General features: G+C 67.5%; 39 protein-coding genes, 2 pseudogenes and 1 riboswitch. Of the genes and pseudogenes, 18 read left to right on the top strand and 23 right to left on the bottom strand.

Translation table 11 applies throughout. The annotated features are described in order from the left end of the window. On the top strand, positions 1-360 hold a 360-nt coding region (locus MFF24_RS24775), incomplete at its 5' end, for a hypothetical protein (RefSeq protein ID WP_238228683.1). A 154-nt stretch (positions 361-514) separates the two neighbouring features. On the opposite strand, the gene lanM is transcribed toward MFF24_RS24775, so the two are convergent. Continuing rightward, complete coding sequence (gene lanM / locus MFF24_RS24770; RefSeq protein ID WP_373322746.1) at positions 515-907, bottom strand: lanmodulin LanM; 393 nt, start codon at positions 905-907, stop codon at positions 515-517. Positions 908-1,193: 286 nt separating this feature from the next. Here lanM and MFF24_RS24765 point away from each other — a divergent pair, with 286 nt between their 5' ends. Beyond that, positions 1,194-1,439: a hypothetical protein gene (locus MFF24_RS24765; RefSeq protein WP_238228682.1), complete on the top strand. Its 246-nt coding sequence runs from the start codon at positions 1,194-1,196 to the stop codon at positions 1,437-1,439. Between the two features lie 83 nt (positions 1,440-1,522). On the opposite strand, the gene MFF24_RS24760 is transcribed toward MFF24_RS24765, so the two are convergent. Further along, a complete protein-coding gene (locus tag MFF24_RS24760) occupies positions 1,523-2,119 on the bottom strand; it encodes a hypothetical protein (protein ID WP_238228681.1) in 597 nt (198 codons plus the stop codon). Between the two features lie 431 nt (positions 2,120-2,550). Here MFF24_RS24760 and MFF24_RS24755 point away from each other — a divergent pair, with 431 nt between their 5' ends. Next, the gene (locus tag MFF24_RS24755; protein WP_238228680.1) at positions 2,551-3,924 is read left to right on the top strand and encodes a TadE/TadG family type IV pilus assembly protein; all 1,374 of its coding nucleotides are present in this window, start codon (positions 2,551-2,553) and stop codon (positions 3,922-3,924) included. A gap of 211 nt (positions 3,925-4,135) precedes the next feature. On the opposite strand, the gene MFF24_RS24750 is transcribed toward MFF24_RS24755, so the two are convergent. After that, a complete protein-coding gene (locus MFF24_RS24750; protein WP_238228679.1) occupies positions 4,136-6,523 on the bottom strand; it encodes a bifunctional diguanylate cyclase/phosphodiesterase in 2,388 nt (795 codons plus the stop codon). A gap of 317 nt (positions 6,524-6,840) precedes the next feature. Here MFF24_RS24750 and MFF24_RS24745 point away from each other — a divergent pair, with 317 nt between their 5' ends. The 3 genes and pseudogenes from MFF24_RS24745 to MFF24_RS24735 all read left to right on the top strand — a co-directional run. After that, positions 6,841-10,194, top strand: a complete 3,354-nt coding sequence (locus tag MFF24_RS24745; protein ID WP_238228678.1) for an EAL domain-containing protein — start codon at positions 6,841-6,843, stop codon at positions 10,192-10,194. Positions 10,195-10,800: 606 nt separating this feature from the next. Then, on the top strand, positions 10,801-11,889 hold the full coding sequence (locus MFF24_RS24740; protein WP_238228677.1) for a helix-turn-helix transcriptional regulator: 1,089 nt from the start codon (positions 10,801-10,803) through the stop codon (positions 11,887-11,889). A 17-nt stretch (positions 11,890-11,906) separates the two neighbouring features. Beyond that, positions 11,907-12,056, top strand: a pseudogene (locus MFF24_RS24735) (IS5-like element ISMra2 family transposase); the annotation flags it as partial. Positions 12,057-12,424: 368 nt separating this feature from the next. Here MFF24_RS24735 and MFF24_RS29005 read toward each other — a convergent pair. The 12 genes from MFF24_RS29005 to MFF24_RS24685 form a co-directional block, all read right to left on the bottom strand. After that, complete coding sequence (locus MFF24_RS29005) at positions 12,425-12,676, bottom strand: PepSY-associated transmembrane domain-containing protein (RefSeq protein WP_308445618.1); 252 nt, start codon at positions 12,674-12,676, stop codon at positions 12,425-12,427. 21 nt (positions 12,677-12,697) lie between these two features. Then, positions 12,698-13,204, bottom strand: a complete 507-nt coding sequence (locus MFF24_RS29000) for a hypothetical protein (protein ID WP_308445617.1) — start codon at positions 13,202-13,204, stop codon at positions 12,698-12,700. Positions 13,205-13,231: 27 nt separating this feature from the next. Beyond that, the gene (locus MFF24_RS28995; RefSeq protein WP_308445616.1) at positions 13,232-13,885 is read right to left on the bottom strand and encodes a hypothetical protein; all 654 of its coding nucleotides are present in this window, start codon (positions 13,883-13,885) and stop codon (positions 13,232-13,234) included. 8 nt (positions 13,886-13,893) lie between these two features. After that, positions 13,894-14,040, bottom strand: a complete 147-nt coding sequence (locus MFF24_RS24725; RefSeq protein WP_238228676.1) for a hypothetical protein — start codon at positions 14,038-14,040, stop codon at positions 13,894-13,896. A gap of 32 nt (positions 14,041-14,072) precedes the next feature. Next, on the bottom strand, positions 14,073-15,563 hold the full coding sequence (locus MFF24_RS24720) for a DUF3526 domain-containing protein (RefSeq protein ID WP_238228675.1): 1,491 nt from the start codon (positions 15,561-15,563) through the stop codon (positions 14,073-14,075). Further along, the gene (locus MFF24_RS24715) at positions 15,560-16,954 is read right to left on the bottom strand and encodes a DUF3526 domain-containing protein (protein ID WP_238228674.1); all 1,395 of its coding nucleotides are present in this window, start codon (positions 16,952-16,954) and stop codon (positions 15,560-15,562) included. Before MFF24_RS24715 ends, MFF24_RS24720 begins: the two co-directional genes overlap by 4 nt. Further along, positions 16,951-17,709 carry an ABC transporter ATP-binding protein gene (locus MFF24_RS24710; RefSeq protein ID WP_238228673.1) on the bottom strand — a complete coding sequence of 253 codons (759 nt, stop codon included), beginning with the start codon at positions 17,707-17,709 and terminating at the stop codon, positions 16,951-16,953. Before MFF24_RS24710 ends, MFF24_RS24715 begins: the two co-directional genes overlap by 4 nt. A gap of 12 nt (positions 17,710-17,721) precedes the next feature. Then, positions 17,722-19,938: a TonB-dependent receptor gene (locus MFF24_RS24705; RefSeq protein ID WP_238228672.1), complete on the bottom strand. Its 2,217-nt coding sequence runs from the start codon at positions 19,936-19,938 to the stop codon at positions 17,722-17,724. A gap of 124 nt (positions 19,939-20,062) precedes the next feature. Next, positions 20,063-20,259, bottom strand: a riboswitch (cobalamin riboswitch). 520 nt (positions 20,260-20,779) lie between these two features. Further along, positions 20,780-22,888 (bottom strand): TonB-dependent receptor family protein, encoded by a 2,109-nt coding sequence (locus tag MFF24_RS24700; protein WP_238228671.1) that lies wholly within the window; start codon positions 22,886-22,888, stop codon positions 20,780-20,782. Between the two features lie 43 nt (positions 22,889-22,931). Beyond that, entirely contained in the window at positions 22,932-23,282 is a 351-nt protein-coding gene (locus MFF24_RS24695) for a hypothetical protein (RefSeq protein WP_238228670.1), read from the bottom strand. A gap of 38 nt (positions 23,283-23,320) precedes the next feature. Continuing rightward, a complete protein-coding gene (locus MFF24_RS24690) occupies positions 23,321-25,657 on the bottom strand; it encodes a TonB-dependent receptor family protein (RefSeq protein WP_238228669.1) in 2,337 nt (778 codons plus the stop codon). Between the two features lie 105 nt (positions 25,658-25,762). Then, positions 25,763-27,139: a PepSY-associated TM helix domain-containing protein gene (locus tag MFF24_RS24685; RefSeq protein WP_238228668.1), complete on the bottom strand. Its 1,377-nt coding sequence runs from the start codon at positions 27,137-27,139 to the stop codon at positions 25,763-25,765. A gap of 1,097 nt (positions 27,140-28,236) precedes the next feature. On the opposite strand from MFF24_RS24685, the gene MFF24_RS24680 reads away from it, so the two are divergent. Continuing rightward, positions 28,237-28,551 carry a hypothetical protein gene (locus tag MFF24_RS24680; RefSeq protein WP_238228667.1) on the top strand — a complete coding sequence of 105 codons (315 nt, stop codon included), beginning with the start codon at positions 28,237-28,239 and terminating at the stop codon, positions 28,549-28,551. Between the two features lie 37 nt (positions 28,552-28,588). On the opposite strand, the gene MFF24_RS24675 is transcribed toward MFF24_RS24680, so the two are convergent. From MFF24_RS24675 to MFF24_RS24665, 3 genes are all read right to left on the bottom strand, one after another. Then, the gene (locus tag MFF24_RS24675; RefSeq protein WP_238228666.1) at positions 28,589-28,798 is read right to left on the bottom strand and encodes a hypothetical protein; all 210 of its coding nucleotides are present in this window, start codon (positions 28,796-28,798) and stop codon (positions 28,589-28,591) included. Positions 28,799-29,048: 250 nt separating this feature from the next. Next, a complete protein-coding gene (locus MFF24_RS24670; protein ID WP_238228665.1) occupies positions 29,049-29,426 on the bottom strand; it encodes a response regulator in 378 nt (125 codons plus the stop codon). After that, positions 29,426-32,725 carry a GAF domain-containing protein gene (locus MFF24_RS24665; protein WP_238228664.1) on the bottom strand — a complete coding sequence of 1,100 codons (3,300 nt, stop codon included), beginning with the start codon at positions 32,723-32,725 and terminating at the stop codon, positions 29,426-29,428. The genes MFF24_RS24670 and MFF24_RS24665 overlap by 1 nt, the downstream gene beginning before the upstream one ends. A 249-nt stretch (positions 32,726-32,974) precedes the next feature. On the opposite strand from MFF24_RS24665, the gene MFF24_RS24660 reads away from it, so the two are divergent. Further along, the gene (locus tag MFF24_RS24660; protein ID WP_238228663.1) at positions 32,975-33,385 is read left to right on the top strand and encodes a response regulator; all 411 of its coding nucleotides are present in this window, start codon (positions 32,975-32,977) and stop codon (positions 33,383-33,385) included. Further along, positions 33,385-33,627, top strand: coding sequence for a hypothetical protein (locus MFF24_RS24655; RefSeq protein WP_238228662.1), 243 nt, complete (start codon positions 33,385-33,387; stop codon positions 33,625-33,627). The genes MFF24_RS24660 and MFF24_RS24655 overlap by 1 nt, the downstream gene beginning before the upstream one ends. Positions 33,628-33,803: 176 nt before the next feature. On the opposite strand, the gene MFF24_RS24650 is transcribed toward MFF24_RS24655, so the two are convergent. Then, positions 33,804-34,550 carry a glutaredoxin family protein gene (locus MFF24_RS24650; protein ID WP_238228661.1) on the bottom strand — a complete coding sequence of 249 codons (747 nt, stop codon included), beginning with the start codon at positions 34,548-34,550 and terminating at the stop codon, positions 33,804-33,806. Between the two features lie 123 nt (positions 34,551-34,673). Beyond that, positions 34,674-34,841, bottom strand: coding sequence for a hypothetical protein (locus MFF24_RS24645; protein ID WP_238228660.1), 168 nt, complete (start codon positions 34,839-34,841; stop codon positions 34,674-34,676). An 874-nt stretch (positions 34,842-35,715) separates the two neighbouring features. On the opposite strand from MFF24_RS24645, the gene MFF24_RS24640 reads away from it, so the two are divergent. The 6 genes from MFF24_RS24640 to MFF24_RS24615 all read left to right on the top strand — a co-directional run bounded on the left by MFF24_RS24640 (position 35,716) and on the right by MFF24_RS24615 (position 40,359). Next, positions 35,716-36,138 carry a hypothetical protein gene (locus tag MFF24_RS24640; protein WP_238228659.1) on the top strand — a complete coding sequence of 141 codons (423 nt, stop codon included), beginning with the start codon at positions 35,716-35,718 and terminating at the stop codon, positions 36,136-36,138. A 119-nt stretch (positions 36,139-36,257) separates the two neighbouring features. After that, entirely contained in the window at positions 36,258-36,731 is a 474-nt protein-coding gene (locus tag MFF24_RS24635; protein WP_238228658.1) for a PRC-barrel domain-containing protein, read from the top strand. A gap of 192 nt (positions 36,732-36,923) precedes the next feature. Continuing rightward, positions 36,924-37,142, top strand: a complete 219-nt coding sequence (locus MFF24_RS24630; RefSeq protein WP_238228657.1) for a ribosome modulation factor — start codon at positions 36,924-36,926, stop codon at positions 37,140-37,142. A gap of 83 nt (positions 37,143-37,225) precedes the next feature. Next, positions 37,226-37,618, top strand: coding sequence for a hypothetical protein (locus MFF24_RS24625; protein WP_238228656.1), 393 nt, complete (start codon positions 37,226-37,228; stop codon positions 37,616-37,618). Next, positions 37,602-39,674 carry an ATP-binding protein gene (locus MFF24_RS24620; protein WP_238228655.1) on the top strand — a complete coding sequence of 691 codons (2,073 nt, stop codon included), beginning with the start codon at positions 37,602-37,604 and terminating at the stop codon, positions 39,672-39,674. The genes MFF24_RS24625 and MFF24_RS24620 overlap by 17 nt, the downstream gene beginning before the upstream one ends. 19 nt (positions 39,675-39,693) lie before the next feature. Beyond that, on the top strand, positions 39,694-40,359 hold the full coding sequence (locus MFF24_RS24615) for a response regulator (RefSeq protein WP_238228654.1): 666 nt from the start codon (positions 39,694-39,696) through the stop codon (positions 40,357-40,359). Positions 40,360-40,807: 448 nt separating this feature from the next. Here MFF24_RS24615 and MFF24_RS24610 read toward each other — a convergent pair whose 3' ends face one another. Continuing rightward, positions 40,808-42,112, bottom strand: coding sequence for a DUF2254 domain-containing protein (locus tag MFF24_RS24610; RefSeq protein ID WP_238228653.1), 1,305 nt, complete (start codon positions 42,110-42,112; stop codon positions 40,808-40,810). A gap of 162 nt (positions 42,113-42,274) precedes the next feature. After that, positions 42,275-43,447, bottom strand: a complete 1,173-nt coding sequence (gene nhaA / locus MFF24_RS24605) for a Na+/H+ antiporter NhaA (RefSeq protein ID WP_238228652.1) — start codon at positions 43,445-43,447, stop codon at positions 42,275-42,277. A gap of 274 nt (positions 43,448-43,721) precedes the next feature. On the opposite strand from nhaA, the pseudogene MFF24_RS24600 reads away from it, so the two are divergent. Then, positions 43,722-44,090: pseudogene (locus MFF24_RS24600) on the top strand (ion transporter); the annotation flags it as partial. Positions 44,091-44,214: 124 nt separating this feature from the next. On the opposite strand, the gene MFF24_RS24595 reads toward MFF24_RS24600, so the two are convergent. Beyond that, entirely contained in the window at positions 44,215-46,527 is a 2,313-nt protein-coding gene (locus tag MFF24_RS24595) for a putative bifunctional diguanylate cyclase/phosphodiesterase (RefSeq protein ID WP_238228651.1), read from the bottom strand. 519 nt (positions 46,528-47,046) lie between these two features. On the opposite strand from MFF24_RS24595, the gene MFF24_RS24590 reads away from it, so the two are divergent. Together MFF24_RS24590 and MFF24_RS24585 are read left to right on the top strand one after the other, a co-directional pair. Next, positions 47,047-47,862 carry a GAF domain-containing protein gene (locus MFF24_RS24590; protein ID WP_238228650.1) on the top strand — a complete coding sequence of 272 codons (816 nt, stop codon included), beginning with the start codon at positions 47,047-47,049 and terminating at the stop codon, positions 47,860-47,862. A 144-nt stretch (positions 47,863-48,006) separates the two neighbouring features. Then, a partial coding sequence (locus MFF24_RS24585) for a PAS domain-containing protein (RefSeq protein WP_238228649.1) occupies positions 48,007-48,388 on the top strand: 382 nt, incomplete at its 3' end.

Raw genomic sequence — 48,388 nt, 5'->3', positions numbered from 1 at the left:
GGTGCCGCAGCCGAGCCCGGCCTGATCGGCCGGGGCCACCCTCTCATCCAGCCGCCGCCCTCGTCCGACCTGCACCCGATCCAACTCGACCGCGAGTTTTTCAACAAAATCGGCGCACAGCTGAACAAGGGGAATGCGAAATCCTGCCCTTTCCAGACTGCTACAACAGCGAGGCCTGCCGGTCCGCCTTTGCGGACGAATCGCTCGCCGCCACGGCCGCCGGCGAGATCCACAGGACCTCCTCGCGCCGCTGCCGGGCGTGATCGGACAGCCTCGGCGCTGGTGGGCGGCTACGCGGCGCTGTCGAGCTACACCAACCTCGGTGGCCAGCTCACGGTGTTCTCGCTGCCGAACAACTAAGACGAGCCATCCTCTCCGGATGAACGATGCCGGCGCGGGACACCGCGCCGGCATTTTCCGTTGCCCTGTGAAGGCGTTGGAAGAACCCCAATCCTGCTCTGCCCTACCCTACCGCGGCGCACTCAGTGACCTGACGCGCCATGGTACACAGACCTCAGCGGATCAGATTATAGAGCTGCTTGCCGGCGGGCGACTTCAGCTCCTTGGCATCCACAGTGCCGTCGTTGTCCGGATCAGCCTGCTGGAACGCCTGCGCCGTCAGGGCCAGGTACTCTTTCTCGTCCAGCGTGCCATCGCTGTCCGGATCGGCGGCCTTCAGCGCCTTCTTGCTCACACGGCCCTTCAACTCCCTGACGTCGAGTGTGCCATCGCTGTCCTTCTCCAGCTTGGCGAAGGCGGCAGATGCAGCCGTCTGGGCCTCCTTGAGATCGATCGTACCGTCGTTATCGGGATCGAAGGCCCGGAGGCCGGGAGCCGCAAGCGCCGGGGCCGCAGCGCCGCTGAGCATGAGGGCGAACAGGGCAATGGGGAACACGCGCTTAGCCATCGAAACCTCCCCCTGTGCGGCCCTAGCGATGGTGCACTGCTGCAAAACGGGGTTCTGATGCCTAGATTGCGTGGGATCATTTGGCAACTTTGACCAGGACGGTTTCCGGTCCGCCGCGGCCATCCTGCTCAGCCGGTCGAGGACGTTCCGGTATATTTGGAGCGAAAACAATCCCCATTCTATCTGCAGAAAATTTCTATAAATAAGACCATATTAAGCAGCGCATAAATTCTCGGAACATGATGCGTCCGCTGAGGTTTACCGCACATCGTTGCAGGAGTTATTCATGTCAAAGCTTCTCACTGCGGTGCTTGTCTCGTCTTTCATGATCGGAACCGGCAGCGCTGCTCTTGCCCAGCAGTCGACGACCTCAAGTCCCTCAAGCGTGCCCAACGAGGCTCAGAAGGGCGATAAAATGAAGGCCGGTGAAATGGGCGGTGGCTCAGGCAACACCGGTGTGCCTGGAACGTCACCTGCCGCCGAGGGCAACAAGAACCAGGACTCGCGGACAACAAAGACGCGCGACCGCTGATCCCGGAAGCGTTCCTAGGAACGAAAGGCATTCGCTTCGCCTTTCGTTCCTGCGCAGTTCTTCAGCACGTCGCGGGGTGCGTCCTACTTCTTGTGCGTCGGCCGGGCACGCATGGCCAGCTCACGCCTGACCAGGTCACGCACATGAGGCTGGAGCGCGGCTGAGCGGAGCTTGTGTTCCAGCGTCTGGTCGGACACGTCTGCAAAAGGCCGCGTCCGCGCCCAGCGCCGGTGGACTGTGGCAGGCTTCGCATTGGCCGGTATCCATGATGCTGGCACGTCCGGACCGGGAACGGTCTGATCGTCACAGACCGGTTGGTTAGCTGGGTCTGCGGTGCCAGACGTCGCGTCGCAGGTTTTTTCTCCGGGCGGACGTGAAGGCTGTGCTCGCGCCAGCAAGATAGCCGTCCGCACCGCCTTTTCCTTGGCCCCTGCCGGTGTGGTCCTGTCGCGCAGGACAGCCGTGGCAAAGCGGTTCTCCCGGATCGCCATGGACAGGTTGAGAACGTAGGTGTCCGTCAACACGGCTTCCTCCGTCATCCGTCCCTTGAGGACCGCCTCAACAAGGCCGTCCACCTGCTCATTAGTAACAACCTTGGCCTTGAGGAGGCCTGCGACGGTAAGAGGATTAGCCATGATCCCAGGATACCCGACAAGGGTATCGATGTCGTCCAGGCGCAAGTGTCCTGCGGCTGACGCCGTCCGGCGCGAGAAAAGCCGACGCAGTCATTTTTAAAGTTGTATTGCGCCGTTGCGGTAACCAGACTGGCTCATCGCTGTCGACCCATCATGGTTACCGGTGCTTATCCCGGTGCCGCTGTGACGTACGCAGCATCCACACTGAGCGTGTTCAGCGCAGTTTACGCAGGATCATGCGCTTCCTCGGATTTTCTCGTGCTGTAGTCAGATCGTACATCGAACAGGGCTAGTTGCGGGGCTGCAAACATAGGTTGGTTCATAACGCTTGAAGCTCGGCAGCCGGGGCACAAGACAATTGAAGGCACTCTGTTAAGCTGCTGACGCTAGAACGGAGCTGAAGGTAAGGCGCTTGGTAGGTCATCTTGGTTCACGGTTTCGGACGCCTGTGGAGCAGACTAGCGCCATCAAACCGCATGGTCAGCGCCTTTAATCGGGATAGCGGCGGCACCGTCACCGTCATCGTCGCACTCGCCGCAACGACCCTGATCGGACTTGTGGGTGGGGCGATGGACTACGCCCGGCTGGTCTCGGCCCAGGGCCATATCCAGCAGGCGGCCGACGCCGGCGTGATGGCCGGTGGCAATGCCCTCAAACTTGTTGTGTCCAATACCGCATCGATTGTCGGCCTGACCACCCAGACCATCCAGGCCGAGATCAAGGACGGCGCCAAAAACCCCGTCACGATCCAGGTTGACGTTGCTAGCGACAAAACCAGCGTGACAGCGACGGTCGAGCAGACTATCCAGCTCACCTTCGGGCCGTTCGTCGGCATGTCGTCACAGAAGCTTTCGGCCAAGGCCAAGGCCAGCGTCGTCGGCAAGATGCGCCTGTGCATGCTCGCGCTCGATCCGGCCGCGGCCGGTGCGTTCAACCTCGAAAAGAACGCGCAGGTCACGGCCTACGACTGTGCGCTGTACTCCAATTCCAAAAGTGCGTCCGGCATGGTCGGCAGGGACAATGCGATGGCTCGCGCGCAGACGATCTGCTCGGCGGGTGGGGCCAGCACCACGCGCGCGAACTTCACGCCCAACCCACAATCAGGCTGCCCAGTCGTTCCCGATCCCCTTGCCGACCGCCCATTACCTGAAATCGGGAGCTGTATGACGTTGCCCTCCGGGGCGTCCAAGAAGACCAAGGCCGGCAAGAACCTGATAGATCAGAGCGTCACCCTCTCCCCAGGGACGTATTGCGGGGGAGTGGAAATCAGGAAGAAGGCTGTCGTCACGCTCAATCCGGGCGTCTACATTATGAAGGATGGCCCACTCCTAGTTACGAATGACGCATCACTGTCTGGTGCGGACGTAGCGTTTTATTTTACAGGCGACAAAGGTAGCCTGCTCTTCGACAAGAAGACGACGATCAGTCTTTCTGCTCCCGTCAATGGCACCATGGCCGGTTTGTTGATGTCGGAGGAGAAGACCGTTTCAGCGCCGGTTGATCCCGTATCTCAACTTGAAGATGAGGACGAGGAGGGCACCTCAACGGTCAGTCTCAAGCCAGGCAAGACGCCTCCGCCGCTCGCTGCCAGCAAGGCGATGCGGACATACCGCATCATCAGCGACAACGCCCGCACCATGCTCGGCACCATCTACCTGCCGAGCGGCCGGCTGGTGATTGATGCAAGTCGCCCGGTGGCGGATATGTCGGCCTACACTGTCGTGGTGGCCCAACAGATCAACCTCTACGAGGGGCCGAACCTCGTTCTCAACGCCAACTACAACAACACGAGCGTGCCGGTGCCGAAGGGGCTGGGGCCTGTCTCAGGACGGCTGTTGCTCAGTCAGTAAGCGTGCTGCCCGCAAGCGGGCAATCTCGTCGTCGACCTGCTTGAGGGCCTGTAACGCTTCGGCAGTGTCCTGCCCACGTTCCGCACATTCGAGCAGGTCTTGCAGCAGTGCCTCGTGGCGCGCCTGGGCTTCTGAAATGTGCGCTTGGTCGGGATCGCGGGCCGTGCTCCGGTGCTCCAAATGTGCTCGCGGAAGCGGTGACTGGAGTAGCTCAGGCGCGTTTTCGGTCGACGGAAACGAGTGGAATCGTGCCGTGCGTATGCTGGGTGAACTGGGCGATGGGTGACGGACGGCCCATCAGGTAGCCCTGCGCGGCGTGGCACTGCTCCGCGACAAGGAAGCCAAGCTCGGCCTCGGTCTCCACCCCCTCCGCCAGGACCGGCAACCCGAGGCCGCGCCCCAGGCCGAGGACCGAGCGGACGATGGCCGCGGTCTGCTCGTTGCTGTCGACCGAGCGCACGAACGAGCTGTCGATCTTGATCTTATCAAATGGGAACGAGCGAAGGTTCGACAGGGACGAGTAGCCCGTGCCGAAGTCGTCCATGGCGATGCGCAGGCCGAGCGACTTCAACTGGCGCAGGGTGAGCAGCGCCCGGTTCGGGTCGCTGATGAGCGCGGTCTCGGTCACTTCGACCTCAAGCTGGTGCGGCGCCAACCCGGTCCGAAGCAGCACCTCGTGCACGAGGCCGACGAAGTGCGGGCTGTGGATCTGCACCGCCGAGACGTTGACGGCGATGGACAGGGGCTGCGGCCAGGTCGCTGCCTCGCGGCAAGCCTCGCGCAGCACCCACTCGCCAATCTGCAGGATGGCGTCGCTCTCCTCGGCGATGGGAATGAACACCGCCGGCGAGACGTAGCCGCGCTCGGGGTGCTTCCATCGCAGCAGAGCCTCGAAGCCGATGACGGCGCCTGAGCCCACGTCGGTCTGCGGCTGGTAGACAAGGTGCATCTCGCCGCGGGCCACGGCGTGGCGCAGGTCGTGCTCCAAGAGACGTCGCTCGCGCACCTCGATACCCATCCTCGCCTCGAAGAAGCGGTAGGTGCCGCGGCCCTCCGACTTGGCGCGGTAAAGGGCGGTGTCAGCGTAGCTGAGAAGGGCAGCCCGCTCCTGCGCATCGTCCGGGTAGAGGGCGATGCCGATGCTGGTGGCGATCTGCGGGCCGTTGCCCTCCGCCTTGCCGGCGCGCAGCGCCTCTAGGATGCGCTCGGCGAGGCGGCCAGCCTCGGACGGTCCGTCGCAGGGCGCCAGCACGGCGAACTCGTCGCCGCCGAGCCGGGCCATCATCTGAGTGTCATCGAGCCCGGCCGAGATGATGCGGGCCACGCTCTCCAGCATGGCGTCGCCGGCAGCGTGACCGAACAGGTCGTTGACTTCCTTGAAGCGGTCAAGGTCGAGGCAGAGCACCGCGAGCTTGCGCCCGCCCGCGTCGGCGGCCCGCATCTCTTGCTCCAGCCGCTTGCCGAAGCTGGCACGGTTGGCGAGCCCAGTGAGCGCGTCGTGGTGGGCGAGGAACTGGATCTGGCTCTCGGCCTGCCGGCGGGCCCGCAGATCGCGCACGGCCACCGCGTAGTGCGGGCGGCCGGCATGCTCGACCGGCTGCATGATGATTTCGGCCGGCACCAGCGTCCCGTCGGCCTGCCGGATCTCGGCCTCGACCGGGCGCTCGGGCTGGCCGGCCAGCGCGAGTCGGGCTGCGTCGCCCGTAAGGTACGCCGAAAGGGCCGTGCCCACGAGCGCGTCCTGCGGCAGCCCAACGAGCTTGGCGAAGCTGCGGTTGGCGCTCACCACGATGTCGCCGGTGCAGACGACGAGGCCCTCGACGGCGGCGTTGGCGAGGCTATGCAGGCGGTCGGCCTCCAGCTTGGCGTGGCGGCGGTCTCGCACGTCGAGCGCCAGAGCGGCCCCCGCGAGGAGTAGGATGGCGAAACTCGCGAGCGCGACCGCGACCGCGAGCCAGGCGTTCGGAACGGCTGCCTCGGAAACGGCAAGCGTCGGGTCGGGCGTGACCGTGACAGCGCCCATGGCGGTGAAATGGTGGCTGCAGATGGCGAGCAGCAGCAGGAGCGCGGCCGGCAACTGACGGACGAGGCCGCGGGCCCCGGCCTGTGCCGCGAGGGCGGCGCCACCCAGGATGCTGCCGAGCGCGAGCGAGACGCCGACGGCGGCCGGGTTCCACGCCTTGTGGCCGGCGACATCGTAGGCGGCCATGCCGGTGTAGTGCATGGCCGCAATGCCGCCTCCGAGGATCGCGCCCCCGGTCCAGGCTGCGACGCTGCCGCCGACGAGGACGGCGAGTGAGAGGCCGGAACCGGCGAGCGCGATGGCGATGACCAGCGAGAGCCCGGTGAGGGCGACGTCGTAGCCGCTTGGCACACCGGGCGCGAAGGCGAGCATGGCGATGAAATGGGTCGCCCAGATGCCGGAACCGCCGGCGGCGGCCGCCACAGCAAGCCAGCCTGCCTGGGCCAAGCCTTCCGCCCTGCGGGCGTGACTGACCAAGCAGACGGTGGTCAGGGACGAGAGAGCGCAAATGCCTGCCGCCAGGGCGATGAGGCGGAGGTCATGGGCCTCGACGAGGCAGCCGACGACGGTAAGCATGCGTGCACCCGGGGACGTTCGAGCCCCCAGGATGAGCCATGGCGGTGTAGGCCGATTTAATGGCGCGCAATCCGCACAGGAATCCACAGATCGAGAGGCCATGGAACCGCCGCGCCGACGGCAGGAGATTAGCCCATTGCGGTCAGGCCCGCGCAGCGGCCCTGAATGCGGAGCGGTCACGCACTTCCCCATCGACATCCCGATGATTGAATTCCCACGGCAAGCTTGCTGGGGAGGATCGACAGCGAAATCGGACAATTGGCGATGAAGCGCCGCGTAACGGAACCTTAGCGAGGTTCTGATGAGCCTTACGACCGATGGAACCGGACGTCATGCCCAGCCCCGCCGCCAATGTCACCGAAGAAGCGCGCGTGGCCCGGCTTCGGGAGCTCGGCGTTGAATCGATAGGGCCGTCCCCAGCGCTCGACCGCATCTGCGATCTCGCCCGCCAGACCTTCGCCGTGCCCATCGCATACGTCTCCATCCTCGATGAAGACAAGCAGTGGCCGAAGGCTCAGTGCGGGGTGGTCCTGGGTGAGATGCCACGCGAGCAGTCACTCTGCGACCATACGCTGCGCAGCGACGACGTACTGGTCGTCTCCGACACTTCGCAGGACGAGCGCTTCGCAACAAACCCGCTCGTGACGGACGGACCTCGCATCCGGTTCTATGTTGGTGCCCCCTTGCTGCTCGGAGAAGGCGTCCGGCTCGGTGCGCTCTGCATCGCCGACACCGCACCGCGCGAATTCCGGCCGGATCAGGCCACGATCCTGACACGCTTTGCCGAGGCGGCAACGGCGGAGCTGCTTCGCCATCGTACGGACGTCGAGGCGGCAGCGGATCGAGAGGAACTGAAGCGGATCGCGGTACAGACGGCTGAGTGGGAAGGGCAACTGCTGAAGCAGCGCACGCTTCTCTCGCAGGCGGAGAGCGTCGCCGTCTCGGGGAGCTGGGAAGTCGACCTCGCAACCGGAGAGCTGACCTGGTCCGATGGCCTCTATCGGCTCCTGGGGGTAGAGCCCGATGCTGGGCACGACGCGGCGGATCTGTTCAGGCGAAGCACCGTCCCCGAGGATCTCCATCTTCTCGACGCTGCGATCGAAGCTGTCGGGCAGGCCCGCCCCTTCGCCATGGAGATCCGCATCGTCGACGCCGGAGGACGGACGCGGCACCTATCGAGCCGCGGCGGTCCGATCGGCGCCGTCGCTGGGCGGCCGCCGCGCATGGTCGGGATCCTCTGCGACGTCACGGAAGCAAAAGCCGTCGAAGCGGCGCTCCGCGAGAGCGAGGATCACTATCGCCATGCCGTGGAGTTGAGCCCCCAGATCCCCTGGACGGCGGATGCACAAGGGCGGATCACCGAAGCGGGTCCTCGCTGGATCAAGCTGACTGGCATGACCCCGGCACAGACCCTGGGTCACGGCTGGAGCAAAGCTCTCCATCCCGACGATCTCCAGGCGACGGTGGCCCGATGGACCCGCGCACTGGAAGAGCGACATCCGCTCGACATCGAGTACCGCGTCAGACTGCAGTCGGGCGTGTACCGCTGGTTCCGCGCCTACGCAGCGCCGAGGTTGGCAGCAGACGGCTCGGTTGTGCGCTGGTACGGTACACTCGAAGACATCCATGATCGCAGGAGCACGGAAGAGGCGCTTCGGCGAAGCGAGGTTTTCGCGCGCAGCGTCCTCGACGGTAGTCCGGACTTCGTTACCGTGCTTGATCTGGACGGCTGTGTGCGCTCGCTCGGCCGAAGGGCGGCGGAGCGGTTGGGCCCGGACGTGGCCGAGCGGGTCATCGGCCGCCCATGGACCGATGGCTGGCCGAGATCCCACCGGGTTTTTGTCGAACAAGCTGTAGCTCTTGCACGGACCGGCGCTGGACACCGCTTCTCGTGCCGATGCCCGGACAGGAACGGGTCGGATGCATGGTGGGATGTCTCGGTAGACCCTGTCCGGGATGCGGACGGCACGATCACGCACATCCTCGCCATCTCGCGCGACGTCTCGGAACAGGAGCGGATGCGGCAGGAGGTCGATGCGATGCGTGGCCGGCTTGCCGCCGTGCTGGAGAGTACCACCGACAGTGTCATCGTTGTCGACCGCAAGTTCCACGTCACCTACATGAACCCGCACGCTAGGGCGTTCGTCAGCCGAACGAGCACGCTTGAGGTCGGCGGCTGCCTCTGGGATGCCTATCCCGAGTTCATGACGACTGACCTCCTCGGGCGGTTCGAAGCCGTTCTTGAACGTGGTCAAACCGTCAGATTCGAGATGTTTGCCGAGCGATCGGGCATCTGGCTGGACGTTCACGCCTACCCGAGTGGAGGAGACAGCGTTTCTCTCTTCTTCCGGGACGTGACCGATGCCCGCCGTGCGCGCGACGAGATCGTCCATCTCGCTCATCACGATCCACTGACGGGCCTGTCCAACCGCACGAGCTTCAACAACATGTTGGAGGATGCACTGGCGCGGCGCGGCGAGGATGTCGCCGTCCTCCTGCTCGATCTCGACCTCTTCAAGGAGGTCAACGACACCCTCGGGCATCCGGTCGGCGACGACTTGCTGCGCGCCGTCGCGACTCGACTTCAAAAGTCTGTGGGTGAAGCAAGCCTGCTGGCCCGGCTCGGAGGCGACGAGTTTGCGGTCGTGGGGACGGCGGGAACGGAGGCGGCGTTGGCGCTCGCCGGGAGGATGGTCACCTGCCTCAAGACACCATTTGATATCGACGGCAACATAATCCGCCTCGGCGCAAGCGTCGGGGTGGCCGTGGCCGGCAATGATTGCCGGTCCACGAACGAACTGTTCAAGGCTGCCGACATCGCACTCTACAGGGCGAAAGCGGATGGTGGCGGTCGCGTGCGGTTGTTCGAGGATACCATGCTGGAGCAGATCCGGGCCCGGCAGTCTATGAGGCGGGATCTTGGCGTCGCTCTGGAGCGGCGTGAGCTGCATCTCGTCTACCAGCCGCTAGTAGACCTCCGCTCCGGTCGTACTGGTTGCGTCGAGGCCCTGCTCCGCTGGGCCCATCCTGAGAGAGGCAGCGTATCCCCGGCGGAGTTCATCCCATTGGCCGAGGAAACTGGCCTCATCGACCCAATTGGCGACTGGGTTTTGGAGACTGCCTGTCGGCAGGCTGTTGAGTGGCCGGACCACGTCTCCGTCGCAGTCAATGTCTCGGCAGTCCAATTCCGTCGCGACAGCCTTCCGCTGCGAGTGGCAGCAGCCCTTGCCCGATCAGGTCTTGACCCAGCTCGCCTTGAGCTTGAGATCACGGAATCGGTGCTGCTCCACGACAATGAACACAACATGCGTGTGCTGCATGCCTTGAAAAGGCTTGGGGTGCGCATCGCGCTCGACGATTTTGGGACTGGGTACTCCTCGCTGTCGTACCTGCGCCTTTTCCCGTTCGACAAGCTCAAGCTCGACCGCAGCTTCGTCAACGACATCGGACATTCGGCCCAGTCGGAAGCAATCATCCGTGCGGCGGGTGAGATGGGCACTGCGCTGTCCATGGTCACAACGGCCGAAGGCGTCGAGACAGCAGAGCAACTCGCCTGGTTGAGGACGCATGGCTGGTCGCAGGCGCAGGGCTACTTCGTCGGACGCCCGTCCCACTCACCATTCAACCTGGCTTCTGCCTTTGGCACAAAGGTGGGTAGATCTTCCTTCTGATGCAAATGAGTTTGTGCTGTATCGTTTCACGCCGATGAAGCAGGGTCGCTAATGCACCCGTATGCCAATATGTCGTGACCGCCGGACTAAGCATTCCATGCCAATGGCAGTTCTCGGGGGCTGAGCGGTCATTCTAACGGCTCTGTTTGAAAGGCCGCTTATGGCGGATTTCGTTGAAAGACTCGGGACCGGTCTTAGGCGGCAACACGACCTGCGCTAGGCGGAGAACATATTTCTAACAAGTCGATCATAAACCGCCTTCGTGGCGGGAATATATCTCATTGTATAGAAAAATCATCTATAGCGCTCAGCCTAAGATGACGCATGAAGTGCAGAGCCTGAGTTTTTCAACAAAATCAACGCGAAGCCGAACAAGCGGCGTGCGAACTCCTGCCCCCAGCCATCAGGGTCAATGGGACCGAGGTCGCCCCCCGAAGATATACGCGTTTCCCACTTCGATCTGCTGCGGAAGCGCCTCCATCTGACCGGCACTGTGGCTTCACTGCCATACCGCATTTGCGGGATGGGTAGATATGAAAGTGACAGCGCTAGGCAGCAGAGGCGTGTCTGCCCGGCCTAAGCGAGGTTGCAGCCCCAGGGTGCGCAATGTCGATCGAACTCGAAGAACTGGTTGATCGCGTCTACGAAGCCGCAGCCGTTCCCGAACTCTGGCCTTCGACCTTGAGCGAGATCGGCAAATTCGGTGGGGGCGGCGGCGCTCTGCTGTTCACCAGCCAGAAGCAGGACTTCCGCTACGTCGCTTCGCCCGAACTCGAAGGCTACATGACCGAGTTCATGGCCGGCGGTTGGGTCGCCCACAACGATCGTCCTGTCCGCCTCTTCGCCAAACAGCATGCAGGCTTCCTGACCGACCTCGACGTGTACACACGCGAGGAGCTCGACGCGAACCTGCTGTTCACGGACTTCCTGCGACCGCGCGGGTTCGGCTGGGGTGCCGCGACCGCCATCACGGTGCCGAGCGGCGAACGGATCGTCTTCGACGTAGAGCGGGCCTACAGGGATGGGCCAGTCCCGGCCGACGTCATCGCACGGCTCGACGTTATGCGGCCGCACCTTGCACGCGCGGCAACGCTCGCGGCGCGTCTGCGTCTGCAGGCTGTGCAGGTTGCCGCCGATGTGCTGCAGATGGTCGGTCTGCCGGCCGCCGTCCTCGGCCGTCAGGGACAGGCCCTGGCGATGAACCAGGGCTGTGAGGCACTCCTCGGCACCACCGTACGCGACGGGCCCCGCTTCGGGCTCACGGATCCGGCCGGCGACCGCCTGCTGGCCGAGGCGCTGCAGGCTGTAGCGGCGGTCGCGCTGTCGAGCACGCGGTCCATTCCCATCCCGGCCCGGGAGACCGAGCCACCCGCCGTCGCCCATGTTCTTCCGGTCAGGCGCAGCGCGCGGGACCTGTTCACGGCGGCCTCCGCTGTCGTGGTCATCACCCCCCTGGCACAGGCCCAACTTCCCGGCCTGTCGGTGCTGGAAGGCCTGTTTGATCTGACACCCGCTGAGGCGCGGGTGGCGCGCAGCATTACGGGCTGCCGCACCGTCGAACAGATCGCGGCAGAGTTCGGCACGTCACCGCAGACGGTACGCTCTCAGCTTAAGAGCGTCATGGCCAAGACAGGCGTGAGCCGGCAGGCCGAGCTCGTCAGTCTGCTCTCGGGAGCGGCGCTGCCGTGGGCGTGACAGGCCACCTATCTTGTGATTTCTCCACCTACTGGGAGCGCAACAAGGTCGAGCGGCTGATCAACCACCTCAAGCAGTACCGCCGCATCGCCACCCGCTATGAGAAACGGGCAGCCAACTACCTCGCCATGGTCAAGCTTGGCATGACGATGCTCTGGCTTAAATGACTTTGCAGAAACGCCCTAGCGGGGGGCAGCGTGACGAGGTTGTAGGCCGCCGCGACAAATCCGATGCAGCCGGCACCCAGGAGCAGACGCCGGCAGCCCCGCAGCGCCAAGGACATGTGTCTGAAGTCGCCTAGTAAGCGGACTGACATAAGATCGAACTCGAACGTGTTAATGGTGCACAGCCGAACAAGCGGCGAGCGAACTCCTGACCCCTCTCGGACATTCCATTCGCGTGCCTGCAATCCACGCTGCTGACCTGAAGCGGACCTCTGGCCGTACGGTCATGAGTGTATGAAAATTTAATTCTTTCCTGACATGCACCAACACTGCTACCGATCCCTGGTCGGCGGTAGATGAGCGGATGGACCTCACCTGACTCCGCTGAGACGGCGCCAGCCGATCACGACGCCTGACACCGAGATGATCAGGCCGGCTGCCGAGAGCAGCCATAGCACAGCGTCCCAGACTGGACGTCGCTGCAGCAGGAACCGGAAGTCAAAGCTGTGCGGGGCGTTGAACAACCAGCGGTAAGTTCGTGAGGATTGGTCAGCCCGGTTGAGCACCTCGCCGGTTGTCGGATCGATGTGGAACCATGTCGCGTCTGGGTCGGCGAACTTCACGCGCAACACCGGCAGGCGGCGTTAGAGATGGTGGGAGTACCAGTACGCGTCCTCTTCGGTCAGGAGCGCCGCTTCACGGATCGGGGCGCCGGGCAGCAACTGCTGAGCTGCGGTTGCGAGCCTAGAAACCGCCGGGGGTGCAGGCTGCGCCGCCCAGGAACAGCATGCCAATGTCGAACCATCCTGACAGCTCAGGACTGCCTGCGGCTCGCCACCGAGCCAAGCGAACCTGACTTCAACGACATCCGAGCAGGCGGTGGCGTGAACGGCAGCGAGGTCGAGATCCCAACGAGGCGCTGTAACACCGGCATAGCGCTCGAGCATGGCTTGGCTCGGCGCCCGCGGGCCGAACCAGCGGTTCGGGTTCATCGATAACCAGCCGCTGGCAACGAAGGTCAGCAGCGTCAGACCGCCGAGCAGGCCGCCGATATGGTGCCAGGCCGCCCAGCCGCGGTAGGGCGAGACTGAGCCCGATGCATAGCGGCGGCGCAGCCGGACACGAAGCAGTCCGACCCACAGACCCGTCACCGCGCCGATGATCGCGACGCCCGAGACTCAGAGAACCACGTCGCGCCACATCTCGACCTGCGCCCGCAGCGGCGTCAAGTAGATCCAGTGTGGGATGGCGCCGAACCAGTTCCAGAACCGCTCCCCGCCTGTGGTGTCGAGGGCGATCTGGCCCGTGCGGGCGGAGACGTAGAGGCGGGTGTGGTCTGGATCGCCAAGAGTGATGAGGTGGAACGGTCGCAGGGGATCGTAGCGTGCGGTCACCGACCACTGGTCACGATCGACCTTCCCGAGGAGCTGGGGCTGCTGAGCACGCCGATCGTGCCGTGCGACGGAGAGGGCCTGCTCGGCATCGACACCGGTGATCGGACGCCGCTCGGCTGCCGAGACGGTCGCCTGTCCGCCGTCCCAGCCCACGATGCGGTAGACTGGTTCGCGGTCAAGCATTGTCAGCCGCAGGTCGCGGGGGAAGCGGGTCTGACCGGTGGCTTCGAGCGCCTCGCGCGGCGTTACCACGACCTGATCCCAGACGAGGCGCGGCAAGCTGCCCCGGCGCTCCGTCTCCGTCAGGCTCGGGAAGCCAACGTACATCATGACGAGGCCGGACACGAACCACGTCACGAACAGCAGGCAGGTCAGGATGCCGAGCCAGCGATGGGCGAGATAGAGCCAGCGCTTGCCGCGCTTCAGCAGCGTTCGCATCGTGTGCCTCACGGTGCGATGCTCGGAGCGAACCCAGCCGAGCACAGCCTTCCCGGCGGCCACGCGTCGGCGCTGCCGTTCACCGGTGAGATCGTGTCGCGCAGGCCGTCGATCGGCCAGCCGATATGTGCGGTCTCGCCGATGCGTCGATCCACGTTCGTCCTCACCTCGCTTGGATGCGAGAGCGTCACGACGGCCACTCCGTGAGTCGGCGATAGGTGAGAGCTGTCAGCAGCAGCGCGCCAGCCAAGAGGCAGCCGAGCGCCGCCAGCGCCTCACGCTGGGCGGTGGCACGAGGGATCGCGGGCTCGAATGCCGGCACGGCATCGTAGGCATCGAAGCCGAGACGGGCCGAGCAGCCCGCGCAGACAGGAACCGGGTTCATGGCCTGGGCCAGGATGCGCGGCTCGAAGAAGGTGCGCAGCCGGCGCCGATAGGCGCCGCCGGCCGTCAGGAAGTCCGCGTGTCGTGCCGCATCCGTTCCGGCCGCGGTCTCCAGCGCGAGGGCCAGGATCGTGGCGGGGGAGAGGAGCGCCAGACGGCGGCTCCAGGCCGAGGCGGCCAGAGCGTGCTCGTGCCAAGACTCGCGATGATCGGCTAGGGCTTCGTCGTAGAACGCGTCGCGGGCCAGACGCTTGATCTCAGGCGCCTCAACGAGCTCCGGCCGCTGCTGCGCGGTGTCTGGAACCTTGCGGGATGCCCAGACAGCCGTGATCCGCGCCCCCTTCTCGGCGGTCGAGAACAGGGCTTGGGCCTGCCGGCTGGCATCAATGGCCGCAATCCGGGACGGCATCGGTGCGAGTGCATCGAGCGCGATGCCGAGCCCCGTCGGCAGAACCACGGTGATGCCGGCCCAGGTCAGCACGAGGATCGCCAGAGCAGCGACCGCTCCCCGCCAGAGGCTTGCCACCAGCGCGCAGGCCGCAACCCAGAGCAAGACGTAGGTCGCAAGTGCCGCGGCGAGCAGCGCCAGCGTGGTCTCCCAGCCGGCGAGCGGTCCGAGGCCGCCGGCGAGGGCCAGCGCCAAGCCCGTGCCACCGACGACACCGGTGACGGCGACCAGCGCGACCGCACCGAACTTCGCCGCCGCGACCCGGCGCGGCCCAACGGGCTGCGCGGCGATCATCCGCAGGATCCCGCTATCCTGCTCGGCCGAGAGGCGCGTGCCGGCGAGCGCGATCACCGCGAGCGGGACGAGGTAGACCAGGACGAAGGCAAGATCGAAGGGGCCTAGCTTGAGTCTGGCGGCCGAGCCGAGCTCGTAGGCCGTATCATCGAACACCGTGCTGAAGCCGAAGCTGACCTTCGTCACTGCGGGCTGCACATCCGACTGGCCGGCAGCGAGGAGGGCGAGCGGGGTCGGAGGCTTCACGGCGTAGGCGGCCATGAAGTAGGTCATGAAGCCGAACGCGTCAGTTGGATCCTGCCAGTAGTTCACCTTGATCGGGCTCGGCTTGGCATAGCGCTCATGAGCGGCCCGGGCCTCACGGACGGCCCGCGCGCTGTCGTCGGCCGCCTCGGCGATGGCGGTACGCTCGCGCGCGACGCGGTCCGCGCCGGTCCAGGCCGCCAGACAGAGGGCCGCGAGGAGCGTAGCAATGATGGCCCAGGTCAATCGTTCGCGCAGGATCAGCCGCAGTTCGGCGCCGAGCAGGCGGGGGAAGCGGGCGACGCTCACGGCTTCAGCCTCCGGATCATCGGTACGCTGAGGCCTGCGAGCAGGGCGAGCCAGAGGGCAAGGACGAGAGCCGGCACCCACGCATCTGCTAGGGACTGCGTGAACGGCAGCGGGGCGTGGACGAAGGGCGGGATTTGCTGCCACAGCTCCGACCCGGCGATGAGCCGGCCCCTCCCGTGCTGCGGACGATCACGGATCTCGCCGTTCATGCGCTCGGAGATCCTGCGGCGATAGGCTTCGGCGCTCCACACGAAATGCGCATGCTGGGCGAAGTCGGTGCCGGCGAGCGTCTGGGAGAGCGCCTGCAGGGCGACCCGCGGGGAGAGCAGGCCCGCCCAAGCGAAGGCTCGCTCCTGACTCGCGAGGCTCTCGAAAAAGGCACCGAGTTCACGATCGTAGACCGCGAAGTTGTGGCTCTCGTTCTCGAACATCATGAGACCGTCGAGGTCGATGGGCAGCTCGCTCGCGTTATCGACGCCGTAGCGGGCCAGGACCTCCCGGGCGCGCTCGTCGCCGGCCTCTGCCGTCTTGTGCGCTCTGAAGCCCGCATCAATGCGCGCCCGGACCTCGCGGTACGAAAGTGCGGGCGCGAGGGCGTCGACACTGGCCGTCGCGAGGCGAGGAGCTGCGACGCAGAGCAGGACCCAGGCGACGAGCGCAGCCGCGAGGGCGGCGCGGGCCGTCCGAGCCACGAGCGAGACGAGCGTCGCCAGGAGCAGGAACACACTCGCGTAGGCGATCTGCACGGCGATCCAGCTCAACAGGCGCGCCGGCACCTGCCAGTCTGCACCATCCTGGCCTGTCATCACCAGGCCGCCGATCGCGAGGAGCGGACAGCCGACGACGAGGATGAGGACGAGGAGAAGCGCCGCGAAACGGGCGGCGAACAGGCGTCCGGGCGGAGCACCGTTACCCAGGGCAAGACGAAGGGTACCGCGCTCCCGGTCCGCAGCGAAGGCGGAGAAGCCGAGCAGAATCGCCGCGAGCGGCACCACCAGCTGCACGATGTCGGCGACGGTGCCGAGGCCGGTGCGGGCGAGCGGACCGGCATCCTGTACAGCGCGGTAGACCGCGTCGTTGAACACGTGCGCCTCCACTCGCACCATGCGGCCGGTATAGGGTTCGGTGCCGGGGTCGAGCACGGCGAGCGGCGCGGAGGGCCGGAAAACCCACAAGCCGAAATGGTCGGCTGAATGAGGGTTCTTGGCATCTTGCCCAAGCCAACGCGCGCGCTCGGCCGCCGTGATCTGGGCCGCTTGAGCCGCATAAAGCTGCGCCTCCCGCCAAGCACCGAAGCCTGTCAGGGCCAGGAGCAGGACCAGCATGGCGCCGATCCAGCGCACACGTGCATCGCGAACGGTCAGCGCGAGTTCAGCCGCGACCTGCTTCATGCCGTAATCTCGGCGAGGCGCTCGATATAGAGGTGTTCAAGCGCGACATGGTCGAGCGTCTTCGGATCGATATCCTCGACGATCCGGCCGCGGCTCAGCACGCCGACGCGGTCGGCCATCTCGCGCACCCGGTAGAGATCGTGAGTCGCCATCAGCACCGCGGTGCCCCGCTCCGCAGCGTGTCTCACCGTGACGGAGAAGTCGGCTGCCGCACTCGGATCGAGCCCGGAGGTCGGCTCGTCCAAAAGGAGAAGCCGCGCTTGGCGGGCGAGGGCGACGGCGATCCCGACCTTCTGGCGCATGCCCTTCGAGTAGGATGCGGCGGGTCGACCATGAGCCTCTTCGGGCAGACCCGCCTCAGTCAGCAGTCGGCGCGAGGCATCGACGGACAAGTCGAGACCGGCCAGGGTCGCGAAGTAGCGCAGGTTCTCGATGCCCGAGAGACCCGGATAGAGGGCGACCTGCTCGGGGATGTAGGCGACATGGCCTCGCGCGCCGACCGGATCGGATCCCGCCTCGATCCCGCAGACCTGGACTGCGCCGGCATCCGGCTTCAGGAAGCCGAGGATCAGGTTGATCGTCGTGGTCTTGCCGGCTCCGTTTGGCCCGAGCAGGGCGAAGACCTCTCCGGCACGGAGCGTGAGATCCAAGCCATCGAGGGCGGTGCGTGCGCCGAACCGCTTGACCGCCGCCCGGATCGCCAGAACGGGATTGTCTGCCCCGGCCTGGGGCAGTTCGCGTTGCTCGATATGCATGCGCAAACGCCCTCAGAAGGCAACGTTGTAGGCGACTTCGACCGAGCGCGGCCGGCCTAATAGCCACGACACCGAACTCCCCGTCACGGGGTAGACCTTGTCGAGTAGGTTGTAGGCACGCACGCTGAAGTGTGAGGTCTCGCTCACGCGGTAGTCCACGCTCGCGTTGACGACCTCGTAGGCCGGACGCCGGACGGTGTTGGCGAAGTCGCTGAAGGTCTCGCCGACGAACTGCACGCCAGCCCGTGCCTCCCAGCGCGGTGCGAATGCCCAGGACAGCCAGAGATTGGCGACGCGAGCGGGAACAGAGATCGGCTGATTGCCCGCGAAGTTGACGGCGGCGCCGCCAACCGCCTGCTGAAAGTCGTCGTACTGGGCATGCACCAAGGCGATGTTGCCTTCGACGCGCCAGTTCTCCCAGAGCCCAAGCGAGGCGAACGCCTCGACGCCATGCGAAGACTGGCTGCCCACCTGGATGGACACGGCTGGCCGCAGCGGATCGGCCGTCAGCAGGTTGTCCTTCGTGATCCGGTAACCAGCCAGCGTGAACTCACCCCGGCCCTCCCAGAACAGCTGCTTGTAACCGACCTCGATTTGCTCGCCGGTCGAGAGTTCGAAATCCTTCTGCGCCAGCGACAGGGTGATCAGCGAGTTTACGGGATCCACGGCGGTGGCGTAGCTCGCGTAGAGCGAGCTGTCGGGCGTCGGGTTGTAAACCGCGCCGAAGCGGTAGCTCAGCGCACTGAAATCCTTCGTGAACCCTGCCGAGGGAGTGCGCGGGTCTGAGCGACGAACTGTAGGCGCATCGTAGCGCACGCCAGCGATCAGCGAGAGCTGTTCCGTCAGAACGAGGCGGTTCTCGGCAAATAGAGAATACTGATCCGAACTGGTGGCGTATCCGAGCGTGGTCAGGTCGAGACTGGAGAAGACGCCGGGGCTGAAGACGAACGGATTGACGCTGGTCTCGCCGCGATAGGGCGAGTTGTTTGTGTGCGAAAACTTGATGTGGTTGACGTCGAAGCCGGCGACGAACTCGTTGCGGAAACCGAACAGCTCGCCCTTGAAGGCGGCATCGAAGCGGTTGCCGATCTGCTCCTGGTTGTGGAAGATTTCGATCGGGTTGGTTCGACGGATCAGGCCAGTGCTTGGCACGAAGGTGTAAGTTTCGACGTTGCGCCAGTGCCGATCCGACTTGAGACGATAGGCCGTGTTGCGGATCGTGATGTCGGCCGTGGGCGTCCATTCGGTCTTGAACTGAGTCCAGTTGTCCTCGAAGACGATGCGACTGTCGTTGACGTTGTAGTTGTTGAATCGGGTGCGGGGATCGATCCGGCCGCCGATCAGAGGCGTGCCGAAGTAGCGCAGCGGCTCCTGGTAGCCGTAATCGTGCGACAGGGTGAACGCGAGATCAGGCGTTGCCTGGTAGAGCACGGCACCCGAGACAGCGAGGTTGCTAAAGTCTCCGTTCTGGCGCAGCCAGCCGTTGGCCTGGTTGGCGCTGACGTTGAGGCGGTAGAAGACGTTCTCGCCGATGGGTCCACCGCTGTCGATGGCAAGGCGCTTCACGCCATCGGAGCCGAGAGCGGCGCGTGCGGCGTTGATCGGTACGGCGACCGGCTTCTTGGGGACGACGTTGATGACGCCGCCGATCGCGCCGTCCCCGTACAGCACGGAAGCCGGCCCACGCAGCACCTCGATCCGGTCGACGTTCCAGGTGTCGAACGGGTAGGTGATCGTACCGGCACCGACATAGAGCCGGGTGCCGTCATAGAGCTGCATCACCGAATTTACGCCGGCAAAGCCGCGGGAGGTGTAGGCGCCGAGGCCGTTACCGGGCGCACCGATGGTCGTGATGCCAGCGGCGTTCTGGGTGATCGCCTCCTGCACGGTCTCCTGCCCACGCTCTCGGATCTTCTGACCTGGGATGACCTCGATGCTGGCGGGCGTCTGCAACGGCGACAGGTCGAGGCGGCTGCCACTGCGGTTCGGCGTGGTGAGGTTCAGCCCGGTCGGCGCCGCCGTGTAGGGCGTTGGTGCTAGAAGCCTTGTGCCGGACCCCGCCCCCTGGACGGCCAGTTCCTCCAGCGCAACGGCGTGCGAACCAGTGGTGATCTCCGCACGCTCCTGTGCCGTCAGAGAGGTCGAGCTTAGAACGAGAGCGCTGGTGGAGAGATACAGGGCAGCAGGCAAGTGCTCGGCAAGCGAGCGGGTACGATCAACGCGGACCATGGGACGAGGAGCCTCGGGCAACGGCAGTGGCACGTCACCGCGAACGAGGCCTCGGCTCACCGCCTCCAAGCAGAAGGGACGGCGCTTCGACACCCATCAGGACACCCCGCCCAATGTGTTTCGCGTGTGACCACGACTGACGGCAGGTCTCCTGGCTCGCGGGTCGCTGCCCTCTCACCGTCTTCCCGGGCGAGGCTGCCCAGTGACATGGTGGCGGAAGGCTCGCCGCTTACAGTTGCGGGGGCAGCCGCGGCATTGAGCTTGCGCCCTCACCGCGTTCCCTTTTGATCCCCGAGGGGAACCGTCACTTAGATGGTAGCGCCTTGGGTCTGCACAGACTGTCGCACGATAGCAACATCCAGCGGGACTCTTGCCCCTACGAGGTCTCGGAGCATGATTCGCCCTTACCCTCAGCCATATTTGTCGACAGCCTGCCGTCCCTTCGGAAACGGTCGATTGCAGAGGTGCCCGCGTAAGGCTGCTGTGGGTCGCAAGCAGTGGCTCCGCGCCTGACGGACGAAGGTCGGCTCATAGCGCGAGCCGACCGTCTAAGCGGCACGACGTACCGACATTCAACTCTGGCACCCTTTTGTCAGCCTCGACTACTCTGAGATCTTCCGTAGCAGTCTGCGGATTTCGCAGGACGTCCAAACCAAGCCACCGCGCGGCTTCCGAATACCCTGAACCCGCAGGCCTCGTGCAAGGCCCTCGCAGGTCGTGATGCCGGCGCCGCGCAGCTCCGCAATGACAGGCCGGATCTCGTCGCGGAACCGCTGCGCCTTCGCGGTTGAGGCCCTGCGGCCGGCCTCACCGAGCTTCGGCCTGCTAACAGGCTGCCTTATCACCACCGGTACCTCAGACCGCCGTAAACCGCCCTACCAGTGCCCGGATTGAAGATCTCCGAGGCGACGTTGGCGACGCCGGCGATGGCCACGCTGGAGATGTAGCGCCTATCGAGAAGGTTGCGCGCCTCAAGGTACCCGGACCAAGCCGAGCCCTGGTCGAAGCCGATCCTGAGGTTCAGGAGCGCATAGGAAGGCACCGTCAGGCTGTTGGCGTTGTCTGCGAAGTAGGCCTGCGGCGACCACTCGACGTTCGGGCCTGCGTAGAAGCCGCTCGGATGCCGGTAGAGCACCTCGGCGCGCAGGTAGTGGGTCGGCACGCCGGGCAGGCGGTTGTCGCCGTAGAGCGCGTCACGAACGAAGTGAAAGTCGTTGTAGGTGTAGGCGGCGTTGAACCAGACGCGGTCCTCAAGCGTCGCGAGCGACTTCAGGAACGCCAGCCCTAGGCCGGCCTCGACGCCCTGGTGCACGGTGCGGTCCGCGTTCACGATGCTGCAGGGGCTGAAGATCGACGTCGTCAGGCACTGCAACTCGTTCCGGATTTCCGAGCGGTAGAGCGAGAGGTCCCAGGTGAGGTCCGGCCGAGCACCGCGCGTCCCGACCTCGTAGGTGGTCGCGGTCTGAGCGCGTAGGTTGGAGGTCGCCACGGTCGCGAACGAGTTCGCGTCGAAGGTCGGCGCCTCGGCGCTGCCCGAGACGTTGCCGTAGACCTGCCACGTGGGGTCGACGTCCCAGAGCACGCCGAACTTCGGCTTAGCGATGTCGTAGGTCGAGCGGCCCGACTGGTTGCCGTCGGTCAGGAAGCGGTCCTTCCGGTCACGGGTCGCGTGCAGGAAGAAGCCACCCCCGACGAGGGCGACGTTCGGCAGGACGAAGAACGAGTTCTCGGCATAGGCCGACATGTTCTCCGAACGGTCGAGGGTCGAGAAGGTCAGGGGTCCCTTCACGGCGCCGTTCAGGTTCACGAACTGCCTGTAGTCGATGGTGCCGTTGTCGACGTTCACGCCCACAACCAAGCGGTTGCGGAAGCCTCCGACGATCCTGTCGTCGGTCGCGCGGACGAAGCCACCGTAGTCCTGCACCGTGTAGTCGAGGTACTCGTAGATCGGGTGGTCGACGCGGCGCTGGACCGTGAAGACGCCGAAGTCCACGGTCGTCTCGTCGAAGCGCAGCGTGGTCTTGTTGGCGAGCCGCACCGAGTCGATGTTGCGCTGCTGGTCCTGCTGGACCCAGACCGGGTTCGCGGCGCGGGGGTTCGTCAACGCCGATTGCCGGGTCACCTCGCCCGGGATGCGCTGGTTGATGGTGTTGGCGTTCACGTAGAAGCGCGTCTCGGCGTCCGGCGAGAACTGGTAGCCGAAGTTGGCGTTGCCGCGCACCGAGTTGCCGTCGCTGTGCTCCCGGAAGCCGTCGAACCGGTCCGCGGACAGGGTGAGGAAGTAGTCGAACGGGCCCGACACCCCGCCTGTCGCGGCCTGTCCCTTCAGGTAGCCGAAGCTGCCGGCGTCGATGCGGGCGTCGAAGGGAAACACGTCGCGGCCTGTCGGGGTGACCAGGTTGATCGCGCCGCCGAGCGCGTTGGCGCCGAACCGCAGCGCGTTGGCGCCCCTGAAGACCTCGACGTAGCGGTAGGCGGTCGGGTCGATCTCGAAGAAGTCGACGAGGCCGTCGGAGGTGTTGATGGGGATGCCGTCCTGGAAGACGTTGATGCCGCGGTTGCCGTAGTTGCGGGAGAGGCCCGAGCCACGGATAGACAGCCGGGCGTCCGAGCCGAACCTGGGCTGCACGATGACGCCGGGCACGAAGTCGAGCACGTCCTTGAGCGTCTGCGCCGGCCGGTTCTTGAACGCCGTGTCCGGGACGAGGGCGACGCCGCCCGGCGTGCGCTGAAGGTCCGCGCGGGCCTGCTCGACGGTCGGTACGGTGAGGCTTGCCGCCTGGGCGCTCGGTGGGAACCGCGTCTCGGCCGACGGCGCAGCGGAACCGGCAACGCTGAGCTCGGAAAGGGTGACGGACTCCGTCGCGGCGGTCCGGGCGAAGACGGAGGTGGAGGCAAGCAGCGTCAACAACAGGGCGGCGTAGAGCTCGACCCGGGGAATTCGGTACATGGCATGAGGTCCGTGGCCTGAAGGATCGGGGAAGGGCGACCGATCAGGCGACGGGTGGGGCGCGTGCGCAGGCCCTGGCTCCCGGAGGGCCCCGCGGACAAGCCATGACCTCCGGACGCCAGGTCAGGGCAACGGCCCGACGAGCGGGCCAAACGACCGGCACCACCGAGCAGGGCGGGACCGCGGCAGAGTTCAGGGCGTGGGCGACGAGGCAGCAATCCGGGTGCCCGTGCGACAGGCGCGCCTTGGACGGTCCGTCATCGCTGCCCGCGTCCTGCCGGCAGAGGACGTGGGCGGGGTCGGGAGACAGAGCGAGGCTTGCACCGCCGAGCACGGCCTGGAGCGCGAGCGCGTACAGGGCTGCCACCGCGATGGCTACGCGCCAGGCACGCATCCTCGGTACCTGTCGAGGCGTCACGCTCCTAGTCGGCATCAGAAGGACAGCCGCATGCCGCCGACGAAGTTACGCGGGGCGCCCGCGAATACCGAGCCTGTGGTGTTGGCCAGGACGCCCGCGCCGTTCTGAAGGCCGGTGGCGGCGCTGATCGAGTTCGCGAGGTTCTGGGCCGAGGCAACGTAGGTCTTGTCGAGGACGTTCCGCGCCTCGAAGAACAGGCTCAGCCGTTTGGCGTAGCCGACGAGTTCCGTCGTGTAGTGCACGTTGAGGTTCACGATGGCGTAGCCGGGCGCCTTCAGGAGGTTGGCGTTGTCGATGAAGAAGTCGTCCTGGAAAACCGTCTCGACGTAGCCGCCCAGGCCCGCCAGGGGACCGGTCGCCTGCTCGTAGCCGATCCGTGCGAGAAGCTGGTTGGCGGGCACGCCCGGGATGTGGTTGCCCGCGCGGTCGAAGCGCCGGGTCAGGCTGCCGGCACTGAGTTGCTCGACGTACCGGGTGTAGATCTGGTCGTCGAAGGTGTACGCGGCGGTCGCCCGCCAGCCCGGCGCGAAAGCCCAGTCCGCCCCGACCTCGACGCCACGATGCTCCGAGGCCGGCGCGTTGAAGGTGTAGCTCAGGAGGCCGGCACCCGGCGATTGCGTGACGAGCTCGTTGCGGAAGAACTCATAGAAGCCGGTCACGCTGAAGCGGACGCCGGGCAGCGGCGTCCAGTCGGCCCCGACGTCGAAGCCGAGGTTCTCCTGGGTCTGGAGCTGTCCGTTGTTGCCGGGCACACCGGCGGAGGTGACGGTGAGGTTCGAGGCCGAGGGTGTGGCGTAGCCGGTCGCCACGCGGCCCCGGAACTGCCAGTCGGCGTTGGGCCGGTAGAGCAGCGAGAGCTCGGGCGCGACGTTCAGGAAGCTACGATCGATGTTGGCCAGGGTGGTGGTGACGCCGCCGGCGGCCGGGAATCCGTAGGTGATGTTGCGGCCGTTAATCGTGGTGTTCTCCGCGCTGATGCCCGCGACCGCGATCCACTGGTCGGAGAGCTGCAGCTCGACGCGGGCCCGCCCGCCGAGGTTGGCCTGCGTGGCCTCAAGGTCGGCGGTCAACGCGCCGAGCCGCGGGCCGCCGTAGGGCGCGCGGTTGTAGGTCAGGCTGTGGCTGTCGAGGGTGTTGTAGGCGAGCGCGACGTAGCCGGTCGCTGGCAGGCCGAACAGGTCGCCACGCCGGGTGACGTCGGTGAGGAAGTTGAAGCCCGGGAAGTCGCCGCGCCCCGAGGACGTATAGAAGGGCTGGTTGATCTGGCGGTCGTCGAACACGAGCTGGGTCCGCCAGGTCGTGAAGGCGTCGAAGTCGTGCTCCCAGCGCCCGCCCACGATGGTGCGCCGGTCGCCGCGGAAGAACGCGCCCTCGTCGGCGGTCACCGGCACGGTGGCGCCGTTCCGGCCGTTGAGGACCAGGTTGTAGGTCACACAACCGGGTGCGGCCGCGGAGGCGGAGGCGCAACCGCGCTGGAAGGGATTAAGGCGGAACTGGTTGAGCGAACCGCGACCGGGCAGGTCGGTGGCGACCTCGTTGTTGATGATCTTCAGAGTGAAGCGGTCATCCGGCGTCGGCGCGTAGGTGCCCAGGAAGTTGATGGTCTGAGTGTCGAACGAGTTGTGGCTGATGAAGCCGTTGCCGCGCGTGTCGCTGGTGAACAGGCTGTACTCGAACGGGCCGCTGACCCCACCGAAGGCGGCGTAGTTGTTGAGGTAGCCGAAGCTGCCAGCATCGACGCCGTACTCGACGCCGTTGATCTCGGAACCTCGACGGGTGACGAAGTTCAGGGCGCCGCCGGTGGCGAAGTTGCCGAAGAACGGTGACTGCGGTCCCCGGAACACGTCGATGCGCGAGTAGGCGCGCGGGTCGACGAGGTCGAAGCGCGAGGAGCCGTCCGCCTGGGTGACGGGGAAGCTGTCCTCCAAGACGACGAAGTTGCGCGACACGCCGGTGGCGCGGGCGTTGTTGCCGCGGATCGAGACGACGACGTCGCGGGGACCGTTGCCCTGCCGCACCGTCACTCCGGGGCTGTTGCGCAGGATGTCGGCCACGCTCGTCGCAGCACGATTGTCGATGACGCCCTCGCGCCCGACGCTGGTGACCACCTCACCGACGGGCCTGTTCAGCGGCGTCGGGGCGGAGACCGGCGGCAGGCCGGGCCCGGCGGTGCCGGCCGACGTGGCCGGCGCTCCGCCGGGGGCGCCATTGCCCTCCGAGGTGACGGAGAGTTCCTCCAGGGCGACAGCTTGGCTGCCGCCTTGGGCCTGAGCGGCGGAGATGGCCAACGGGTTCGTGGCAAGGATGAGGGTCAGCGCGCGAGCGCATCGGCCTGGACGGCGGTGGGACATGACGGACACTCGTCGAGGGGCGGCAAGCGAGGGCGAACGCTGCGACCGGAAAAGGGGGAATGGGACAGGCGCGCGGCGGGGACACGTTCGTCCCCGGTTGCGCAGTCAGGACGCCAGGCGCGGGCGCAGGGCCTGGATGGCCAGGTCGATGACGAGCATGACGAGGATGACCAAGCCGGTCAGCGGGAACAGCGCGCCGAGTCCCAGCACGATCACGGTCACCGTTGCGGCGACGCGACGGTCGCGGGGCCAGGGAGGGACGCCGAGGCGACCAGCAGGACGGCGCTTCCACCACATCACTGCGGCCGTCACCGACAGCAGGATGGTGGCGAGGCAGAAGGCCAGCATCGCGAGCTGGTTGGCCCGACCCCAGTGCTCGCCCTTGTGGATGCCGATGCCGTACTGGATCGCCCGGGCGACACCGCCGAGGTCGCCGAAGCGCACGTCGACGAGCGGCTTGCCGGTGTACTGGTCGAGCGAGATCATCCGCTGCGAGGCCACGTCCTTGGGGTAGGCTGCTGCGGCGTAGACCCCGGTGTCCCCCACAGGCAGGGAGATCTCGAAGCCGGGCGGCATGCCGAGGCCGCGCAGGATCTCGACGGCGCGCGCTGGGCCGATGGAAGCCGCCGCGCTCGGCTGGGAGACCGGGACCGGCGCGTCCTCCATCGCCCATCCGGTGGTGGTGAGCATCTCCTGCATCGGCACGTTCGAGACAGGCTTGTTGGCCCAGAGCGCGCGCGGCTGGCCGACGCCGGCCTCGTTGGATAGGGTCCGCACCTGCTGGCCCCACCAAGCCGACCAGGGCAGGCCGGTCGCGGCGAGGAAGAACAGGCCGGCGCCCGCGACCAGGCCCGTCACGGCGTGGAGGTCACGCCACCAGACGCGCTTGCGCGGCGTGCCGCGCACACTGACGACCCCGCCACTCTGCCGGCGGGGCCACCAGAGGTAGGTGCCGGTGACCACGAGGATGATGGCGAAGCCGGCCACGACCTCGATGACGCCATTCGCGATTGTGCCGAAGTAGGCGAGGCTGTGCAGGCGGCGCACGACCATCATGAACTCGTCGTCACGGTCGACGCGGTCGAGCACGTCGCCGTTGTAGGGGTTCAGGTAGACGAGGGTCCGGCGCGGCCCCTCGGCCATCGTCACCACGGCCGTAGCGGTCGGGTCGGCGGGATCGGCCATCGACACCGGCACCGCCGCGGGCTCGGCTTGCGAGGCGTTGAAGAGCAGGACGTCCGGGCTGAGAGTGCGGCTCGCCTGGGGCGCCACCGTCGTTCGGTACGCGAACAGGGTGCCGTTGATCTCGTCCTTGAAGAGGTAGAGCGAGCCGGTGACCGAGAGAAGGATGAGGAAGGGCAGGCAGAGAAGGCCGGCGTAGAAGTGCCAGCGCCAGACGGCGCGGTAGACAGCGTCCTGCGCCGGACGCGCGGCGACGACGGCGGAAAACGCCGTCGCGTCGCCCTGGAGAGACTGTGACATGGGTGAGGTCCGGGTCTGAGCGATCTGAAAAGCGGATCGGTCAGGCGGCCGGCGGACCTCTTGGGCTGACGGACTGGTCGGGAGGCGCACGGGCTTGGACCGTCCCGCCATCGCGCCAGGAGGCGGAGGCCACTACGGTTGGGGCCCAGGCCACCATCGCGAACGTCGACTGGAGCGGATGAAGCAACTGCGCAGCCTGGGCCGCTGTGCAGCAAGCGTGTTGATGGCAAGCCGGCGCTTGGTCACCGGGCGCACTTGAGCTGCTGTGCTCGGCGCAGATCACCCCGCCGAAAGGCGCGGCTGGAAGAGGCGCGAGGCCGCCTAGGAAGGCTTGCAGCACGAGCGCGTACAGCGCGATCACGGCGATGATCGCGCGGCCTTGAACCGTCCGAGGCAGGCACCCGCGCATGGCGGCACTTAAGGTTCACCGAAAGCGCTGGTCAATCCACTGCGTAGGGATTTGCCGGCGACCAGGCTTCCGAAGCTGGGAGGTGTGGCGTTGGCGCCTGAACTGGTGCCCCCGTCGAAGCCGACGAACTTGGTATGCTTCCCCATGTCTAGGCAGGGCTCCGAACTGCATCCCTCAGGCCAAAGGCAGTTTCGGGGTAACAAGCGGCCATTCCACTGGCACTGAACGGAGGTCTGCAAGTGGCGCGAAGCTGAACAAGGCGGGGGCTAACTCCTGACCCCAGGCGGACATTCAAGCGTGCCGGCCCAGAAGTCTGCTCAGTAGGAGGAAGCGGACTTAGCAGCGGCGGCCACGACATCAGCATGTTGTGGCCCATGAAGCGACTCACTCAGGTATGGTTCTTCCTATCCTGGGCAGCCGGCAACCCGCTTTGCCAAGCGCCCCGCCCAGAGGGCCTTGCCCACCTAGTCGATGAAGGCGCGCACATCGCTGGCGCCAGAACGCGCGACGCCCGCGAAGGGAAACCGTTTCCAGGTACCGGCGTGGCAGGAGGCGCACGCGCCCACGATCCGAGCCAGACGCCGACGCGTCTACGCCCGCCGGGTACGGGAACGCGGAAAGCCGGGGGAAATCGGACTGCCGGTGCGCGTTTCCCGACGGGACACCGGCTTCCTCCAGGCCTGACATCATGACCGTCGTTCGAACCCAGATATACGCCTCGGCGAACGGCGACCGCTGGTACCTCTGCCGCGGGGAGAACGGCGAGGACGTGTTCGTCCTCCACGAACCGAACGGCCCATCGGGCGGTACGCCGTCCCGAAGCGACCTGACGACGTTCCTCGCCTCCGGGCACGGGGCGCCGGAGCGTCGGGCGCTATTGCGCACGATCGGCGCGCTGGTGGACATCGACAGTGCCCGCCCGCCTTCCTCCGTCCAGGGCCCGGAGCCGGGCGCCGCCGGTGCCGAGCCCACGCCGGGCGAACGCGCCTCGGCTCAGCCTTGAGCCCTCGCCGGATCGCTCCTCCCGCCGGGCCCGACCCCTATCGGAGCGTCGGGGACTCGCCGGGCTTGAGGTGGGGGGCGCTGCCATCGGGGCCACCCAGCGACACGTGGTCGTTGAGGCGGACCAGGTGCTCGAAGACGTGCTCGAAGGCATCGGTCACGGCCCGCTCGAAGGAGCCGTCCCCCTTACCCAGCGCGTCCCTGAGGGCGCTCAGCAGCGCGCGGTGCTTCTCGGTATCCGTCGACATCGCGTTCCTCCCACCGGTTGCAGCACCGGTTGCGGCAAACACAATCTACCTGTCCGATGCCGTTTCCCTAAGGCGCCGTTTCCCGGCCATCCCACGGTGGAGCTTCGAAGGTGCTGACAGGGATCTCCGTATCCGCCTCGTGAAGGGCGCCCGGTCCGGATAGGCAGGACCTGCCGCATCTGCGGCAAAACGGGCCTGACTTCGCGAAATCCGCAGGCGTCGATGTGGAGCCGCTGGCCGGGGTGGTGGCCTAAGCGGCGAATTCCCGGATCGCCGCCACCACCTTGGCCTCGCGGAACGGCTTGTCGCAGAACACGCCGCGAGCGGGGATATGATCGAGGTTGGGCGGGAGGGCCCCCGTCAGGACGAGCTCGATGGGCGGCCAGCGGTCGCGGATCAGCGCGGCCAGCTTGATGCCCATCATCGACCCGCGCACATCCAGATCGGCGAACACCACCCGGATGTCCGTGCGCTCCTCCAGGATGCGGATGGCCGCCTCGGCGGTGCGCACCACGAGCGCCTCGCAGCCGGCCTCCTCGACGAACTCCCGCATGGTCATCGCCAGGATCGGCTCGTCCTGAAGCACCAGCACCACAGGGTGCGGGCCGTCGTCCCTGTCCCCCGCCATCATGTCCGTTGCACCTCGACCATCGGTGCACGCATCACCGCCACCACGCCATCCGGGTTGTAAGCCGTATCGACACCGCCCGTTCCCACCAAGCCGGTGCGGATCAGGCGCGATCCGAAGCCGCGGCTCGTCGGCGCGACCACCGGCGGCCCGCCGCGCTCCTGCCAGCGCATCACCAGGTCCGGCCCGTCGGCCCCGTCCTCGACCGACCAGCGCAGGTCCACATGGCCCGCGTCGTTCGACAGCGCGCCATACTTGGCCGCGTTCGTCGCCAACTCGTGGAGGAGCAACGACGCGGACATGGCCGCGGCCGGGCCCAGGGCCACGTCCGGACCCTCCAGGGTGAAGCGCCCGGCATCGGCCGCGTTGTTGACCACACCCTCGCACACCGCGTGCAGCGGCGCCGGCGACCAACTTCGGCGCAGCAGCAGTTCGTGCGCGGAGGCCAGCGCCTGGATGCGCCGCTGCAGCGTCTCGACCGGCGCCCGGTCGGGCAGCGACTTGAGCGTCTGGTTGGCGATGCTGGTGACCATCGCCAGGGTGTTCTTCAGCCGGTGGGACAGCTCGTGGTTCAGGAGGTCCTGCCGGGCCTCCGCGTGACGGCGTTCGACCGCCTGGCGGATCAGCTCGGCGATCTGCCGGACGAAGGCGACCTCGGGTCCCGCCCATTCCCGTGGACGGTCGCCGTTCACGAACAGGATGGCCACCATCCGGCCCTTCTCGACGATGGGCAGGTTGATCAGCGCGCGGACGGCCAGCGCCTCCAGGGCCGCGGCGGTCGACTTGGTCCGCGGGTCCTCGCGGACGTCCGGGATAACCACGGTGCGGCCTTGACGCAGGTCCTCGGCGTAGAGGCCGTAATCGTCCAGGCGGTGACGCTCGGCGAGCGCGGGGAAGCCCTGCGCGCCCCAGCCGTCCCCCACGACCAAGGTCTCGCCGTCCGGCCCGACCGTGCCGTAGCCGACCCGCCCGACGCCGAGCACCCGCCCGATGGTCGCCGCGCCCGCCTTCACGACCCCGGCGGCATCGGCGTCCGTGCGCATCCGCTCCCCGAACTCCAGCAGCCCCTCGCGGCGGGTGTCGGCCTGAACCCGCTCGGTCACCTCCAGGAAGATGACCCCGAAGCGCTCGGAGCCGAGTGGAAAAGCGCGGCCCTCGTACCAGCGCTCCAGGCCTCCGACCTGCCGGATGAAGCTCACGGGCCGGCCGGTCTCGACCACGTCGGCAAACTCGTGAACCCAGGCGTCCTCGATGCCGGGGAACATCTCGCGGATGGTGCGCCCGACCGCCAGCGCGGGGTCGATGGACACGAGTTCGCCCCAGGCCCGGTTCACCTCGACGTAGCGCCAGTCCCGGACGGCGCCCACCTCGTCGCGGATCACCTCGCCGACGATGAACCCCTCGCTCAGCCGCTCGAACAGGCCGCGCCAGTGCGCCTCGCTGGCCGCGAGCCGTGCCTCGGAGGTCTTGCGCTCGGTGATGTCGACGGCGGTCCCCGAGAACCGCACTGGCTGCCCGTCGGGGTCGTGGATGAGCTGCCCCTTGCATTCGACCCAGCGCAGGTCGTGCCCCGGGATGGCGAGCCGGTACTCGACATGGAAGTCGGCGCCATGCTCGAACGTGTCCCGGATACGTGCGCGCAGCGGTTCGAGGTCCTCCGGGACGACGAACTCCTGGTACTGCTCCATGGTCAGGCCGGCTTCGGTCCTGCCGGCGTCGAGCCCGTACAGCCGCGCGAAGTTGGCGTCGCCGTGCAGCAGGTCGGTATCGACCATCCAGTCCCAAAGCCCGACGACCCCGGAGGCAACGAGCGCGACCTGCAAGCGCTGGTCGGCCGCCCGCAAGCGCTCCTGGTTCTCCCCCAGGAGCCGCAGCGTCTCCTGGATCTCGGTGACGTCCTGCACCGTCCCGAGCATGCGCACGGGCCGACCCTCGGCGTCGTGGACGAAGCTGGTGGTGCGGGTGACCCAGCGAACGGCCCCGTCGTCGGCGCGGCGGATGCGGTAGGTGGCCTGGGGCGGCGTGCTCCCCGTTTCCCGCGAGGCCTGCGTCGAGGCTAGGTGCGTGTCCTCCGGGACGATCCGGTCCGTTGTGGCGTCGGCCGAGAGCAGTGGTGAGACCGGTAGGCCGAACAGGCGGCAGAACTCGGGGGAGACCGTCATCAGCCCTGAGGCGATGTCGGCCTCGTAGGTGCCGATCCGCGCGGCCTCCTGGGCGAGCCGCGAGCGCATCTCGCTGGCGCGCAGGGCCGCCTCGCCGTCGAGCCGTTCGCGCACGGCGGAGAGGTAGCGCGCAATGGTCGCGAAGAAGGTGAGCGTATCCTCGTCGAACGCCCCCTGCGTGCTCGATCCGAAAGAGATCACGCCGGAGAGGCGTCCGCGGCTCCGGATGGGATAGCCGGCATAGGCATCGACGCCGCTCTCGCGCGCCATGGCGTAGCGCGGTTCGGACCCGTCCTGCACGTGAGCCAGCACCAGGGGTTGCCCGGTCCGGGCCACGATCCCGCAGAGCGGCTTGTCGAGGTCGATGTCGGCCACGGCCGCGCGCATCGCCTCGTCCACGCCGATGGAGCCTGTCAGGCGGACGCTGCGCCCGCCCGGTGCGAGGTCGTAGATGAAGCACTGCTCGAAGCCGAGACTGTGCGTGCTGGTCTCCAGGATGGGTTCGATCACGCGGCTCGGGTCGGAGGCGGTGAGCAGGGCCGCGGACGCCTCGGCCAGGATGGCGAGGTGGCCCTCGCGCCGGAGGGCGGCATCGCGGCTGCCGACCGCCACCGCCTTCTCCACCGTGGCGCGCCGCAGTTCCAGCAGGCTCATCGCCTGACGCGCGCAGCGGCGGAGGTGCCCGGCCTGCGTGGCGGTCAACCCATTGGGCCTCGGCTTCGTGTCGATGACGCAGAGGCTGCCGACGGTGTGGCCCTCGGGCGAGCGCAGCGGCGCGCCGGCATAGAAGCGGATGCGAGGCTCGCCCGTCACGAGCGGGTTGGCGGCGGTACGGGAGTCGGCGGTCAGGTCGGGAATGACCAGGATGTCGGGCTCGGCGAGGGCGAACTTGCAGACGGAGCGGTCGAGGTCGGTCTCGCAGGACGGGAAGCCGACGCGCGCCTTGAACCATTGCCGGTCCCGGGCCACCAAGCTGACGAGGGCGACGGGCGTCGCACACGCCAGCGCGGTCAACTGGACGAGGTCCTCGAAGCCCTCCTCGGGCACGGTGTCGATGATGTCGTAGGCGTCGAGGACGGCCAGCCGCTCGCGGTCCTGCAGGGCGCGGTTCAAAAGGGCCGACGATTCTGGCGACATGCGTGGATCAGCTTCATCGGGCCAGGACGCGATGCGTCCCCGGCCGCCGAACTGTTCCCAGCCAGCGGACCTATGTGCCACGGGGGTCCTGACCCGGCAACTCCCGACGGCCCAACCCGTTCGGTCGCGGCCCACCATCGCGCGGGTTCGCCGATGTGGCCACGCCCATGCGAACCCGGTGTCCGGGATCAAACCATGCGCAGGCGGCGGTCGGGACCTTTTCGAGGCGGTCCAACTTGTACCCCGGCCATGACCACCTCCATCTCACCCGCGCCCTCCTTCGCCCTCGTCGTCGACGACGATGCGTTCATCCGCATGGACGCCTTGGCGATCCTGGAGGATGCCGGGTTCGAAACCTTGGAGGCCGCCCATGCCGACGCGGCCGTCGGCCTGCTGCACGAACGTCACCCACATCTCTGCCTGCTGTTCACCGACGTCCAGATGCCGGGGACGATGGACGGCTTCGCCCTGGCCCGGTACGCCGCCGAGCGCTGGCCGCACATCTCCATCGTCGTCGCCTCCGGTCACGCCAAGCCGGAGCCGGGCGACTTGCCCGAGGGCGCGCACTTCATCGGCAAGCCCTTCAGCGCGCAGATCGTGCGAGACCATCTGAGGAGCATGCTCCCGGAGGACCGCAAGCCGGAGCCCCTTCGCGGGTGATGCCGTCCGCCTCTGCCTGCCGCGCTCCGCCGAAACGGCGGCCGACTGGCCCCGGCTGGCTCGGCTGCCGGACGCTGATCGCGATGCGCGCCTCCGAGGCCTTGGAACGCCTCGACGGCCCGGAGGGCATCGACATCCCGTTCTCGGACGTGGTGATGCCGGGCGGCATGAACGGGATGCAGCTCTCGGTGCAAGTCCGGCGGCTGGGCCCCGGCCTGCGGGTACTGCCGACCTCCGGCTAAACCGGCACGGCGCTCGACGAGCACGCGGTCCCGGTCGACTTGCCGCTCCTGAGCAAGCCCTACCGGCTGGACGAACGCGCCAACGAACTCCAGGTCGTCATGGGCTGAGCAGGTTAGGGCACATTCGCGAACGGTGGGGAGGTGTAGCCAAACCGGTCCCGTCGTTTGCCGCTTGGTCAGTGGTGCACGGCCAGCATCCAGACCGCCATGCCGACCATCATCAGGTTCTCGGTCAAGGAGACGAAGCCGAGCGGAACGCTGCCCGAGCCGCCGACGCAGGCGCACTTGATCTCGCGCTTGTCGACGTAGACCGCCTTGACCACCGAGACGGCGCCGACCGTGCCGATGAACATGGCAACGGAAATGGACAGCCAGTCCAGGGTGCCCGCCACCATCAGCACCCCGGCCAGGGCCTCGCAGAACGGGTAGGCGTAGGCGTAGCGGACCCAGCGCCGGGCGAGCAGGTCGTAGCCCAGGAACATGGACGAGAAGGTTTCGACGTCCTGCAGCTTGAGGATGGCCAGCACGCACATGCTGAAGGCGATGAACCACTCGCCCGCGCGCATCGTCAGCGGCGTCCCGTAGGCCGCGTAGCTCGCCGCCATCGCCATCAAGGCGGTCATCGCGAAGACGGCGACGACGGGCGTGTAGCTCGTCGCGTTCGGGTCCTTGACCTCCTTGCCGAGATGACGCCGCAGCGCGTCGTAGCCGCCGATGCGCCGCCCGCCGATGAAGGTCTGCGGCGTGGTCTTCACGTCGTGCTCGGCCTTGAAGGCGTCGGTCTCCTCGCGGGTGGTCAGCCAATGGTCGTCGACCGTGAAGCCCTCGCGTTCGAGCAGGTCCTTGGTCTTCAGGCCGTAGGGGCAGACGTGCTTCTCCATCACCATGCGGTAGACGGTGGCCCTGCGGGTGGTGTCGAGCATGGAGCGGCTCCTCGTTGCCGGTGGTCCCGTTCGAGGGACAACCCGCGAACCGTCGGATCGGGCACGGGCGGCGGTGACGCGTCCGCCGGCTCCGCCCGGGAGGCCCGCCGAAACCCGTGACGGTCAGCCTGCCAGGTCGCCGGCGATGTTGGCCGCCGCCAGCAGGCAGAGGCCCGCGAGCAAGGGCGTCGCGACGACGGCCAGGACCAGATCGGACGCGCGCGGAGCCGCAGGGCGCGGCCCGAAGGCGAGGTGCCGCCAGCGGCCCTTGCGAAGCATGGAACGGGACATGACGGGTCTCCTTCGCCCGGCTAGCTCCGGGGCGTGCGAATCGGGCTAGACCGTCGGCGCTCGCGAACGACCGGCATCAGGACGCGAGGAGACCGGCCAGGCCGACGAGCAGGAGCAGACCCACCGCAATCCCGCACGCGGCCCAGGGCGGCCATGGGGTGGCGCCGTCGCCGTTGTCGTTGGCCGGACGCGGCAACTCGCTCGGCCAGCGCCGCCACCGTCGGCAGGTCGACGGGGCCTGCAGGACCGACGGGCCCGACCCGGCGTCATGGCGATGGCGACACGACATGACCGGGATATCGGGTGCCGCGGTCGCCCGTGGCAGTGCCGCCAAGGCCGCACCGGAGATCGGCGTCGGCCGATGCCAGGCCGCCGCCGAGGCGTGCCCAGTCCTCGACGGACCCGTCCGCCGGGACCGTCGGCACCTGTGCGTCGCCCGCGCCGACCGCGCTTCCTGAAACCGCCCGCCTCGCCCAAATGAGCCGAGCCTTCCGAACGATGGCCGTCCTCATGTCTCTCCCTCGTCCTGTGAGCGGGGCGGGCCGGGCACTGCCGCCCGCACGATGGCGGCAGGGTCGGCGGCTCCGGTTTAAGCTTTCGTGAACCAAACCGGCCGCGCAAGCCGACCCCGAGGAGGCGCCCTCAGGCGTGTCAGGTTTGTCCCGACAGGAATGCGGTCTTCTCCGACTGCGCACCCATCCCCGGCGCCACAGATCACTCCGTGAGCGGGGAGAGAGGGGCGCCGAGCCCGAGCGTCCCCCGCGGTCCGGCGCAGGAACGTCCGGCCCGCGGCCAGACAATCGACCACCCCGTCGAACCCGTCACGGTCGTGGCCCGCAAGGGTCAGCCACCACCATCACGGAGCTGAAACCCGATGAAACGTCTCGCACTGGCCCTCGCGGCCGTATCGAGCCTGATGCTGTTCTCGCCGTCGAGCGAGGCGCGGCCCTTCGGCAGGGGCCATGGCTTCCACCATGGCGGCTTCGCCGGTCACCACGGCGGCTTCCGGGGCGTCCGCCACGGCTTCCGGGGATACCGTTCGGTCGGCTTCCGTGGCTACCGCCGCGGCTTCGGTGGGTACCGTCGCGTCGGCTTCGGCGGTCCGCGCTACGGCTATGGGCGACGCTACGGTTACCGCCGCGGCTATCCCGGTCTCGGCCTGGCTGCCGGCCTCGGGCTCGGCCTCGCCGCAACGGCGGCCCGGCCGGCCTACTACGGGGGATACGGCGGCTACGGCTATGCCCCGGTCGGATACGGGTACGGCGCCCGCGGCTCCTACTGCACCTGCGGCTACTGACCCCCGTCGAGGCGACCCGGCATTCCCGCCGGGGCGCCACCCGTTCCCGACTCCCTCGGCGTGCGCCGGTCCGACCTCGGGACGGGTCGAGCCCACGTCGGCATAGACAGGTGAAACCGATGAAGAACCTCGCACTCGGCGTCTTCCTCGCGGGCTCCGTGCTCGCCGGCCCCGCGCTCGCCCAGGACAAGGCGGCGCAGCCGCCCGCCGAGGCCCAGACCAACCAGATGAAGGCGCCGCCGGCCGGCGGCATGGGCGGCATGACCATGGCCGACACCGCGACCGCCAAGATCAAGTTCGTCACCGCCAAGCCGGCCGAGGTGACCTCGTCGAAGCTCGTCGGCAAGAACCTCTACAACAACAAGAACGAGACCATCGGCGAGGTCGAGGATCTCGTCATCGACAACGGCAAGACGGTCACCGGCGTCGTCGTCAGCGTCGGCGGCTTCCTCGGCATGGGCGAGCGCTACGTGCTGGTCGACCCCTCGTCGATCTTCCTGCACAAGGCGGACGGCAAGCTCAAGGCGATGGTCGACACCGACAAGGAAGCGCTGAAGAACGCGCCCGAGTTCAAGTACAACAAGAACTCTTGACCCCCTGCGCGTGGTCCCGTGTCCGCGGGGCCACGCCCAAGCGTTCCGGCACCCGGGCTGTGTCGGGACGAGCCTGACAGGTGTCGGTGAGAACGGCGACGCCCGGCGAAACCGCTTGTCGCCCGCCGGGATACGGGCGCACCTCGAAGCCGCTTCGTAAACGTCGATGTGGTGGAGAGAGCGGCGATGATCATGGACATCATCAGGCAGGGTTCCCGCGCCCGGGCCCTCGGGCGCCCGCGGGATGCCTGTCCCCACCCGGCGGACTCCCGCGAGCGCCGGGCCTGGTACGAGGGTTACGACGGATCGACCTGGGACTTCGCCGAGCGGGTTCCGCATCCGGCTGGGGTCGAGGCGAAGGCCCGCGGCCCGGCGGCCCGGAACGGGGCGGTCGACCCGACCTTGGGCTAGGTCGCGGGCCTTCGCCTCGACCCCAGGCTCCCGTGGCCCTAAGGCAAGGCTTCGGAGAAGGTCGGGAAGGCGACGGAGGGGCGATGGGACGGAAGCGACCCCACTCGTTCGAGGGCCGGACCTTCGGGCGCCTGGAACGGGTGGTCACCGCCCTGGTCGAGGCGGGCCAGCAGGACCACGCGTCCGCGCCGCCGAACCTCATCGAACGGTTGCGGGACCTGGAGCGGAACGCCGCCGCCGGGGGCGACCGCCAAGTCCTGCAGGTGATCGCGTCGGGACGTCGCCTCCTCGGCGACGAGCAGGCGGTGACCGACCCGCGCGTGCTGACCGATGGCGCCATCGTCAGCGTGCTGGTCGAGGACGGCGCTGTCTCGGTCTACCCTACGGTAGGGAGTATGGCCCGGCCGGTCTCACCGGCGGGGACGTCCGCCACGGCCCCTCCTGATCGGTTACACCCGTATGACCGCCGGACGTGAGACCGGTGACGCCGGCCGTCCCGAACTGCACCGCGGCAACGGACGGACCTTCGTCGCGCTCGCGGTGGCGGCCGCCATCCCCGTGCTGCTGCTCAGCGGCTGGGTCGCGACCCTCATGGCGCAGCAGCAGCGCGGATTGACCCGGAGCGCCGCGGTGGCGAGCGCAGGCCGGGTGGCCGAGCGCGTCGCCTCCGACATCGCGACGCAGGTCGCGGTCCTTCGAGCCGAGGCTGCCTCGGCCAGCCTCGATCGGCCGGATCTCGCCGCCTTCTACGCCGAGGCCGAGCGGCTGAGGCAGGAGCACCCGCTTTGGGAGACCGTCGAGCTCGCCGGTCCCGACGGCGTCCAGGTCGTCAACCTGCTCCGCTCCCTCGACGACGAACTCGGCCCCACCGCCGACCGCGCGAGCTTCGACGCGGTGGTTCGGACGAGGCGACCGGTGGTCGGCGGGATCGGGCCGCTCGGGCCGATCTCGGGCAAGCGCCTCGTCGCATTGCGGGTCCCCGTCATCCGGGACGGAGCGCTCCGCCACGTCCTCTCGGTCGGCCTCGCCACGAATGCGGTCAGCTCGATCCTTCGCGACGCGGGCGCGCCGGAGGGTTGGGTCGGCACCATCGTCGACGCGGCGGGCAACACCATCGCCCGGACCCGGGCCGAGGCGGAGGAACTCGGCCACCCGGCCAGCGCCGCCTTGCAGGCCGCCATCCGGCGGGCCCCGCAGGGCTTCTACACCGGCTCGACCCTGGAGGGGCCGGACGTCGAGGTCGTCTACCGCACGCTGAACGATACTGGGGGCTGGTCGGTGCATTTCGGCCTGCCGGTCGCCACGCTGAACGCGCCGGTCTTGCGCTCCTACCTCGTGCTGGCCGGCGGAAGCGTGCTGAGCATCGGTCTCGGCCTCGCGCTCGTCGGCCTGGTCGGCCGCGACATGGCCCAGCGCCGGGCGGGCGAGCAGGCACGCTTTGCCCTGGCCCTGCGGTCGAGCGAGGAGCAGGGCGCGGTCGCCGCCGAGGCCGCGGAGCTCGGTACCCTGCGATGGGATACGGCCGAGGAGACCGTGACGGCCTCCCGACGCGCCGCCGAACTTCTGGGGTGGGAGGCGGAGGTGCCGGAGGGGCGCGAGATGACCGCGGACGCCGACATCGCCTTCCTGGCGGTCGACACGGGCGACCGCGAGCGGCTGGCGGCGGAACTGCGACGGAGCCTCGCCGAGGGCGTGCCCCTCGACGTGGAGTTCCGGGTCTCGCAACGGAGCCCGGAGCCGCGGTGGGTGCGCCTGACCGGGCGAGCGCCCCGGCTTCGGGCGGAGGACCCCGCCGACCTCGTCTACGGCGTGGTCTCGGACGTCGGACCGCGCAAGCGCGCCGAGGCGGAGCGACTCGACCTGCTGCGCCGCCTTGGCGAGGCGCAGGAGAACGAGCAGCGCCGGATCGCGCGCGAGCTGCACGACCAGGTCGGGCAGACGGTGACCGGCCTGTCGCTCGGCCTCAAGGGGCTGGAACGACTGCTCGACGCGCAGGGGGCGTCGCCCGAGGCGGGCCGGCAGATCCAGTGGCTGCAGCGCCTCGCCGGCGAGGTCGGACGCGACATCCACCGCGCCGCCGTCGACCTTCGCCCGACCGCCCTCGACGACCTCGGCCTGCGCGAGGCGCTGGCGACGCTGCTGCGCGAGTGGGGCCAGCGTCACGGCGTCCGGTCCGACCTGGAGTTCGTCGGCGACGCCTCGCGCCTGTCGGCGGCCGTCGAGAGCGCGGTCTATCGGATCGTGCAGGAGGCGCTCACCAACGTCCTCAAGCACGCGCGCGCGGCCACCGTCAGCGTCTGCGTCGACCGCCGCCCGGACGAGGTCCAGGTGATCATCGAGGACGATGGCGTCGGCTTCGAGCCCGGCTCTGGCACCTCCCCGTCCGAGGGGCGCGCGCAGACCGAGCCGCGGCTGGGTCTTTCGGGCATCCGCGAACGTTTGACCCTCCTGAACGGCACGCTCGCGCTGGAAGCGTCCCCGGGCATTGGAACCACGCTGTTCGTCCGCATCCCGGTGACACCCGCCGCCTGACCCACGAGAGGGACCAAGCATGGACCGTATCCGCGTCGTCCTGGCCGACGACCATCCGGTCGTCCTCGCGGGCATCCGGACGCTGCTGAACGCCGACCCCGAGGTCGAACTCGTCGGCGAGGCCACCGATGGCGGCGAGGCGCTGCCGATGATCCGCGCCGTCGCGCCCGACGTCGCCGTGGTCGACGTCTCGATGCCCGGCCTGAACGGCCTCGAACTGACGGAGCGGGTGACGGGCGAATGCCCCGGCACCCGGGTGCTGGTGCTGACCGTCCACGAGGACGCGGCCTACGTGCAGCCGCTGATGAGGGCCGGCGCGCGCGGCTACCTCCTCAAGCGCTCGGCGGCGGACGACCTGCTCCGTGCGGTCCGGGCCGTGGCCTCCGGCGGCGTCTACCTCGACCCGTCCATCGCCGGCCACGCCCTGGCTGAAACATCCGGTACGGACGGGCGCCCGGGCACGGCGGAGGGGCGCGAGCCGCTGAGCCCGCGCGAGGCCGAGACCCTGCGGCTGATCGCACAGGGGTTCAGCAACAAGGAGATCGCCCGGCGCATCGACGTCAGCGTGAAGTCGGTCGAGACCTACAAGGCGCGGGCCGCCGAAAAGCTCGGGCTGAGGACCCGCGCCGAGATCATCCGCTACGGCGCCGCGCACGGGTGGTTCGATGCCCTAGCCTTGCGGTAGCGCCGTCACCCCTCACCCCGCCGCCCGCCTCGAACCGAACGGACCTGCCGCCGACCGTTCCCCGCCGATCAGCGGCTCGGGTCTCTGCGCGCTTTCGATGGGGCGGGCGTACTGGGGACGGACGAGCCCTTCCTCGTGATGATCGGCGGCGTTCCGACTGCGCCTGGCTTTGCCTTGGGAAGGGTGCGACCCCTTGATAGAGCCCGAGCGCGATCCAACGGGTCTCCATCCCGCGCGAAGGTCGGTTGCGGCGCGAGGCCTCCTGCGAAGCCCAGCAAGGGTACGACGACGAGCGAACCCACCATGGGCCAAACATATCTCGGCTTGTCGGTCATCCGGTCCTCGTCGGGCTTTTGCCTCCGCTCGACTGGTGGGTCCCCGTGCTTGATCCCGCCGGGTCGACCCAGCAAGCGCCACCCTCCCTCTCGACAGAGCGCGCGGCGCCGGTTCACCCCGCAGGTTGCCCCGCTCCAGTCCGCACCTGGACGAGGCGGGCGTGCCGTTCCTCCAGGTCGGCGAGGTCGCTCGGGTCGACGACGTCCCGCCGCGCGGCCGCCAGGACGAGGTCGGCATGGCGCCCGAGCGCGGACAGGCGCGAGGTCAGACGCTCGACTTCCGCGACGCGGGTGAGGACGTCGAGCATCCGCGCGAGCACGTGGACCGATCCGGCGGCGTTCTGGCGGATCATGTGGAACATCGCGTCGCACAGCCCGTCGTAGTCCGTCACCGGATGGACGAGCACGATGCGACCCTCGCGCGCGACGGCGCCCGTGGGCAGGTGGCGCGGCGCGATCCGGCACAGGGCGTCGCCCAGGTGGTCCAGCACGCTGCCCGCCGTCATCGGGTCGTTGATGCCGGGCGAGAGCGCCCGCACCGCGATCTCGACGAGCTGCCGCACCGAGTATTCCAGATCCTGCAGCGCCGCGGGGCGGCGTCCGAAGGTGAGCGACCGGGCGACGGCGTCGGCGGCGTCCTCGACGCCCGCGGAGAGGAAGGCGACCGGGAATCCCCTCGGCACGAAATCGCCCGGCCGGACCCTCAGGGCGAGGACGACGCGCCGCTCGTGCGCCCAGTCGGCGAGGCCCTCCGTGTCGACCGCCTGCAGGTAGCCGCCGTCCGCTGGCGCGACCGGGGCGCCGCGTGGCGGCTCCGCCGGCGGCTGGACGTCGGCCGCGTCGCGGGTCCGTGCCTCTACCGCCGCACAGAGGTCGCGGTGGACGGCGTCGACCACCGTCTCGACGTTGATGCTTGTGGCGACGTGGTGGACGAACCAGACCAGCGTCCCGAGGCAGACCAGCGCCAGCAGCACGGCGCCCGATATCGCGAGATGCGGGACGAAGGTCTCCTCCGCGACGGTGCGCACCGTGCGCAGCACCATCAGCGCGTAGGCGAAGGTGCCGAGGAAGACGCCGAGCACGAGTTGGTTGCGGGCGTCGCGCACGAAGTTGCGCAGGAGCCGCGGTCCCATCTGGTTCGAGGCGAGCGTCAGTGCGGCGATGGTGATGGAGAAGGTGGTGCCCGCCACCCCGATGGTGGAGGAGGCCACCGCGCTCAGCAGCGCCCTTGCCCCCTCGGCGCCCCCGGCCCAGCCCCAGTTCGCATCCGGGGAGGACGGATCGTAGCCGGCGATGTGTGCCGCCTCCAGCCAGACGGCCGCCTGCGCCAGGCCGATGCAGGCGAGCACGACGAGCGCCGGCCGCAGCCAGAACTGGTCGCCCAGGAACTCGATCCAGGCCCTTACCCTCGCCCTCACCCGCGGTCCTCCCCATTCCCAGCCACCGGCATCTGGCCCTTGGTCGTGACCCTCCCCTCCTCGCCAGTTGGAGGCGATCCTCGGCGCAGGGTTTGCCCGGCGTGGATGCCGGCGGCGTCCGCAAGGCACGGGTTCAATGCGTGGGGACGTCGCCCGTCCCGTTCAGGCAGGGTCTCTCCGCGCGCGATGTTCCCTCGGGGCGGCGACCAGGAGAACGAGCGCGCCGGCCACCATGCAGGCGACCGAGCCGGCGAGCACGCCGATCTTGACCTCGCCCTCCAGGGCCGGCGCGTCCGCGAAGGCGAGCAGGCCGATGAACAGGCTCATCGTGAAGCCGACTCCGCAGAGCAGGGAGACGCCGTAGACCTGCGCCCAGGTCGCGTGGGCCGGACGCTGCGCCAGCCCGAGGCGCACCGCGGCGAGAACGAGCCCGAATACGCCGAGCTGCTTGCCGACGAACAGGCCGAGCGCCACACCGAGCGTCACAGGGTCGAACAGCATGTGCGGGGTGAACCCGGCCAGCGACACGCCCGCGTTGGCGAAGCCGAACACCGGCAGGATCAGGTAGGCCGACCACGGCTGCACCGCGTGTTCGAGGATGTGCAGCGGCGAGGTCGGGTCGTCCGGCTTGCCCACGCTCTGCCGCAACGGCACCGTCATCGCCAGCAGCACTCCGGCGACGGTGGCGTGCACCCCCGACTTGAGCACGAGGAACCAGAGCACGACGCCGAGCAGCAGGTACGGCCAGAGGCGCGCCACGCCGGCCTTGTTCAGCCCGTACAGCACGGCGAGAACCAGGGCGGCCCCGCCCAGCATCGGCAGAGATAGGTCGGCGGTGTAGAACACTGCAATGATGAGCACCGCGCCGAGGTCGTCGATGATGGCGAGCGCCGTCAGGAACACCTTCAGCGACACCGGCACGCGCGACCCCAGCAGCGCCAGGACGCCGAGCGCGAAGGCGATGTCGGTTGCGGCCGGGATCGCCCAACCCCGCAGCGTCTCGGGCGAGGACCAGTTTACGGCGGCGTAGACGAGGGCCGGGGCGGCCATGCCCCCTGCCGCGGCCAGGCCCGGCAGCACCCGGTCGGGCCAGGTGCGCAGGCGACCGTCCAGCATCTCGCGCTTGATCTCCAGCCCGACGAGCAGGAAGAACACCGCCATCAGCGCGTCGTTGATCCAGTGGAGCACCGAGAGCGGGCCGAGATAGGCCTTGAGCGCGGCGAAGTAGGTGTCCGCGAGCGGAGAGTTCGCCACCACGAGCGCGAGCACCGCGCTCGCCATCAGGACGAGGCCGCCGCCGGCCTCGCTGACGAGCGTGTCGCGCAGGGCCGACATCGGACGTCGGCGAGGCCGCGCAACGGCATGGGGGGAGGACGACACGGGCACGGGTCTCCGGCGCTGGCGGCCCGACCAGCGCTCGTCCTGCCGGTCCGACCGACGGACCGCGCACCCTCGGGTGGGCTATCGCATCGGCAGGCGGCAGGCACAACCCGGCCCCGGTGGATCCACAATGCGGGTGCGACGGCCGGCACCCTGTTCAGATCGCCGGAACCGTGTCCAGTGTACGGGTTTCGGCCTCCGAGACCCGCGAGCGAATGTTTCCTGGCGCATGACACACCTGACCGAGCGGCTTCGGGGCCTGTACGAGGGCAACACCGACCGCGCCCACCGCTTCCGCTACGGGCTGCTCGCCTTCGACCTCGCCACCCTCCTGTTCATCGTCGTCTCCTCATTCATGCCGCGCGAGCCGCTGGTCGAGGGCGTCGATGTGCTGATCGGGGTAGCGGTGACCGTGGATTTTCTGTCGCGGCTCGCCATATGCCCGCGGCCGGCCCGCGAGTTCATGCGCCCGACCACCTGGGCCGACCTCGCCGCCATCGCCTCGTTCCTCGCGCCCATCGTCGGCGAGGGGGCTGGCTTCCTGCGCATCCTGCGTACCCTGCGGCTGCTGCGCACCTATCAGCTGCTCGACCGTGTCGCCTGAGGAGGAGGAAGCGGACGCAGCCAGCCGCGACCATTTCGTCTGTTGCACTGTTTGCGAGCCGGGCGCCGTCGGACATGCGGGCTCGACTCGTGGTGACATCCCAAAACTCCAAACCAACCTAAGCCGCTGCTTTTTGGCCAACTAGGAATGCAACGAAGTCCTTGGACGGCAGCGGGCGGCTGACGTGGTAGCCCTGCACCTGACTGCACTGTTCCGACGCCACGAACGCGTACTGCTCGGCCGTCTCGACGCCTTCGACTGTGGTCGTCATGCCAAGGCACGAGCCCATGGTGATGATGGCCCGAACGATGGCAGCGCTCTCAGCGTCAGCGGGTAGTTGGCGGACAAACGAGCGGTCGATCTTGATCTTGTCGAAGGGGAACCGGCGCAGGTAGCTTAGCGAGGAGTAGCCGGTGCCGAAATCGTCCATGGCAAGGCCGACGCCGGCAGCCTTGAGGCGGGACAACATCATCAACGTGCGCTCCTCGTCGTCGAACATGACGCCTTCCGTGATCTCAAGTTCCAGCCGACGGGCGGGCAGACCCGTTTCTCGAAGGATGTCCTCGACAGCCTCGGGCAGCCGGTCATCGCGGAACTGGACAGGGGACAGGTTGACCGCGACCTTGATCGCATTCGGCCATCGTGTCGCATCAGTGCAGGCGGTTCGCAGTACCCAGGCGCCGAGCGGCATGATGAGGCCCGTCTCCTCGGCGAGCGGGATGAAGTCGGCCGGAGAGACGAGCCCGCGGCGGGGATGGCGCCAGCGGACCAGGGCCTCCGCTGCCGTCACTCGCCCGGAATGCGCATCGACTAGCGGCTGATAATGCAGCTCGAACTCGCCAGCCTTCAACGCACGGCGCATGTCGGTCTCTAGGGTCCGGCGCGCCTCGACCCGCTCGGCCAAGGCGGGCTCGAAGATCCTGAACCGTGCCTTGCCCTCCCCCTTTGCCTGGTAGAGCGCGAGGTCGGCATTGCGCAGGAGCTGTTCCGGATCGGACCCGTCCTGCGGCGCCAGGGCGACGCCGACGCTGGCGCCGACATTGACCAGTTGCCCGTCCAACAGAAAGGGACGGTCCATCACCTCAACGATGCGCGCGGCCAAGCACTGCGGCCCGCCGCGCTCCTGCACGCTGAGCGCGAGGACAGCGAACTCGTCGCCCCCTAGGCGCCCGACCACATCGTCTTCGGAGATGACCGACCGCAGGCGTTCCGCGACCTTGCGGAGCAGGGCGTCGCCCATGGCGTGGCCGAGGACGTCGTTGACGAACTTGAACCGGTCCAGATCGAGCATGAGGACGGCAAAGCCTCGCCCACTCTCTCGGAGGACGGCCGCGCGTTGCGCCAGCACGTCGCCGAGCCGGGCCCGGTTCGGGAGCCCCGTGAGTGCATCCGTGAAGGCCAGTGTGCGCATGCGCGCCTCGGTGTGGAGCCGCTCGCGTTGATCGCGGATCGCGACCACGGTCTGGCGCTTGCGGCCGAGCTGAACGTCCTTGCGCAGCACGCGCACAGGCAGGGACTGGCCGTCGGCGGCGGCTAGTTCAGTGTCACGCTCTTCCTGCTCCGGAAGATCGGCCACCACGAGGCCCGGCAGCAGCACCGACAGGTGGCGCCCGGTCAGCTCGGCCTGCGTCAGGCCGGACAGCCGTTCGAGGCTGTGGTTGGCGGTCGCGATGACCTCGCCGTTGCAGACCGCAAGGCCTTCCAGAGCGATGTTGGCGAGGTTGCGCAGGCGCTGCTGGTCCTGCCGCGCTTGCGCCCGCGCATGCAGGGTCAAGCGCAGACCGACGAAAGCCAGGATCACCAACGCGAGAGAGATGGCCGCGAGGACCGGCGCGATCGTGGCGGGCGCGACGGCCGTCACTGGAAGCGCAACCTCGGGATCGAAGGTCAAGGTTACCGCGGACATGCCGCCGATGTGCAGGACGACGATGGCAGCGATCAGCAGCGGAGCGCCCAATCGGCGTAGGCCGTGGTTGCGTTCACCTGCCAGCACCAGCGCGAGGCCGAACAGTGCGAGACCCATCAGGCAGGATCCGGCAACGAGGGACATGTCCCATGCAACCTGCCCCGTCACCCGGTAGGAGGCTTGGCCGAGATAGTGCAGGGCCGTGATACCGAGGCCGAGAATCAGCCCGGCTGCGAGGCGCCTGAGACGATGCCGCCGGCCGACGACGAGCACCATCCCGAGGCCGATTCCACCGATTCCGGCCAGCAGGGACAAGGTGGTCATGATCGGCTCGAAGCCTGCCGCCATGCCTGGATCGAACGCGAGTAGCGCGATCATGTGGGTCGCCCAAGCGGTGCAGCCGGCGGCGACGATACTGATGCCGGCCCAGTTGCGGCGTGCCGCACCCTCTGATCGACCTGCTTGGTTGGCGACGGCGAAGGAGGCGTAGATGCCCGCGACGCAGATAAAACCTGCCACAAGCATCAGCCGAGGGTCATGCGCCTGCGTAACACAGGTTAGTATAGACTGCATCTCGTCCTCCGCTGGAGATCGTGATGGCCTCAGTCTTAAAAGAGAGTCTGTTTCGTTGGTTAAAACTTGCCCCTCTCCAATTCATGATGACGCAGTGAGCCAGGCAAGGCTGTTTAATCTTGATCTATGTATTATATTAGCGATGATGACGCCGCGAAGGGCCATGGCCGCTGCAGGCTGCGGATCGAGTGCCAAAATTTGTGCGGTGGCAAACTCACGAGCCTTCGCGCCAATAAGTGACACGCGTCGAGCTGACTCTGGATATTTTTCGCACAATTTGCTGTGACGTCGACTGCTCCGCATCACTGCCATGCGGCCCTAGGCGTCACTTAGCCAAGCTTCTCCATCTACAAGGACCCGCTCGTTGTCAGCGGAGGGACATCGTTCCCGCGCCTGATCGTACCCATTCTCCGTTTTGAGCAGTGGCCTTAACACAGAGGCGCCCGTCAAAGCGGACCGGCTGTGCATGTTATGATCAAGACCGCATTCACATCACCGATGCCGCCGAGGCAGAACGAGAGCCGGCGCCTTGCAGCGCTCCATCGTCTCCAGCTGCTCGACACACCGCCCGCTCCGGCCTTCGACCGCATCACCCAGCTCGCTCAGTCGCTCTTCGATGTCCCGATCGCACTCATCTCGCTCCTTGATGAGGACCGGCAATGGTTCAAGGCCAAATGCGGCCTGAACGTCCCTGGCACACCGCGGGAGCAGGCGTTCTGTAACTACACAATCCTGCACGACAGCGTGTTAGTGGTTTCCGACGCCCGCGCGCATGCTGACTTCGCCTTGAACCCTCTGGTGACCGGGGAGCCGTTCATCCGTTTCTATGCTGGCGCGCCTCTCGTCGTCGCACCGGAAATCAGGATCGGTTCACTGTGCATTATCGACAGACAGCCACGCACCTTCAGCGATGAGGATCGGTGGCTGCTAGCGCGACTGGCTCAAATTGTTACAGATGAAATCTGGCTGAGAAGTCTTGCATCTGGACAGGGTCGGATGCCGCCCGATTCCCGGCAGCTCGAACGTAGTTCCGCAGTATCTTCTGTGATCACCGGCGTGCAGGTTCGTGCCGCCAGGGCGATGCTCGGTTGGTCCATCGACAAGCTCAGCCTGAAAACCGGTCTTTCAGCAAACACGATCAAGCGAGTAGAGGCCGATGATCAAAGCCGGCCGAGCAGTCGCTCCACGATGACTAAGGTTAAGGAGGTGTTGGAAGGCGAAGGAGTTCTCTTTATCGGCCACGGCGCAGCCGTCCCGGGCGTACAACTTGTGCGAAATTTTGATTAGATCAAAGATCAATTTAGTGGTTAACTACCTTTTAGGGCCTGATTGCCCATCTTAGGCAACAGCAGACCGCCTGGCGGCAGAGCGGCGCTCCGGTCCCTCAAAGGGGCATGGTTCAATCGAAAACGCCGCTTCTAGGATGGATGCATGTCGCTGTTCTCTCGCGGCGATCATGCCGTGCTGCACGCTGTAGGCTGTGCGCAGGGCTTGGTGGAGTTGACGCCGACCGGCACAGTGTCAGGCGCCAACTCGCGCTATCTCGATCTACTCGGCTATACACTCGACGAGCTGCGTGGCCGCTCGCTCGAAGCCGTTTTAGATCCGCACGAGGCAAGAAGCGGGGACCAGCAGAAACTTTGGGCGGCCGTTGTTCAGGGTGAAGCTCGGACATCATGCTCACGGCACCTCACCAAACACCGCAGCGAGGTCTGGCTGCAAGTCAGCTACTGCCCCGTCCTCGACCGTGCCGGCCGGGCGACGAAGATCATCCAGCTCTCGCTGGATGTCACTGCGCAGCAGCAGCGCAGCG

Source organism: Methylorubrum aminovorans, from assembly GCF_022179725.1.
In the GTDB taxonomy this organism is placed as follows: domain Bacteria; phylum Pseudomonadota; class Alphaproteobacteria; order Rhizobiales; family Beijerinckiaceae; genus Methylobacterium; species Methylobacterium aminovorans.
This window is presented reverse-complemented; position numbering and strand designations above follow the sequence as displayed.

Excerpts from the sequence above, each read along its gene's own strand:
- MFF24_RS24765 (WP_238228682.1), top strand. The coding sequence starts at position 1,194 with ATGTCAAAGCTTCTCACTGCGGTGCTTGTCTCGTCTTTCATGATCGGA.
- MFF24_RS24710 (WP_238228673.1), bottom strand. The coding sequence starts at position 17,709 with ATGCATATCGAGCAACGCGAACTGCCCCAGGCCGGGGCAGACAATCCC.
- MFF24_RS24675 (WP_238228666.1), bottom strand. The coding sequence starts at position 28,798 with ATGTCGACGGATACCGAGAAGCACCGCGCGCTGCTGAGCGCCCTCAGG.
- MFF24_RS24625 (WP_238228656.1), top strand. The coding sequence starts at position 37,226 with ATGGGACGGAAGCGACCCCACTCGTTCGAGGGCCGGACCTTCGGGCGC.
- MFF24_RS24660 (WP_238228663.1), top strand. The coding sequence starts at position 32,975 with ATGACCACCTCCATCTCACCCGCGCCCTCCTTCGCCCTCGTCGTCGAC.
- MFF24_RS24745 (WP_238228678.1), top strand. The coding sequence starts at position 6,841 with ATGGAACCGGACGTCATGCCCAGCCCCGCCGCCAATGTCACCGAAGAA.
- MFF24_RS24595 (WP_238228651.1), bottom strand. The coding sequence starts at position 46,527 with ATGCTTGTGGCAGGTTTTATCTGCGTCGCGGGCATCTACGCCTCCTTC.
- MFF24_RS24695 (WP_238228670.1), bottom strand. The coding sequence starts at position 23,282 with ATGCGTGCCTGGCGCGTAGCCATCGCGGTGGCAGCCCTGTACGCGCTC.
- MFF24_RS24665 (WP_238228664.1), bottom strand. The coding sequence starts at position 32,725 with ATGTCGCCAGAATCGTCGGCCCTTTTGAACCGCGCCCTGCAGGACCGC.
- MFF24_RS24700 (WP_238228671.1), bottom strand. The coding sequence starts at position 22,888 with ATGTACCGAATTCCCCGGGTCGAGCTCTACGCCGCCCTGTTGTTGACG.
- MFF24_RS24640 (WP_238228659.1), top strand. The coding sequence starts at position 35,716 with ATGAAACGTCTCGCACTGGCCCTCGCGGCCGTATCGAGCCTGATGCTG.
- MFF24_RS24635 (WP_238228658.1), top strand. The coding sequence starts at position 36,258 with ATGAAGAACCTCGCACTCGGCGTCTTCCTCGCGGGCTCCGTGCTCGCC.
- MFF24_RS24685 (WP_238228668.1), bottom strand. The coding sequence starts at position 27,139 with ATGTCACAGTCTCTCCAGGGCGACGCGACGGCGTTTTCCGCCGTCGTC.
- MFF24_RS24690 (WP_238228669.1), bottom strand. The coding sequence starts at position 25,657 with ATGTCCCACCGCCGTCCAGGCCGATGCGCTCGCGCGCTGACCCTCATC.
- MFF24_RS24645 (WP_238228660.1), bottom strand. The coding sequence starts at position 34,841 with ATGTCCCGTTCCATGCTTCGCAAGGGCCGCTGGCGGCACCTCGCCTTC.
- MFF24_RS24705 (WP_238228672.1), bottom strand. The coding sequence starts at position 19,938 with ATGGTCCGCGTTGATCGTACCCGCTCGCTTGCCGAGCACTTGCCTGCT.
- lanM (WP_373322746.1), bottom strand. The coding sequence starts at position 907 with ATGGCTAAGCGCGTGTTCCCCATTGCCCTGTTCGCCCTCATGCTCAGC.
- MFF24_RS24630 (WP_238228657.1), top strand. The coding sequence starts at position 36,924 with ATGGACATCATCAGGCAGGGTTCCCGCGCCCGGGCCCTCGGGCGCCCG.
- MFF24_RS24755 (WP_238228680.1), top strand. The coding sequence starts at position 2,551 with ATGGTCAGCGCCTTTAATCGGGATAGCGGCGGCACCGTCACCGTCATC.
- MFF24_RS24670 (WP_238228665.1), bottom strand. The coding sequence starts at position 29,426 with ATGGCGGGGGACAGGGACGACGGCCCGCACCCTGTGGTGCTGGTGCTT.
- MFF24_RS24650 (WP_238228661.1), bottom strand. The coding sequence starts at position 34,550 with ATGCTCGACACCACCCGCAGGGCCACCGTCTACCGCATGGTGATGGAG.
- MFF24_RS24620 (WP_238228655.1), top strand. The coding sequence starts at position 37,602 with ATGACCGCCGGACGTGAGACCGGTGACGCCGGCCGTCCCGAACTGCAC.
- MFF24_RS24615 (WP_238228654.1), top strand. The coding sequence starts at position 39,694 with ATGGACCGTATCCGCGTCGTCCTGGCCGACGACCATCCGGTCGTCCTC.
- MFF24_RS24680 (WP_238228667.1), top strand. The coding sequence starts at position 28,237 with ATGACCGTCGTTCGAACCCAGATATACGCCTCGGCGAACGGCGACCGC.
- MFF24_RS24655 (WP_238228662.1), top strand. The coding sequence starts at position 33,385 with ATGCCGTCCGCCTCTGCCTGCCGCGCTCCGCCGAAACGGCGGCCGACT.
- MFF24_RS28995 (WP_308445616.1), bottom strand. The coding sequence starts at position 13,885 with ATGCGAACGCTGCTGAAGCGCGGCAAGCGCTGGCTCTATCTCGCCCAT.
- MFF24_RS24590 (WP_238228650.1), top strand. The coding sequence starts at position 47,047 with ATGATCAAGACCGCATTCACATCACCGATGCCGCCGAGGCAGAACGAG.
- nhaA (WP_238228652.1), bottom strand. The coding sequence starts at position 43,447 with ATGTCGGCCCTGCGCGACACGCTCGTCAGCGAGGCCGGCGGCGGCCTC.
- MFF24_RS24750 (WP_238228679.1), bottom strand. The coding sequence starts at position 6,523 with ATGCTTACCGTCGTCGGCTGCCTCGTCGAGGCCCATGACCTCCGCCTC.
- MFF24_RS24715 (WP_238228674.1), bottom strand. The coding sequence starts at position 16,954 with ATGAAGCAGGTCGCGGCTGAACTCGCGCTGACCGTTCGCGATGCACGT.
- MFF24_RS24740 (WP_238228677.1), top strand. The coding sequence starts at position 10,801 with ATGTCGATCGAACTCGAAGAACTGGTTGATCGCGTCTACGAAGCCGCA.